48 protein-coding genes (2 of these 48 cut by a window edge) are annotated in these 57,671 nt (G+C 58.6%); 22 read left to right on the forward strand and 26 right to left on the reverse strand.

Features of this window, described 5'->3' with window-relative positions:
* Nucleotides 1-3,799: the 3' portion of an AvrE-family type 3 secretion system effector gene (locus tag AACY11_RS09335; RefSeq protein WP_339494510.1), read on the forward strand. It extends 1,166 nt beyond the left edge of the window; the window shows 3,799 of its 4,965 coding nt (coding positions 1,167-4,965); its start codon lies off the left edge, out of view; the stop codon is at nt 3,797-3,799.
* A gap of 85 nt (nt 3,800-3,884) precedes the next feature.
* Complete coding sequence (locus AACY11_RS09340; RefSeq protein ID WP_339494512.1) at nt 3,885-4,514, forward strand: aspartyl/asparaginyl beta-hydroxylase domain-containing protein; 630 nt, start codon at nt 3,885-3,887, stop codon at nt 4,512-4,514.
* Nucleotides 4,515-4,588: 74 nt separating this feature from the next.
* On the opposite strand, the gene AACY11_RS09345 is transcribed toward AACY11_RS09340, so the two are convergent.
* From AACY11_RS09345 to AACY11_RS09420, 16 genes are all read right to left on the reverse strand, one after another.
* Entirely contained in the window at nt 4,589-4,900 is a 312-nt protein-coding gene (locus tag AACY11_RS09345) for an HrpW-specific chaperone (RefSeq protein WP_339464256.1), read from the reverse strand.
* 1 nt (nt 4,901) lies between these two features.
* Nucleotides 4,902-6,278 carry a pectate lyase gene (locus AACY11_RS09350; RefSeq protein ID WP_339494513.1) on the reverse strand — a complete coding sequence of 459 codons (1,377 nt, stop codon included), beginning with the start codon at nt 6,276-6,278 and terminating at the stop codon, nt 4,902-4,904.
* A 124-nt stretch (nt 6,279-6,402) separates the two neighbouring features.
* On the reverse strand, nt 6,403-6,801 hold the full coding sequence (locus AACY11_RS09355) for a type III secretion system chaperone (protein ID WP_339494514.1): 399 nt from the start codon (nt 6,799-6,801) through the stop codon (nt 6,403-6,405).
* A 97-nt stretch (nt 6,802-6,898) separates the two neighbouring features.
* A complete protein-coding gene (locus tag AACY11_RS09360; RefSeq protein ID WP_339494515.1) occupies nt 6,899-7,309 on the reverse strand; it encodes a negative regulator of hrp expression HrpV in 411 nt (136 codons plus the stop codon).
* Nucleotides 7,310-7,547: 238 nt separating this feature from the next.
* Nucleotides 7,548-9,533, reverse strand: coding sequence for a type III secretion system outer membrane ring subunit SctC (gene sctC / locus AACY11_RS09365; RefSeq protein ID WP_339464260.1), 1,986 nt, complete (start codon nt 9,531-9,533; stop codon nt 7,548-7,550).
* Between the two features lie 13 nt (nt 9,534-9,546).
* Nucleotides 9,547-9,957: a type III secretion system chaperone gene (locus tag AACY11_RS09370; protein ID WP_339494516.1), complete on the reverse strand. Its 411-nt coding sequence runs from the start codon at nt 9,955-9,957 to the stop codon at nt 9,547-9,549.
* Nucleotides 9,944-10,165: an HPr kinase gene (locus AACY11_RS09375; RefSeq protein ID WP_003225084.1), complete on the reverse strand. Its 222-nt coding sequence runs from the start codon at nt 10,163-10,165 to the stop codon at nt 9,944-9,946. Before AACY11_RS09375 ends, AACY11_RS09370 begins: the two co-directional genes overlap by 14 nt.
* 72 nt (nt 10,166-10,237) lie before the next feature.
* Nucleotides 10,238-10,834: a type III secretion system stator protein SctL gene (gene sctL, locus AACY11_RS09380; RefSeq protein WP_339464262.1), complete on the reverse strand. Its 597-nt coding sequence runs from the start codon at nt 10,832-10,834 to the stop codon at nt 10,238-10,240.
* On the reverse strand, nt 10,803-11,432 hold the full coding sequence (locus AACY11_RS09385) for a hypothetical protein (protein ID WP_339494518.1): 630 nt from the start codon (nt 11,430-11,432) through the stop codon (nt 10,803-10,805). The genes sctL and AACY11_RS09385 overlap by 32 nt, the downstream gene beginning before the upstream one ends.
* Nucleotides 11,432-12,223: a type III secretion system inner membrane ring lipoprotein SctJ gene (gene sctJ, locus AACY11_RS09390; RefSeq protein ID WP_339494519.1), complete on the reverse strand. Its 792-nt coding sequence runs from the start codon at nt 12,221-12,223 to the stop codon at nt 11,432-11,434. The genes AACY11_RS09385 and sctJ overlap by 1 nt, the downstream gene beginning before the upstream one ends.
* A gap of 9 nt (nt 12,224-12,232) precedes the next feature.
* Entirely contained in the window at nt 12,233-12,589 is a 357-nt protein-coding gene (sctI, locus tag AACY11_RS09395; RefSeq protein ID WP_221729822.1) for a type III secretion system inner rod subunit SctI, read from the reverse strand.
* Between the two features lie 32 nt (nt 12,590-12,621).
* Nucleotides 12,622-13,542 carry a DNA-binding protein gene (locus tag AACY11_RS09400; protein ID WP_339464266.1) on the reverse strand — a complete coding sequence of 307 codons (921 nt, stop codon included), beginning with the start codon at nt 13,540-13,542 and terminating at the stop codon, nt 12,622-12,624.
* A 68-nt stretch (nt 13,543-13,610) separates the two neighbouring features.
* Nucleotides 13,611-13,817, reverse strand: a complete 207-nt coding sequence (locus AACY11_RS09405) for a hypothetical protein (protein ID WP_045493062.1) — start codon at nt 13,815-13,817, stop codon at nt 13,611-13,613.
* Between the two features lie 117 nt (nt 13,818-13,934).
* A complete protein-coding gene (locus AACY11_RS09410) occupies nt 13,935-14,876 on the reverse strand; it encodes a sigma 54-interacting transcriptional regulator (RefSeq protein WP_221729821.1) in 942 nt (313 codons plus the stop codon).
* Nucleotides 14,877-15,322: 446 nt separating this feature from the next.
* Complete coding sequence (locus AACY11_RS09415; RefSeq protein ID WP_339494520.1) at nt 15,323-16,666, reverse strand: sensor histidine kinase; 1,344 nt, start codon at nt 16,664-16,666, stop codon at nt 15,323-15,325.
* Nucleotides 16,663-17,322 carry a response regulator gene (locus tag AACY11_RS09420; RefSeq protein WP_221729819.1) on the reverse strand — a complete coding sequence of 220 codons (660 nt, stop codon included), beginning with the start codon at nt 17,320-17,322 and terminating at the stop codon, nt 16,663-16,665. Before AACY11_RS09420 ends, AACY11_RS09415 begins: the two co-directional genes overlap by 4 nt.
* A 216-nt stretch (nt 17,323-17,538) precedes the next feature.
* Here AACY11_RS09420 and AACY11_RS09425 point away from each other — a divergent pair, with 216 nt between their 5' ends.
* From AACY11_RS09425 to AACY11_RS09455, 7 genes are all read left to right on the forward strand, one after another.
* Nucleotides 17,539-18,009 (forward strand): DUF2271 domain-containing protein, encoded by a 471-nt coding sequence (locus AACY11_RS09425; protein ID WP_339494521.1) that lies wholly within the window; start codon nt 17,539-17,541, stop codon nt 18,007-18,009.
* A gap of 24 nt (nt 18,010-18,033) precedes the next feature.
* Complete coding sequence (locus AACY11_RS09430; protein WP_339494522.1) at nt 18,034-20,214, forward strand: PepSY domain-containing protein; 2,181 nt, start codon at nt 18,034-18,036, stop codon at nt 20,212-20,214.
* On the forward strand, nt 20,204-21,175 hold the full coding sequence (locus tag AACY11_RS09435) for an FAD:protein FMN transferase (protein ID WP_339494553.1): 972 nt from the start codon (nt 20,204-20,206) through the stop codon (nt 21,173-21,175). Before AACY11_RS09430 ends, AACY11_RS09435 begins: the two co-directional genes overlap by 11 nt.
* Nucleotides 21,176-21,371: 196 nt before the next feature.
* Nucleotides 21,372-23,111, forward strand: coding sequence for a dipeptidase (locus tag AACY11_RS09440; protein WP_339494523.1), 1,740 nt, complete (start codon nt 21,372-21,374; stop codon nt 23,109-23,111).
* A 272-nt stretch (nt 23,112-23,383) separates the two neighbouring features.
* A complete protein-coding gene (mexE, locus tag AACY11_RS09445) occupies nt 23,384-24,637 on the forward strand; it encodes a multidrug efflux RND transporter periplasmic adaptor subunit MexE (protein WP_339464272.1) in 1,254 nt (417 codons plus the stop codon).
* Between the two features lie 15 nt (nt 24,638-24,652).
* Complete coding sequence (locus AACY11_RS09450; protein ID WP_339464274.1) at nt 24,653-27,832, forward strand: efflux RND transporter permease subunit; 3,180 nt, start codon at nt 24,653-24,655, stop codon at nt 27,830-27,832.
* On the forward strand, nt 27,829-29,250 hold the full coding sequence (locus AACY11_RS09455; protein ID WP_339464275.1) for a TolC family protein: 1,422 nt from the start codon (nt 27,829-27,831) through the stop codon (nt 29,248-29,250). Before AACY11_RS09450 ends, AACY11_RS09455 begins: the two co-directional genes overlap by 4 nt.
* 58 nt (nt 29,251-29,308) lie before the next feature.
* On the opposite strand, the gene AACY11_RS09460 is transcribed toward AACY11_RS09455, so the two are convergent.
* The 3 genes from AACY11_RS09460 to AACY11_RS09470 are packed head-to-tail and all read right to left on the reverse strand — an operon-like array spanning nt 29,309 to nt 32,619.
* Complete coding sequence (locus AACY11_RS09460; RefSeq protein ID WP_339464277.1) at nt 29,309-30,289, reverse strand: HlyD family secretion protein; 981 nt, start codon at nt 30,287-30,289, stop codon at nt 29,309-29,311.
* A gap of 4 nt (nt 30,290-30,293) precedes the next feature.
* The gene (locus AACY11_RS09465) at nt 30,294-30,494 is read right to left on the reverse strand and encodes a DUF1656 domain-containing protein (RefSeq protein WP_339464278.1); all 201 of its coding nucleotides are present in this window, start codon (nt 30,492-30,494) and stop codon (nt 30,294-30,296) included.
* The gene (locus AACY11_RS09470; protein WP_339494525.1) at nt 30,484-32,619 is read right to left on the reverse strand and encodes an FUSC family protein; all 2,136 of its coding nucleotides are present in this window, start codon (nt 32,617-32,619) and stop codon (nt 30,484-30,486) included. The genes AACY11_RS09465 and AACY11_RS09470 overlap by 11 nt, the downstream gene beginning before the upstream one ends.
* A 172-nt stretch (nt 32,620-32,791) precedes the next feature.
* Between AACY11_RS09470 and AACY11_RS09475 the strand changes: the two genes are divergently transcribed.
* The 3 genes from AACY11_RS09475 to AACY11_RS09485 all read left to right on the forward strand — a co-directional run bounded on the left by AACY11_RS09475 (nt 32,792) and on the right by AACY11_RS09485 (nt 37,127).
* On the forward strand, nt 32,792-33,847 hold the full coding sequence (locus AACY11_RS09475) for a tetratricopeptide repeat protein (RefSeq protein ID WP_339494527.1): 1,056 nt from the start codon (nt 32,792-32,794) through the stop codon (nt 33,845-33,847).
* Between the two features lie 110 nt (nt 33,848-33,957).
* The gene (locus tag AACY11_RS09480; RefSeq protein WP_339464283.1) at nt 33,958-35,460 is read left to right on the forward strand and encodes an ATPase domain-containing protein; all 1,503 of its coding nucleotides are present in this window, start codon (nt 33,958-33,960) and stop codon (nt 35,458-35,460) included.
* Nucleotides 35,457-37,127: a response regulator gene (locus AACY11_RS09485; protein WP_339464284.1), complete on the forward strand. Its 1,671-nt coding sequence runs from the start codon at nt 35,457-35,459 to the stop codon at nt 37,125-37,127. Before AACY11_RS09480 ends, AACY11_RS09485 begins: the two co-directional genes overlap by 4 nt.
* 113 nt (nt 37,128-37,240) lie before the next feature.
* Here AACY11_RS09485 and AACY11_RS09490 read toward each other — a convergent pair whose 3' ends face one another.
* Genes AACY11_RS09490 through AACY11_RS09510 form a run of 5 tightly spaced genes read right to left on the reverse strand, consistent with a single transcriptional unit; the run spans nt 37,241 to nt 43,791 of the window.
* Nucleotides 37,241-37,618 carry a response regulator gene (locus AACY11_RS09490; protein WP_221729806.1) on the reverse strand — a complete coding sequence of 126 codons (378 nt, stop codon included), beginning with the start codon at nt 37,616-37,618 and terminating at the stop codon, nt 37,241-37,243.
* 44 nt (nt 37,619-37,662) lie between these two features.
* Nucleotides 37,663-38,877, reverse strand: coding sequence for a hybrid sensor histidine kinase/response regulator (locus tag AACY11_RS09495; protein WP_339464285.1), 1,215 nt, complete (start codon nt 38,875-38,877; stop codon nt 37,663-37,665).
* On the reverse strand, nt 38,871-39,464 hold the full coding sequence (locus AACY11_RS09500; protein WP_339464286.1) for a chemotaxis protein CheB: 594 nt from the start codon (nt 39,462-39,464) through the stop codon (nt 38,871-38,873). The genes AACY11_RS09495 and AACY11_RS09500 overlap by 7 nt, the downstream gene beginning before the upstream one ends.
* Nucleotides 39,461-40,294: a CheR family methyltransferase gene (locus AACY11_RS09505; RefSeq protein ID WP_339464288.1), complete on the reverse strand. Its 834-nt coding sequence runs from the start codon at nt 40,292-40,294 to the stop codon at nt 39,461-39,463. Before AACY11_RS09505 ends, AACY11_RS09500 begins: the two co-directional genes overlap by 4 nt.
* Nucleotides 40,294-43,791 carry a response regulator gene (locus AACY11_RS09510; protein WP_339494528.1) on the reverse strand — a complete coding sequence of 1,166 codons (3,498 nt, stop codon included), beginning with the start codon at nt 43,789-43,791 and terminating at the stop codon, nt 40,294-40,296. Before AACY11_RS09510 ends, AACY11_RS09505 begins: the two co-directional genes overlap by 1 nt.
* A gap of 264 nt (nt 43,792-44,055) precedes the next feature.
* Between AACY11_RS09510 and AACY11_RS09515 the strand changes: the two genes are divergently transcribed.
* Nucleotides 44,056-44,418, forward strand: coding sequence for a response regulator (locus AACY11_RS09515; RefSeq protein ID WP_339464291.1), 363 nt, complete (start codon nt 44,056-44,058; stop codon nt 44,416-44,418).
* 99 nt (nt 44,419-44,517) lie between these two features.
* On the opposite strand, the gene AACY11_RS09520 is transcribed toward AACY11_RS09515, so the two are convergent.
* Nucleotides 44,518-45,312, reverse strand: coding sequence for a hypothetical protein (locus AACY11_RS09520; protein ID WP_339494529.1), 795 nt, complete (start codon nt 45,310-45,312; stop codon nt 44,518-44,520).
* 153 nt (nt 45,313-45,465) lie between these two features.
* Nucleotides 45,466-46,851, reverse strand: coding sequence for a hypothetical protein (locus AACY11_RS09525; protein WP_339494530.1), 1,386 nt, complete (start codon nt 46,849-46,851; stop codon nt 45,466-45,468).
* A gap of 292 nt (nt 46,852-47,143) precedes the next feature.
* Here AACY11_RS09525 and AACY11_RS09530 point away from each other — a divergent pair, with 292 nt between their 5' ends.
* The 9 genes from AACY11_RS09530 to AACY11_RS09570 all read left to right on the forward strand — a co-directional run.
* Nucleotides 47,144-48,454 (forward strand): glycosyltransferase, encoded by a 1,311-nt coding sequence (locus AACY11_RS09530; protein ID WP_339494554.1) that lies wholly within the window; start codon nt 47,144-47,146, stop codon nt 48,452-48,454.
* Nucleotides 48,455-48,574: 120 nt separating this feature from the next.
* The gene (locus AACY11_RS09535) at nt 48,575-49,537 is read left to right on the forward strand and encodes a phospholipase (RefSeq protein WP_339494531.1); all 963 of its coding nucleotides are present in this window, start codon (nt 48,575-48,577) and stop codon (nt 49,535-49,537) included.
* 113 nt (nt 49,538-49,650) lie between these two features.
* Nucleotides 49,651-50,544, forward strand: coding sequence for a phospholipase (locus AACY11_RS09540; protein ID WP_339464295.1), 894 nt, complete (start codon nt 49,651-49,653; stop codon nt 50,542-50,544).
* 90 nt (nt 50,545-50,634) lie between these two features.
* The gene (locus AACY11_RS09545) at nt 50,635-51,540 is read left to right on the forward strand and encodes an AraC family transcriptional regulator (RefSeq protein ID WP_339464296.1); all 906 of its coding nucleotides are present in this window, start codon (nt 50,635-50,637) and stop codon (nt 51,538-51,540) included.
* A gap of 253 nt (nt 51,541-51,793) precedes the next feature.
* Nucleotides 51,794-53,104 (forward strand): ABC transporter substrate-binding protein, encoded by a 1,311-nt coding sequence (locus tag AACY11_RS09550; protein ID WP_339464297.1) that lies wholly within the window; start codon nt 51,794-51,796, stop codon nt 53,102-53,104.
* 153 nt (nt 53,105-53,257) lie between these two features.
* Nucleotides 53,258-54,184, forward strand: a complete 927-nt coding sequence (locus tag AACY11_RS09555) for a carbohydrate ABC transporter permease (RefSeq protein ID WP_339464298.1) — start codon at nt 53,258-53,260, stop codon at nt 54,182-54,184.
* 8 nt (nt 54,185-54,192) lie between these two features.
* Nucleotides 54,193-55,023, forward strand: coding sequence for a carbohydrate ABC transporter permease (locus AACY11_RS09560; protein ID WP_339464299.1), 831 nt, complete (start codon nt 54,193-54,195; stop codon nt 55,021-55,023).
* A 160-nt stretch (nt 55,024-55,183) separates the two neighbouring features.
* Nucleotides 55,184-56,287, forward strand: coding sequence for an ABC transporter ATP-binding protein (locus AACY11_RS09565; protein ID WP_339464300.1), 1,104 nt, complete (start codon nt 55,184-55,186; stop codon nt 56,285-56,287).
* Between the two features lie 16 nt (nt 56,288-56,303).
* Nucleotides 56,304-57,671: the 5' portion of a mannitol dehydrogenase family protein gene (locus AACY11_RS09570; RefSeq protein WP_339494532.1), read on the forward strand. The gene runs 105 nt beyond the window's last position; 1,368 of the gene's 1,473 nt are visible here — the first part of the coding sequence; it begins with the start codon at nt 56,304-56,306; its stop codon lies off the right edge, out of view.

The raw sequence follows: 57,671 nt of genomic DNA on the forward strand, positions 1-57,671 counted from the left end.
GCGTGCCGATCTCGCCCCCGATTCGCCAACCCTGCGATTGATGCCCGAGGAACACTTCCACCCTGAGGGCGAACGTCTGGGTGGTAAACATCAGGTCAGCGGTTTCCTCCATGGCGATCAGGGTGATTTGCAGGTTTTGCTCAGCGATCGCACCGGCCAGACCCACTCCCATCAAATCGACGAGCCGGAGTTACGGCTCAACAATGGCTGGAATCTCAGCGACGCACTGGTGCTGGACAACAAGCGCGGCATTCCCGGCAGCACGCCGCCGACGCCGGCCCAGACGTTTGACCTCGACCGTTTGGGCCGTGTCGGCCTTAGCGATCAACGCATCCAGCGCTGGGACTCGACCAGCCAGGACTGGAAAGACACGGGCATCAAGGATGTCACGCATCTGCAACGCGGCATCGACAGCAAGGCCTACCTGCTGCAAGACGGGCAACTGAAAAAGCTCGACGTCAGCCCGAACTACAACCCGGTAACCGTGGGCAGCAGCCACACCCTGAATCAGCCGCCACGCTCGACCAAAGTGGCCCTCGGTGAACCTGTGCCCGGTCTCGAAGACCGGCAAGTCACCGCGTTCGCGATGCTCAACGACAAACAGTTCGTGGCCCTCGATACCAACGAGCGCCTGTCCGTTCACCACCCCGACGGCACCGCCAGCGATTTGAGCCAAATCGACCTGGAAGGCAGCGTGGCCTCCCTGGCGCTGGACGAAAACCACAACCTGCATGCCCTGACCACTGACGGCAAACTGTTCACGATGGCCAAAGACGATTGGCAGGCGCGCCCTGACCAACCGCGCCCCGAGGCAGCGTGGAAACCTCTGCCACTGCCTGCCGGACACCAGGTCCACAGCATCCGCACCGGCGATGACAACCGCCTGAACGTGACGCTCAAGAACGACGACAATCACTCGCAGATGCAGCTCAAGGGCAAGACTTGGGAGCCATTGACGCCACGTCCGGCCGACCACAATGCCCTGAGTGAGTTGTTCTCGCGGGTCAGCGGTGGCGAGAAAACCGCGCGCATTCCAGGCACCGGGCTGACCGCACGCTTTACCGCCACCTTCATGGGCCGGGGCTCCATGGAAAACACCAACAGGCCCAGTACGGGCGAGTTCATCCGCGCCCACATCTTCAAGCCGACCATGGAACCTCCGCGGTTCATGAAGAACATCGGCAATCACATCCAGCATCACCATCATGGTCGCGAAGGATTGCGCCCGCTGTACGACTCCGAAGGCGATCTGTTCAAGGCGCTGGAGCTTCTCAACCATGACCAGGCACCCGCCGCCCCCGGCCGGGATCTCAAGTCACGGATCAGCCAGCTTGATCTCGGGCCACAAGGTGGCCAACTGTTGCAGGATCTCGAATCCCTGCGCAGTGAACTGGAAGACAACAGCCTGCGCGCCACACGACATTTGGGCCAGGAGCACGGCAAGTCGAAACTGCTGCACCAGAAAGAAGGCCTGCTGAACATCCACGGCGAACCGAACCCGCCGTCCAAACGCACGAAACTGCGCATGAAGCTGAGCAACCTGGGGGAAAAACTCAACATCGCCAGTGCCGGCCATGACCTGCTCAAGGAGGTGCAAGGCGCGCTCAGGCACGTCGCACCTTCGCAGCACAATCCTACCGGCACCCTGCTCAAGACCCTGCAAGACAAAGGCATGAAACTCTCTCACCAGAAGGCCGACATTCCCTTGGGCCAGCGCCGTGATGTCAGCGACGGCCAAGGGTTGACCAAGGCCCGGCTGGCCCTCGACGTGGTCACCATGAAGAATCTTGGTTTGCTGCTGGACAAGGCTGAAATGGTCAGTGCGCAGGGCGACAACAGCCGACAGTTGGCGCAATTGAAAACTGATCTGAGCCTCCTGCGCGACAAGACCTATGGCGAGCACCCGGTGAAGCAGATCACCGACATGGGCTTCACCGATCACGCCAACCTGGAAGCCTCCTACGATGGCATCAAGGCCTTCCTCAACGGTTTCAAGAAAGAAGACCACGCTACCAGCGTCAACCTGCGCGCAGCCACCGGCAGCAAAACCCAGGCGGAACTGGCGGACAAGCTCAAGTCGGCGCTCAAACAATTGGAGCATCCTGACGATGAAATCGCGCTGCAACGCAGTTACGGGCTCAATGTGAGCACGCCTTTCGTGTCGCTGGCCAACAAGGGCATGGGGCCTTGGCCCAGTGGCGCATTGGGTAGCGGGCGCAACTACAACCTCAATGCCGAGCGCGGTGAAAAGGGAGTGACGATCTATATGCAGCGCGAAGGTGCGGGCATCGCCAGTGCCGGCGTTGGTGGCGGCAAAGACTACTGGCCCGGGTTCTTCAAGGATGGCGAAGTGGACAAGTTCACCAAGGTCGATATCGGTAACGATCGGCTGCTGACGCCGGCCTTGCGCCTGGGTGTAGACGTTACGGGAACCGCGACCCGCACCCAACGCGACGGCGTGGTGTTCACCGTGCCTGACGAGGAGATCGATCACTTCGTCGATAACCTGTTCAGCGGGCAGTTGAGTCCACTTGATGTGATGAAAAAAGGTGTCGACCACGAAACCCAGAAAGGCTTGCGTTTGAACTTTGACGTCAATGCCAGCGCCACCGCCGAAATGCGCGTGGCCCTCGGCCTCACGGACAAAGACAGCTCGCCTCTGTCGGCAGCGACTCGATTGGGGGTGGGCGGTACGGTTAACGTCAATCTGCTCAACTACACCCATTACTCGGTGAACCAACACAGCAACACGGGCGAACTCCAGGAAAGCAGCCGCAACCGGCCTCGGGCGCTTAACAACTTGGGCGCTTCGGTGTTTGCCCGGGCGCAGCTCGCCGGCAGCAACACACAGGCCTCCAGCGCCTCGCAGGGCGTCGTAGCACCACTGGGTGGCGCTGCGGCGGTCTCGGTCGATAACAAAACCACAAAACGCGTCAAGTTCACCTTCAAGGAGGCCGAACCGCTGACCAGCGCCAACCTGAGCAAGCTGGGCGACAGCCTCGGCGCCGCCTTCAAGGACCCCGCTTCCCAGCAGACGGTGGCGCGTCTGAAAGATAGCAACCATGACGATTACGCCGGCCTTGGCGCCAAGGAAATACTGCACAAGCAACTGGCCGATCTGAACCGGCACTTTGCCGACAAACCGGCGGAAAACGACGAGCAATATGCGGCCCTCCGCGCCCTGAAACGCGCGGGAGTGCAGCAACAGGCCGCCGATGCCAAGCACAGCCTGCTCGACAGTGGTCGCTTCGAAAGCTCTTACACCAACCTTTCGCGTCTGAGCGAGCAAGGCATGGTGTCCAAAGTGATGAGCCTGGTCAGCCCAATGCACTCGCCAAGCAACGCCGAGCGGGTATCGACGTTGCTCGGCCAAGACCCGACCTTAAAGGCCTTGATCAAAGAGTTGCAAGGCACGCCGGGCACCCTGGCCAGGGTGCGGCTGGAACTCAAGGACTCGGTGCAGGACCGCGTCGATGAAGGCAGCCGCAAAGGCGACCTGTCACAGAAAGAACTGGCTGCGTTGCTCAGCGACCGCAACAACATGCGGATCAAGGCCATCACCGTGTTCCAGAGCGTCAGCCAGCCGGAGACCTTCTCCTCGCCACTGCCCTTGGTCAGTTACAACAGCAGTGCGTCAATCAACGTCAACAAGACCTTGGGCAAGATCAACTTCAGCTACGGCCAGGATCAGGATGCACCCAGGAACTACTTCCTTGATGGCGAACTTTCAAGGCCTTCGGCACCACTCAAGGCCGCAGTGGACGCCTTGAAAACAGATGGCTTGGAACTCAAGCGCTAAGCCCGCTGACACTTTTGGCGTGGCCCGCGCGGCCACGCCTTTTTTCCGCTCTCGCGGCCAGGTACCAAGCTTTCAAGGAGGCTACATGCGCCCTGCGTTTTATCCCCTCAACGAATTTCCACGGCTGGCCGAACTGGCCGCCCAGTGGCCGCTGATGCATCAGGAACTGTTGGCGTTACAGGCGCCGGTGCTCGACATCGATCGCACTGACAAACCCCATGAGCAGATTCATCACGAGGTCACGGCGCACCTGCAACAAGGCGGCCGGTATGGCTGGCTCAAAGGCTGGGGCGAAGCCGGTGGTAACCGCGACTGGGTGCAATACCCGCTGGTGTTTCGCGATCAGGCATTGGCACCGGCCCGCGCCGCACTGCCTCAGACCCTTGCACTGCTTGACGCCGTGCGCGGGCTCAAGGTCGCCGCCCTCGCACGGCTCGCCCCCCACGCCTGGCTGAGCACCCACCGCCACCCGGAGGTCGGTGAGGAAGGCTTGCTGCAAATGCACCTGACCCTCGAAGCCGCATGCGAGCGCAATTACGCGTACTTGAACGTTGCCGGCGAATTTCATCAGCACCATTGCGGCGCCGCCGCGATCTTCGACGGCTCGCAGGATCATTTCGTGGTCAATGCCAGCGATGCACCTCGATCCATCCTCTACCTGGAGTTCCAGCAAGCCAGACTGCACAAGGTGCCCGCCAACCCAGCGAACGCCTGACGCGGGTCGAACCCATAAAAAACGGGCGCCTGTCAGCAGGCGCCCGTTTTTTTACAGCGTGTGGTGCTGCCCCCTTAACGCCGTTCGTTCGCTTCCAGCAAACACTCGGCCAGTAATCGGACAATCCAGTAAGCGGTCAGCCCAGCGGCTTGCTGCAGTTGATCGTGACCGGCGTCCGCCTGGAAATCCCGTTCCAGACGGTCGATGTAACGTGGCAGGTGGAAGCGTTCAGCGCTGCGCCCCGCAGGTTTGTCCAAAGTCGCCTGCAAGCGCTGGCTGATCAACGCGATAGCCTGTTCGAAGGCCTGGCGCTGACTCGCATCGAGTTCGCCGCTGCCCTGCACCAGCGCTTTCCAGCCACCGCTGGGCGATTGCTGCGCGCTCATCTCAGACCTCCTGATGACGGGTCGATTCAGGCAGCTTGCTGTAAGCGTTCTGGACATTGTTCAGATCGATATTGTGGGTGGTGAGGTTCAGCCCCTCGCTGTCGCTTTTGACGAATGAGAACTTGCCATTCTCGGCGCTGACGTTGCTCAGGTTGAGATTCCAGTTGCCCTGCTGACCGCCATTGGTACGCATGAACGTGCCGAAGTCTTTCGCCTTGAAGTTATCGACATTGACATTGGCGTCCGCATTCAACTGGAAGATCTTGTCTGCCGCGCCTTGGGCGCTGCTGTTGGTGATGTTCAGGTTAGTCACCTTGGCCCCGCCGTCCTTCACCGTCAACGCGTCTTCACCGACGTTTGTCCAATGCACGTTGTCGACGTTCACCGCTTGCTCGCCAGCGGATTTGACGTGGACACCGTCGGCACCGTTGTCACCGATCACCACGTTTTTCAGGGTGGCGCCCTCAGCCAGTTCGAACAGCGGTTTCTGCGACTCACCCTGCCCACCGTCGCCCAGGGCCGCACCGGCGGTGAAGGTTTTGCCGCCGCCGTCAAACACCTCGCCCGGCCCCACTTTGATGGTGCTGTTGACCACGGTCGGGTTACTTGAGGCCGTGGGGAACGACACCGGTGCTGCCCCCGAATTATCCAGCGTCGGCAGCTCAGTAGCGGGGGCGCCCTCTTCCGGACTCAGGCTGGAGTCCGGGACCGGCGCCAGCGCATTGTTGCTCGCCACGGGTTGGCTGCCCTTGTTGGACGTGGTGTCGCCACCGCCGTGCGGTGTACCGAAGGTCTGCGGATGGCTATCCATGAACTGCGCGATCATCTCCAGCACCGCCTTGAGACGCTCATCCCCGGACACCTGACCGCCGCCATCGGCAGTCGGGCTGATCGCGCTATTGAGCGAGCCATCGCCCAGACTTTTCATCAGGGTGTTCACCAGGTCTTCAGGGTTTGCACTACCTCCCACACCCTGAGTGCCGCCCACGCCTTTGCCCTGTGTGCTATCCCCCCCTTGAGCGCTGTCGCCACCGAGGAGCTTTTCGAACAGCGCCATCAGCACCTGCGTGAGCAACTCTTTGGCCGAATCGCCACCACTGCCATCGACGGCAGGCTGGCCGTCCTTGCCCTGCGTGCTGGCGCCCGCGCCCTGCAATTTGTGCAGCAGGTCATCTCCCGCACTCTGCCCGGAGGCGCTGGCGTCTTTGCCGCTGGAAGCGCCCAACAGCATTTCGGCCAGCATCGCGGCCAGCTCCTTTAACCCGGAGGAACCCGAAGGTGCGCTCTGCCCCGTGAGCGCGCCTGGCTCAAGGGCCAGAGCGCCCACCGATCCGTTCTGTGTCAACCCTGAAAACACTTTCATATCCATCATCTGCATCGCACCCCACAGGCAAGAATGTCCGAATCGCAGCCCAATGCTCCACGATCCACCGTGTCGCCCACGTCTTGGCGCGGGTTCACGGTGTCTGTGTGGCCGTCGTTTAACGTCGGTTCCTTCAGAGTCAATTGATCATCCGTGCCAGACTCAGGCGTGTTTCGCGGGCCTGGGCGATGAAGCCGTGCACCAGACTGCAAAAACTGTCTTCATCGAGTCGCTGTAATTCGCGCGTAGTGCAAAGGCGTACATCGCCCTGATCCAGCGCCAGCCAGCAGCCGCGCAAGGTCGCGACGTCGAAGTTCAGGGTGAGTAACCGTTGCAGTGCGTCGACGCCCGGTTGAACGGCGCCCAGACGACAATGAAAAACCACGGTGTCGCTGTGTTCCGGCAATTCGATGACAGCGGCCTGAACACGGTCACTGTCATATAACGCGCAAACACCGCGCTGGAAGGTAAGAGGCGTGCCCAATTGGCTGGCCAGTTGGGCAATTAGTCGCTGGATGATGGACTCGGGGGTCGCCATTGTTTTTCCTCAAGTTTATTTCGTCGGCCGCTGCCGACACGCAACATGAGTGGAAAAACAAGGACGAAGAGTTCCGTGCTGAATAGAAATACCGGGGTCAGTGCTTCAAACCGGCCAAGGACAAGAGTTGGCAAAGTAACGTCTGTAGTTGCTCTCCCTGATATTCAATGTTGAGTTCATGCCAAACCACGAAAGTGTGTTGGCTATCCAGGCAAATGTAGTAACCGTCGTAGGATTCAACATTTTCGAAACGGCGTTTAAGCGCTTCCGAAAACAGATCGGGACGTTGCGCCTGTCGCTGAATATTCAACGCCAGGCCCCAGCCCAGGCTCTCCTTGCGGCAAACGAACTCGATGCCCGGCGCCCATTGCCACACGCTGGCCTGCTTTTCGCCGATACGCATCAGGAAATCCTGCTGGTCACTACTTTGAAGAATCGTTTCAGTCATGCAGAGACACCGTACTGTATTCACCACCGCCATCACGCAGTGTGGGCGACCACCAGACATTCAACTCGCCATTATTGACGTCAAGTTGCTGACAATCACCTGAGCCACATGCAGTCCCAGGTATTAAAGTACAAGCGCTCAACAAAAGCAGACCCGCTGTCACAATACCGGCCTGATACAACTTCATCTCGTCACCTTCCTTGTAGGACTTTTGATCATTGCGCCTGGCCGTGCGAGCCAGACAGTAAGACACTTGAATGATAAGAGCCGCGTTATTGAGTTATTTTTATAACCCCCGTTACTGTGGGGGCAACATCGATATCCGTGCCGGTGCCGCCGCCGACGTAGAGGTTGCTATCGGTCGCAAAGCCACGAAAACCTCAGTTGATTCACCAGGTTGCAAGAGGTACTGGGGTGCAACTGTTACGGCCAATGTCTGTGATCCTGAACAGGACGCCGGGTCGAACTGCAGGGCTTTGGCACTGGTGTTTTTCACCACACCCACCGCCACCCGAAAATCTGTCGCGCTGAACCACTGCATCCGCTGACGATCCAGCGTGAAACCGTGGCTCACTTTACACAGATCGCCCAAGGCCACACCAGATGATGACTGTTTGATATCACTGGGAATACCACCCTTCACCAGCCCGGCAAACGTCGAGGCAATCGTGGCACGCATAACCGAGGCTTTGCCGGGTTCACGTCCGGAGGCCAGCGCCCGATCCAGTTGCCCGCGATTTTCGCTGGCGACGTAGCGTGCCGGGTCAATCTGATCCCCTATCAGGCGCGGCGTCAGAATAAACAACCGTTCGCGCCGGGACATCTGGCGTTTGTTGGAGGAAAACAGCGGCCCGATCAACGGGATCTGCCCAAGCACCGGAACCTGTTGCTGCTGGTCGCCACGCTCGTCCACATGGAAACCACCGATCACCAGCGAACGGTTCTCGGCGATCACAGCCTGCGTGCTCACGGTGCCGCGCTTGACGGTCGGCGTCTGCTGATCACGCAATTGTTCCAGTTGGCCGTCTTCGATATCAACGATCAACTGGAAACGATTGCCCCCGACACCGGCAATGGTGCGCGGAATCACTTGCAGGCTGGTGCCAGCGGTCACAGGTTCAATGGTCGCCACTCGCTCGCCGGTGGCGGTGATGTACTGGGTGCGGCTGAAGTCGATGACCGCTGGCTGATTTTCCAGGGTGAGCACCGAGGGGCGGGCGATCACCGAAGCCACGCCTTGCCCCTCCAACGCCTGGATCTCGGCGAAGAACCGGTCAAAGTCGCGGATGAACAACGTCGAAGAACCGCTGCCGAGCAGCGAACTACCGGCGGTCACGCTGCCCGCCCGCACCGACCAGCGTGATTCCAGGTTGCTCAACTGATTACGGTCGATATCGAGGATGATGGCGTCGATCTCAACCAGCTTGCTCGGCAGATCCAGCTGCTCCACCAATTGCTGGTATTGCGCGCGTTTGTCCGGGTTGTCATAGATCAGCACGGCGTTGTTGCGCACATCGGCTGCCACACGGCGCTGCCCGCCCGAACCGGTTCTGGCCTCGCTGCGGCCGCTGACCCGCTCGGTGGCCAGGCGCAGGATTTTGCCCCGAGCGCTGTCGGCCATGCTTTGCAAGGCGTTGATATTGGCTTTGGGATCGAGGGCTGAAGGTGGCGTGGAGCGCTGGTTCTCCAGCAGTCCCTCAAGAATGGCGGCCACTCCGGGGATGGTGACGGTTTGGTCTCGATACTGAATCTGCCGGTCGGCCACCGCCGCGTAGCGCAGGGCAAACATCATCACCTGCTGCTTCTCGTCAGGCTTGACCTTTTCTTTGCTGAAGCTGCGGATCAGTTCAACGTAGCGCTGGGGCCCGCTGACCAAGACCACGCCTTCATCGGGCAACTCCCCCCAACCGAAGCGCTTGTCCAGCAGGCCGATATCGGTCAGTGCCTGTTTGAGATCCGGCGCGGCGTCAGCAGACACCTCCAGCCGCTGCGCGACCTGCGCCGATTGCGGGCTGACATACAGCTTGCCGTTGTAAACGAACCACTGGAACTGATGCTCCAGCGCCAGCCGATCAAGAAACTCCACGGCGTTGCTGGCCCGCAGTTTGACGTCAAGCATGCCACTGACGCCGGTCACACTCAGGCCCACACCAAAGGCATTGGCGAAATCGCGCAGCACGGTATCCAGCGAGGTTTGCGTGGCTTCATAGGCGTAGGCCGATTGGCCCCAGTCTTGCGGGACGGCGGCCACCGCGGGCAACGCCAGTGCCCAACACAAGGACATCCCACACAAGTGCTTAAACATAGCGGTGTCCCAAGGCGAGAGAACGGTTATGCGCGCGGGCGGGTGCAGGGCTGACGGCCAGCATCACCTCCCAGACTTCGCGCTGATTGGCCAACGCTTCGAGGGCGGCGATGATCGGCGTCACGCCCTCGGACGCCAGATAACGCATCAGGCACAGTCGACGCTCCTGCGGGTCCAGCGCCAAGGCCGCACTGAAGCGCCCCAGACTTGGCCCGGCCAAGCGCATTGCCGCCTCAAGTCCGGCGTCGCCGCCGCGCCAGACAACGCTCAAGCCAACGCGACACAACACCCCGGCCGGGCGCCGCTGCAAACGCACCGGTTGCTCATCGATATGCAGCGTCAACTCGCCCTCGCCGCTGTCCAGCCAACGTTGCAGAGTGCCCGTCAGCTCAGCGGATTTCATTGATGATTGCCTTGGCCAGGTTGTGTTTGACGACAATTTCCTGATTGGCCGCCCAACTGGCAGTAGAAGACTGGCGGATCGCCGAGTTGAAGGCGTGCCAGTCATCGGGGGAAAAGGCATCCAGCGACAAGGCCGCAGAATCCAGATCCTTTTGCGTGTGTTCAAAGGTGTTGTCGAGGCGGCGGCGCAGTGCATCAGAAGACAGCATGGTGAGACTCCAGATCCGAGAACTGCCCACTGAGTGGCCGACTACCGGAGTTGGTTCCCTGTCACGCGGTGATCATTGCTTCGGGGTGGTCGGCAATGGCCACACATGGCTGACCAACGCGTTCCAGGACAGGCTGAAGTCTCCCAGTGTGGTACGCAGGCACAGGCTGTCACGCGGCAGTTGCGCATCGGCGCGAACACTCCAGACGGCCTGTGCCGATTGCACCTGGCGGTCGACCTCTGCCAGATCCTGCGGATGACAATGCAATGTCCCGACGTCCTCCCGGGGATGGGCTGCCGCGATCTGACGCAATAACGCCGCGATTCGTTCCTGTTGCTCCAGCTCGCCCAGCAGACACTCAAGCGTGCGGGTCACCAGGGTTTCGGCGCTGCTGGTGATCTGCTCCCACATTTGCTGGCGCTGGGCCTGCCATTCGCTGAACAAGGCATCGGCTTGGCGCCAGATCTGGGCACCGGCCTGCTCGCGAGCCTCATGGGCAAGTTGCTCTGCCTGGCTTCGAGCCTCGGCCAGTATCTGCTCGGCATCGCTGCGGGCGGCCTCAAGCAGTTGATCGGCCATCAGGCTCTGTTCGAGGGTTTCACGACGCAACACCGGGCCATCGGGCAACGCCCGGGAATCACTGAGGGTCAGGCTGCGGCGGGTCAACATGCGGCGTTCCTTGTTCATTCTGGAAAGTGAGGGCGTACCAACCGACGGCCTGCCACAGACTGGTCAGGCGCTGGGGTGGCAATGGCGCAAAACCGTGAGCCTCAGCCGCCGCCACCCGTGAGCGATCAAATATCAGGCGCAAACGTCGCCACACCGCATCGCCGACCCACGCCCGCAACAGTCTCAGGCCTCGAATTTCAGGACTGTCGGCACTCCACGACGGCTGCAACCAGTGACCGGGTTGCAGCGCTTTACCCAACCGGCGACACCAGATCAGCTCGGCGCGGCTCAATCCGCCCACCTCAGCCGACTGACTGCCGGCGCAGACCGCCACCACCAGGTTCAGCACCCGCCGCCATTGCGTGCAATCAAGCGCGAGCAACGGTAACAAAACCGGATTGGGGGACGGCGGCCATTCGTGGCTCATGCCCAGGTGTGCATCCAGCCAAGGCCCTGAGTGGCGGCGCAAAAACGCCAGGCTGCAAGGCTCAATGCCCTGCTCGCCCAGCGCCCAACCGCTCTCGGCTCGCCGTGCGCCTTGCACCCACCAACGGACCCAGGCCAGCGCTTGCTCTGGTGATACCTGCGGCGAATTCATCACGAATCGGTTGGCGCCGTTCTGGCGCCCCCCAACATTTTGGCCAGCCGCTGACGCCATCGCGGGTTGAGGACCAGCAGTCCACCCAGCAGCAACACCCCCGCCACGGCACATAACCCGAGCAACCATTGCCAGAACTGCCAGCGCTCGCGAGTCATTTGTACCGGGCCAAAACTGACTTTTTGCACGGCCTCGTGATAGCTCTGAGCGGGGACGAAGACCACCGCAAGTTTCTTGTCATCGGCGCCACTGATTCCCGGGATGCTGCTGGCGACCATGCGCCGGATTCGCGGCAACAGGCTGTCCGGATCAAGTTCCGGGCGATGCTTGATGAACACCGCCGCAGACGCCGGTTGAACCGGTTCACCCGGGGCAACCCGCTCAGGCAGCACCACATGCACCCGCGCCACCACCACGCCGTCGATCTGGGATAGGGTTTGCTCAAGCTCTTGGGACAAGGCATAGAGATAACGCGCCCGCTCCTCAAGAGGCGAGGAAATCACCCCTTCCTTGCGAAAGACTTCGCCCAGGCTGGAGCGTGAGCGGCGCGGCAGACCAACCGCCTCCAGTGCCCTGACCGCTCGGGAAATATCCCGAGTCGCCACGAGCACCGCAACACCGTTTTTGTCCGGGCGCTTCTGCGCATCGATGTGCTTGCTTGCCAGTTCTGCCAATACTTCGTTGGCGTCCTGTTCGGACAACTCGCGGTGCAGTTCCATGCGCTCGCCACAGCCGTTCAGCAACAGGATCATCAGGGCCGGCACGAGCAGCCTGAGTACCTTGGAATGCATGGTCTGGCCTTATTGAAGACTGGTGAGTTTTTCCACACTCTGGGCGGCCTTGCTCACCAGTTTGGCGCTGAGCAAGCTTTCCAGATAAAACGAAGACAGCGACCGGTTGGCCTGCAATGCCTGTTGCGGATCGGTTGAGCGTGACGCTCGCTGCAAGTCGCGATCAGCCTTTTCGGCGTCCTTCTGCAACGCTGTGGAGGCCCGGGCGATCGCCGAATCGGGCGCATCCTCGCGCGGCGCTCGGGTCGCCGCCTGCTGCATCTGCGCATTGAACCAGGCAATGTCCGCCTCGGCAGGCGGCCTGAGCGGCAGCCCTTCAGCAACGGATAAACCCGAGTGGTTAGCTGTTACCCCTGTAATCGCCATTCATGCTCTCCTGCCAGGACGAAGGTTTACGCTCAGCCGCGATAGCTGGTGGTGCTTTGCTGCACCAACACTGAAAGCACGTTGCCGGCCGCAATGCTGGCGTCGGTCTTCAACGTGTTACCGGCACCGCCATTGAGGAAGTTCTGCTCGGCGTTGGGAAACAGCCCCCCCAGCGAATTGCCCTGGGCACTGCCCTTGACCTCGCCCTGGATCATGTCGATGGCCTTCTGGAACTGCTTGCTTTCACCCTTGGACATGAACAGGTCGCCCTCGGACAATTCACCCATCCAGTCCTTGGACTTGCCGTCAGGCTTGCCGAACTCTTCGGGGTGCATGTCCATGAAGCGCGCGACTTCCTTGAGCACGTCCTTGTCATCGTTGGAAAAGGCCATTTCGCCTCGCGCGTCGCGCATGGGATCGCCGGTGGGCTTGAGCAGGTTGCCGAGCTTTTCCTCACCGAGGTTGCCGAGCAGCGACGACAGCAAATCCTGGATGCCGCCGCTGCTCTGGTTACCGCCCGTGCTGCCCGCACCAGGATTCCAGCCGCTGCCAGCACCTGCGCTGGCGTTGCCGCCGCTCTGGGTGCCACCCCCCAGGATGTCTTTGATCAAACCTTCCAGGCCTTTGGTGAAAGCTTGTTTTTCATCACTGTTGAGGTAGTTGTCCTCACCCAATTCATCGCGCCAACTGCGCACCTTGCCGGTGGCATCGTCGGGCTTGCCGAACTGCTCAGGGTTCTTGTCCATGTAGTCGGCGATCATTTCGAGCAGCGGATTTTTCGCATCACGGATGTTCGCGCCGCTACCGTTTTTTTCAAACAGCGCGTCGCCCAGCAACGAGGCGATCTGCCCGGCGGTGCTGTCGGAGTTGCTCTGGAATTCGCTCATGTTGGCCGCGCTGAAGCTACCTTGGAATGAGCTGGTCTGGGGCATGCTTATCGAAGAAGAAAACATAGAAGTGCTCCTGCTTGACTGCACAAGTCATGGCCCTCCCGACCGAAGTCGAGAGAGCCCACGACCACTTAGTAGTTGATCGCCTTGCCGGTTTGCTGGGCAGCGTTCTGCGCTTTGGTCGCAGAGTCCTGATAGGCGCTGGCGATACCGTTGACGGTATCGGTCATCATCTTGTTGGACTGAGCCTCGGCGTTCATGGTGGTGGTTGCAGCAGCAGTGGCGTCCATCTTCGTCATGGCAGCCATCGAAGCGCCAAGGGATGCGGTACCGGCCATAGTGTTACTCCTGATAATCGAAGGTTGTTTGAACACCCCAATGGTGTTCGAACAATGAGTGGTCGATTTTCGGAAGCGGTTCCACGACGGCAGTGAATCTTCGCTCGGCAGCCCTGATCAGAGCTCGGGGGAGTCGATGCTCAGGCTTTTCATGCGGTGGTACAGGGTGCGCCGGGGGATGCCCAGTTCGCTGATGACCGAGTCGATGCACTTGGCATGGCGCGACAGGCAATCCTGGATCAGGGTTTTTTCGAAAAGGCGCAAATAGCTTTTGAGCGGCACGCAGGATGGGCTGTCAGCGCAGGGATCGTCCGTCTGCAGAGGCGGCATCCCGAGCACGAAACGCTCGGCCGCGCATTTAAGCTCGCGGATATTGCCCGGCCAGCGATGGCTGAGCAGGCGCTTGAGCAGATCAGGATCAGGCTCGGGGATGGGTTGGTGATGGCGCACGGCGGCTTCATTGACGAAGCGCTGAAACAGCGGCTGGATATGTTGCAAGCCCGAGCGCAGGGTCGGTAGCTGAATCTTGATGACGTTGAGACGAAAGAACAGGTCCCGGCGAAACTTGCCCTCCTCCACGAGTTTTTCCAGAGGGGTCTGGGTGGCGACGATCACGCGCAGATCCAGCGGCACGAAGCGTGTCGAGCCGAGGCGTTCGATACCCCGCATTTCCAGCACTCGCAGCAGCTTGGCCTGGAGCAGCAGCGGCATGCTGTCGATTTCATCAAGGTAAAGCGTGCCGTGGTTGGACGCTTCGATGTAACCGGCCCGGGACTTGGAAGCGCCGGTATAGGCGCCGGCCATGACACCGAACAATTCGCTTTCGGCCAGTTGCTCCGGAATCGCTGCGCAATTGAGCGCAATCAAAGGCCCTTCGCGGCAGGATAACGCATGGATTCGACGCGCCAATGTGTCTTTGCCAGTGCCGGTCTCCCCCTCCAGCACCATGTCGACCTTCAATGGCGCAGCCTTTCTGATAAAGGCTTGCAGCGTCCCTACAATGTCGAGAACTTCATGTTCCCACTGTACGGCGTGATTGTTCGAAAAGCCCCCAGTCATCTTGTTCCCTCATGATGATGATCACTTCTGTCGGGATCGAGGAATACAGGACGCCGGTTCTTCCTGAACGCAAAACACGGAAAGGGCTCTCGACGTCGCAAACGCAATGTATGCCTGCCACAACATTCTTTTTTTTCTGGGCGATAGAGATCAACGCGTGCCCGGAGTTCCGTTACCCGGCCGATCCCCCCACTCACCGAATCTGTCCGGCAATGCGGCTTGAACCAAGGAGGCGTATTTGTGCAAATCTGCCGCCAGGCTGTCAATCGACGGGGCGTGCGCTGCCGCGAAGTCTAAACAGACTTCATGAACGCGCAAAATTGAAATTGAGCCGTCCGATCATAGTGAATATCAATCAGCCTGCCCCGGTGATTCTATCTATCACAACCTTGTTTCAAGGGGTATGGAGCGTTTCGGCACGCGGGGCTCAGCTTGCGCAGAAAACCTCAGTTTTGGCTCATCGAGCAAAGCGGTAAAAAGATGCACACTTCAAACCCCTCCAGTCGACCTGTTGCAGGTGATGCCAGAACCATGCTCGCGTTGACGCCTTGCACAATGGTTTTGGCGATCGCCAACCCCAGCCCTGAACCCCCGGCCTCACGGCTGCCTCGCACAAAGCGTTCGGTCAGCCTTTGCAAAACCGGCTCGGGCACGGCCGGGCCACCGTTGATGACGCGAAGCACTGCCTGATGGGTCAGGCTGACCTGAACCGGTTGATCTGCCGCGCCGTACTTGAGCGCATTCTCGATCAGGTTGCGCAACAGGATGCCGAAAGCGTCCGGATCAATCGTCGAATAAACACTGGGCTGTTTGGGCAGTTGCAACTCGATACGTTGCCCGCTGCTGTGATTCCACTCATCCACCACATGGGCCAGTAACGGAATCAGATCCTGCGGGGTTTCGGACAACAGCCCGCCGCCTTCGGCCTTGGCCAGTTGCATGAGCTTTTCGGACAGTCGCGCCAGTTCGCGCAGTGAGTTTTCGATCTTCGCTGCACGCACTTGTAACGGCCCCTCTGGGGCTTCGTGGCGCAAGCGCTGGATCTGCGCCAGCGTCGCGGCCAGCGGTGTGCGCAGTTCATGGGCGCTATTGGCGGTAAAGCTGCGCTCGGCCTCCAATGCCTTGCGCAAACGTTCGAGCAGGTGATTGACCGCGTCAGCCAACGGGTCGATTTCAGCCGGCAACCGCGTCACGTTGATCGGTGACAGATCTCCCACACCGCGCGCTTCAACCGCGCGACGATAGGCCAACACGCTGCGCAAGCTGATGCGAACAAACAACCAGGTGCCCAATAGACTGATGGGAATCAGCGCCAGTAACGGCAACAGCAAGGCGAACAAGGCTTCCCGGGCCGCTTCACGGCGATGCCCCAAGGGTTCGGCAATGTCTATGAACAACGTCTGGCGCAACGCACTGGCCCCGTACAGACGATATTTTTTGGTGGTGGAAAAGCCTTCACTCGGTTGTGGGTTGAAGATCTTCGGATTGGCATCGTGAGACTGCATCAGAATCTGACCCTTGGCATCGCGCACCACGTACATCAGGTATTCGTTGTCCATTTTCAGGGTGGCGACATGTTGAGCTTCACGGGGCTCTTCACGATTGCTGATTTCCAGTACCGCCAGGGGCAGGATGCGTTGTGCGGTCTCCTCCAATGCACTGTCGAACGCCTCGTTCAACTCATGCTGCACCACCAGCCAGGCCCCGACGGTCGCGCCCAGCCAGAGCAACGTCATACCCAGCGTCAATCCCAGGCCAAGGCGTTTTTGCAGACTTGAGGGCGACTTCATACGGACGCCAACCGGTAACCCATGCCACGCACAGTCTCAATCAGGTCACGGCCCAGTTTTTTACGCAGTCGGCTGATATAGACCTCAATGGTGTTGCTCTCGATTTCGGCGCCAAACGCGTACAGACGCTCCTCCAGTTGCGACTTGGACAGCAGCGCGCTCGGACGCTGGACAAACGCTTCGAACAGCGCCCACTCACGCGACGTCAGGTCGACGAATACACCGGCGCGCATCACCGTGCGGGCACTCATGTCGACCTGCAAATCAGCGAGTTTGATTTGCGGATTGGGGTTACCGCTGTAACGGCGGGCCACGGCCGCCACGCGGGCCGACAACTCAAACAGGTCGAACGGTTTGACCAGATAGTCGTCGGCCCCGGCGTTGAGGCCGGCGATACGATCGGATATCTGATCCTGAGCGGTGAGGATGATCACCGGTGTTGTGTCTCCGGCTGAACGTTGCTGACGCAAAAAATCCAGCCCGCGACCGTCCGGCAGCATCAAGTCCAGGAGGATCAAGTCATAAGGCGTAGAGCTCACGCTATTACGTGCATGGTCCAGGCGCTGCACCCAATCAACGGCATGGCCGTCATCGGCGATCTGCTCGCGCACGGCCTCCCCCAGCCCGGCTGCGTCCTCGACCAATAAAACCCGCATCTGGCGCCTCCTGTGATGGTTGTTGTGTCGCACCCTAACCGCCTTACCTGACGTGAATCTGAAGATTCAGCAGGTTTTCAGTATGGCGCAGACAACGAGGACTACCTGCCCGAACGCGCCGCCGAATAGTCATCGCCGATTTATTTCCGGGCCTTTCAGGTTGCTGTCAGCCAACGGGTACAGGCTCTCGCCACAACGCTCAAACAGGACATCCACATGAAAAAAATCATCGCAGCAGCCTGTCTCATTGGTGCCATTGCTCTGCCAGGGTTGGCCCAGGCGCGTGAAGTGACGCTGACCACCCAGCTCAAAAACTACAGCGGCAACGATGCGTACCTGGCGATTTATGTCACAGATGCCAATGGCCAATACCAAAAAACCCTTTGGGTCGCTGGCAAGAAGGCCAAGTACTACCGCCACTTGACCGACTGGGCCCGTGGCAGCGGCATGCAGCGCAGCGAATTTGACGGCGTCAGCGGCGCCAGTGTCGGCAGCGGCCGCACGCTGAAGGTCAGTGTTGAACTGGCAGACGCCTTGATTGATGCCGGGTATCAGATCCGGATCGACAGTGCCGTCGAGGACAAGCGCGAAGGCCGAGCCGACATCAGTGTGCCGCTGACCTCAAAGGGTTCGGGGCAGCCGGTGACTGGCAGCACTTATGTCGATTCGTTTACCTACGACCTGTAGTACCGCCCACTCTGGAGGCCGAACATGCTTCGCCAGTTCCACTCACTGCCCGGTCTGATTGCCGCTCTGCTGGTCATGTTATTGGCCATCAGCGGCGCCATATTGTCCGTTGATCCTGCGCTGGAACGCCTGCACAGCACTTCAACCGCTGCCGGGCAGCTCAGCGTCGGCCAGTTGGCCGGGCGCGTCGCCGACCATTTTCCGGGGGTTGAGCAAATCCAGCGGACAGCGTCCGGGACGGTCATCGTCTATTACCGCCAGGATGGGCGCTCCGGCGCTGAAAAGGTCGATCCACTGACAGGCCAGGGTCTGGCGCCTTACGAGCCGTCCGGCTTCTCGCGCTGGGTCAAAGACCTGCATCGCTCGCTGTTCCTCGCAACACCCGGTCACGGGGTGTCGGGCGTCGGTGCGCTGTTCATGTTGATCCTGTCGGTGTCCGGCGCGTTGTTGCTGGCGCGGCGTCTGGGTGGCTGGCGCAATCTTCTGCGACCACAGCGCGGCACCTTCAGCCAGCGCTGGCACGCCGAAGTCGGGCGCCTGGCCTTGCTCGGGCTGCTGCTGTCGGCCGTGAGCGGGCTATACATGTCCGGCACCACGTTCGGTTTGATCGCCGACGGCACTCAGAACGAGCCGGCCTTCCCCACTCACATCAGCGCCGGCCCGGCCTTGCCTGTGGCCAGCCTGCCAGCCCTGCAGGCCGTCGACCTGAATGACCTGCGTGAACTGGTCTACCCGAGTGCCGACAACCCGCAAGACGTATTCTCTCTGCGCACCGCTCAGGGCGACGGCTATGTCGATCCGGTCAACGGCGACTTGTTGTCCTATCAAGCCCATGACGCGATGCGTAACCTTTACGAGCTGATTTACCAGTTGCACACCGGCGAAGGCCTCTGGTGGCTGGGCCTGCCGCTTGGCCTCTGCGCCCTGTGCGTGCCGTTAATGAGCGTGACCGGCATTCTGCTCTGGTGGCGCCGGCGCAAGGCTGGCGCGAAGATCCAGCACAACAGCCCGGCTCACTGCGCCGACAGCGTGATTCTGGTGGGCAGTGAAAACAACAGTACTTGGGGGTTTGCCAAAACCCTGCACGACGCCTTGCACCAGGCAGGCCATCGAGTCCATAGCGCCGCACTCAATGAATGGAAAGCCGATTATCACGGCGCTCAGCGGATACTCATCCTCACCGCAACCCACGGTGACGGCGACGCTCCGGCCTCGGCGTCACAGTTTCTCACGCAACTGAGCCAGGTCGGCCTCACGCCTGGCCAGCCTTTTGCGGTACTGGGTTTGGGGGACAGGCAGTTTGCGCAATTCTGTCAGTACGCCCATCAGGTTCAACAAGCGATGGAACAAGCCGACGGTTCGCCGTTGCTGGGACTGGAAACGGTCAACCGTCAGTCTCCACAGGAATTTGCTCGCTGGGGCGCGGCCTTGGGCGACGTGCTGGGTCACGAACTGACGTTGGTTCACCGCCCCAGCCACCCGCGCACCCAGCAACTGGTCCTGACCGAATGCATCGCCTATGGCGAGCAAGTCAATGCCCCCACTCACGTCCTGCGCTTCAAGGCAGCCAGCTCACTGCCGAGCTTTCAGGCCGGCGACCTGGTCGGCATTGTCCCGCCGGGCAGCGCGGTTCCGCGTTTTTATTCGCTGGCCAGCAGCGCAGAAGACGGCGTTCTGGAGATCTGCGTACGCAAACATGAAGGCGGCGTTTGCTCTCAGTTCCTGCATGGTTTGAGCATCGGTGCGACGATCGAAGCGTTTATCCAGCCCAACCCGCAATTTCGGCCGGCGTCCGGGACCCACCCGGTCATTCTGATCGGCGCCGGTACTGGCATTGGCCCACTGGCCGGTTTTATCCGCAACAACAAGGCGCGGCACCCGATGCACTTGTATTGGGGCGGACGCAACCCCGCTTCCGACTTCCTCTACGAACCGGAGCTCAACCGTTATCTGGCAGACCGGCGCCTCACCGCCCTGCGCGCCGTTTTTTCCCAGGTTCAGGATCGTAGTTACGTGCAAGACCGGTTGATCAGCGACGCACTCGCGTTGCGCCATTTGATTGAAAAAGGCGCACAAGTGCTGGTGTGTGGCAGCCGAGAAATGGCCAAAGGGGTGATGCAGGCGCTGGATGAGGTCTTGGCACCGCTCAACCTCAGCGTGATCACGCTCAAGGCACAAGGACGCTACCGTGAAGATGTCTACTGATACGCAACGCTACCGTTTGAACGGCGAAACCATGGGCACCCGCTACACGGCCCTGTTCTATGCCGAGCCCGGGATCAATTGTGACGAGATCGGCCTGGGCCTCGCCCATGCGGTACACCGGGTCGATCAGCAGATGTCGACCTGGAAGCCCGATTCCGATCTAAACCGCCTCAATGCCGCTGCCGAGCAGCAATGGCTGTCGGTGCCTCAGGAGCTGACCACGGTGTTGGCCGCCGCGCTGCGGGTCAGTCAACAGTCCAATGGCGCCTTCGATATCGCTGTAGGAGATCTGGTGCAGGCCTGGGGATTCGGCCCCGACGAACCCTCGATCACCGAACAGATGCTCGGTACCGACTCGCCAAAACCTCGACTGTCCGCCAGCAAAGCACTAGAGGTTGACCTGCAACGCAATCAGGTTCGCAAACGTGCGCCGCTGAATCTTGATTTGAACGGCATCGCCAAAGGCTTCGGGGTCGATCAATTGGCTCGCTGTCTGGAAGGGTTCGGCATCACCTGCTATCTGGTCGGCATCGACGGTGAAATGCGCGCCAGGGGCGTCAAACCTGATGCTCAACCCTGGGCCGTAGCCATCGAGAAACCCTGTCGCGGTGTGCGCGAAGTCATGGGGGTGATGGAACTCAGCGACTGTGCCATCGCCACGTCCGGTGACTATCGACACTGGGTCGATATAGGGGGGCAATCCTACGCACACACCATGAACCCGGCGACCGACGCCCCCTTGGCCAACTCACTCGCGTCCGTCACGGTGACGGCTTCCTCGTGCATGCTTGCCGACGCCTGGGCGACGGCACTGATGGTTCTGGGCGACATCGAAGGTCCACGCGTGGCACAGGCACGCGGCCTGGACGCTTTGTTCATTCTGCGCGACCGCGACCAATTCAAAGAAATATCCGTCGTCAGCGGCCAGCTTCAAACGCAGATACAGCCTCTAGCGGTGTAAACGGCGCAATGACAGTTAAAGCCTGTTGGCTCATTAAGTGCGCTCTTTCGCTTGTGCGTCGTTTTTACCGTCCTGTGCGACAGATCCCGTTTCAGGACTCCCGTGCCTGTCCGCTGCAGTGTTAGTTTGTAAATGCATGTGTCTCAGCGCTGAGACACGTCTTATCAACTGCCCTGCAAAGGAATGCCCCCGAGTCATGAATTTCCCTCTCAAGAATCTGGCCGCAACCTCGCTGATGCTGGCCTCATTGTCGCTATTCACGGTGCCGGCTCAGGCCAACATCACCCCGCCACAGAGCGCTGAAATCCTCAAGACCTTCAGCACCGGTTCGGTCACGGATTTCCGCCAGTTCCTCGGTGACCTGGCCAAGAGCGACCTGGCCAAAACGGCCGACATCGGCCCGGCCATCGGCGCGTTTCTCGACAATAAAACCCTGACGGCTGAACAACAGAACGAGATCTATCGCCTGCTCGGCCTCTATGCACGCGTGAAATACAGCGCGGCAGCCACCGAGACGCTGCGCGACCTGGTCCAAATCCCGACCTTTCGCAAGGACGGCGTTGCCCAGCACGACAACCCGGCATTCATCAAGATCGGCGAAAAGATCAAGGGCCTCGCCCAGTCTTTCAACCTGAACTTTCGCAACATCGACAACCGGGTCTATGAGATTTCCCTCGAAGGCACCGGCGATGAAGTCGTCGGCATTCATGCCCATGCTGACGTAGTGCCCGTGACGCCGGAAAACTGGGTACTGAAGGACGGCACCCGTCTTGATCCATTCAAGATCACCCTGATCGGTGACCGCATGTATGGCCGCGGCACCGAAGATGACAAGAACGGCATCGTCGTCACGCTCTACGCGATGAAGGTGATCAAGGAAGAAAAGCTGCCGCTGGCGCGCAATTTCAAGTTGTTGGTGGACACCACCGAAGAAACCACTGGCGACGCGATTCCCTACTACTTCGAGCGCAATCCAACGCCCAAGTACAATTTGGCGCTGGATGGCGGTTATCCAGTGGTGATTGCCGAGAAAGGTTACGGCACGGTCATGGCCCACTTTGCCAAGCGCCGGGCCGAGGGCAAAGGCGCGCAAATCATCTCGATGACGGGAGGCCTGGCGACCAATCAGATTCCTTCGGCGTCGGTTGCCACACTGGTCACCGACCAGCCCGCTGAGCTGGCGGCCAGCCTGCAAAAGGCCGGCGCCGAATACGCCAAACGCAATGGCGGCGATTTCCAGATCAGCAGCAAGGTCGACGGCAAAGACGTCAAGTTGACGGTCACGGGCGTGTCCGCCCACTCCTCCGAACCCGAGTCCGGGGTCAATCCGGTGGCGCGCATGCTCGACTTCATCAACAGCCTTGATGGCAAGGTCGCGCTCAAGCACAACCACATCACCGATGCTGCCCGCTACGCGGCTGACAACTGGGGGCTGGATTACCTGGGCAACAAACTCGGTGTTGGCTTCTCCGACGCCTTCATGGGCCCGCTGACCACGTCGCTGACCTATGTCGCGATGGATGACAACACCTTCAAGCTTGCGGTCAACCTGCGGGTTCCAAAAGGCAAATCACCCGAGAAACTCAAGGCCGAAATCGCTGAGAAACTGGCAGCCTGGAGCAAGAACAGCCACGTTGCCGTTACCTTCGACTATTCGGTCGCCGAACCGATGTACCGCAATCCCGAAGGTGAATGGGTCAAGGCGCTGTTGGCAGTGGCGACTGAGAACCTGGGCATGAAACACGAGTTCGGCACTTCAGCAGGAGCGACCTCGGTGCATGAGTTGCCCAACGGCGTGCAGTTCGGCCTGGCGCGGCCAGACGTCAAGTACACCGGCCATACCGATGGCGAGTTCAAGACCGTGGATCAATTCCAGCTGGATCTGCAAATCGTCACGGAAATGATGAGCCGCATCGGCCAGTTGCCAACACTCTGATTGCAATCTCGAACCCGCCGCCGTGGCGGGTTCGTCTTTTTAATCGCCACATAATCCCCGCCGCTCAGCCTCAGCGTCGAACATTGCACTGCCGGCAAGAAAAATTTGCCATCAGCGAGATTGATAGCCACCTAACGAAAGGTGCATGCTAGAGGGCTCACTCGGCCCTTATATCATTCCGAATGATAGTTACCTTTGCTTCATTCGATTCGTGCCATCCCACCCCCGCCCAGCATCATCCGCCCATCTTCAATACATTGGCGGATCAATCCATGGAACAGTCACTCAAACATTTGCGCTTCCCCTTGGCCATGTTGGCCGTGCTGGTGATGAGCGCTTGCGGCAAGACTCCGGAGACTGCCGCCGCCGCGCCTGCTGCGAAAGTCAGCGTGGCCAAGGTGCTGGAACAACCGGTCAACGAGTGGGATGAATTCACTGGGCGCCTCGAAGCGCCGCAAACCGTTGAAATCCGTCCACGGGTCTCCGGCCAGATCGACGACGTCGCCTTCACCGAAGGTGCGCTGGTCAAGAAAGGCGACTTGCTGTTCCAGATCGACCCGCGCCCATTCCAGGCCGAGGTTCGCCGCCTCGAAGCACTGGTCGCCCAATCCCGCGCCAACGCCACCCGCAGTGAAAACGAGGCGGCTCGTGGCGAGCGTCTGCGTACCAGCAACGCCATCTCCGCCGAGTTGGCTGATTCGCGTACCAGCGCGGCTAAAGAAGCCCGCGCCGCCGTCGGTGCGCTGCAAGCGCAACTGGATCTGGCCAAACTGAACCTGAGCTTCACCCGCGTCACGTCGCCGATCACCGGCCGTGTCAGCCGTGCCGAGATCACCGCCGGCAACCTGGTGACCGCCGACGTCACGCCACTGACCAGTGTGGTCTCCACCGACAAGGTCTACGCCTACTTCGACGCCGACGAGCGCGTATTCCTCAAATACACCCAACTCGCCCGCCAGGGTCAGCGCGGGGCCGGCACCCCGGTGTATATGGGCCTGTCCAATGAAGACGGCAACCCGCACCTGGGCCACATGAACTTCGTCGACAACCAGGTCAATCCGAAGACCGGCACCATTCGTGGTCGCGCGGTATTCGACAACAGCGACGGGCTCTATACCCCGGGTCTGTATGCACGGCTGAAACTGGTCGGCAGCGGCACCTACGACGCCATGCTGATCAACGATGAAGCGGTGGGCACCGACCTGGGCAAGAAGTTCGTACTGGTGATGGACGCGGACAACAACACCGTTTATCGCGCCGTCGAACTCGGTCCGAAGATCGAAGGCCTGCGCATCGTCCGTACCGGTCTGAACAAGGACGACACGATCATCGTCAAGGGCTTGCAACGGGTACGTCCTGGCTCACCGGTCACCCCTGAAGTGGTGCCGATGGCCAGCGAACAAACCATCGCGGCACTCGCACAACAACGTCAAGCGCTGGAAGCCAGCAACCCGCCTAAAGACGCCCCTGCCAAAGGTGCGTCCGGTTCGGTTGCGAAGCTGGCTGCTACGACCCCACGCGGTTAAGGGACGACAACTCCGATGAATTTTTCCCAATTCTTCATTTCACGGCCGATCTTCGCAGCGGTGCTGTCGCTGTTGATCCTGATCGCCGGTGCGATCTCGCTGTTTCAATTGCCGATCAGCGAATACCCGGAAGTCGTTCCGCCGACCGTCGTGGTACGTGCCAACTTCCCGGGTGCCAACCCTAAAGTCATCGGTGAAACCGTGGCCGCTCCGCTGGAGCAGGCCATTACCGGTGTCGAGAACATGCTGTACATGTCCTCGCAATCGACCGCTGACGGCAAGATCACCCTGACCATCACCTTCGCCCTGGGCACTGACCTGGACAACGCGCAGGTGCAGGTACAAAACCGGGTGACCCGCACCGAGCCGAAACTTCCCGAGGAAGTGACGCGCATCGGTATCACCGTCGACAAGGCCTCGCCCGACCTGACCATGGTTGTGCACTTGACCTCGCCGGACAAGCGCTACGACATGCTCTACCTGTCCAACTACGCCATCCTCAACATCAAGGATGAGCTTGCTCGTCTGAACGGTGTCGGTGACGTGCAACTGTTCGGCATGGGCGACTACTCGCTGCGGGTCTGGCTCGATCCGAACAAGACCGCTTCGCGCAATCTGACGGCCACCGATGTCGTCACCGCGATTCGTGAACAAAACCGTCAGGTCGCTGCCGGCCAACTGGGCGCCCCCCCTGCCCCGAACGCCCAGAGTTTCCAGCTGTCGATCAACACGCAGGGCCGTCTGGTCACCGAGGAAGAGTTCGAGAACATCATCATTCGCGCAGGCGATGACGGTGAAATCACCCGCCTCAAAGACATCGCCCGCGTCGAACTGGGTTCCAGTCAATACGCCTTGCGTTCGTTGCTGGATAACCAGCCCGCCGTCGCGATCCCGATCTTCCAGCGCCCAGGCTCCAACGCCATCGACATCTCCAACGAAGTCCGGGCGAAGATGGACGAACTGAAGAAAGGCTTCCCGCAAGGCATGGACTACAGCATCGTCTATGACCCGACGATCTTCGTGCGTGGCTCGATCGAAGCGGTGGTTCACACCCTCTTCGAAGCGCTGATCCTCGTGGTTCTGGTGGTGATCCTGTTCCTGCAGACCTGGCGCGCCTCGATCATTCCTTTGGTGGCGGTGCCGGTATCGTTGATCGGTACGTTTGCGGTGATGCACCTGTTCGGCTTCTCGCTCAACGCCCTGTCGCTGTTCGGCCTGGTACTGGCCATCGGGATCGTGGTGGACGACGCCATTGTGGTAGTGGAGAACGTCGAACGGAACATCGAACTCGGATTGGCGCCGGTCGAAGCCACCAAGCGCGCCATGCGTGAGGTGACCGGGCCGATCATTGCCACGGCACTGGTGCTGTGTGCGGTGTTTGTTCCGGCGGCGTTCATCTCCGGTCTCACCGGGCAGTTCTACAAGCAATTCGCGTTGACCATTGCGATTTCGACCGTGATCTCGGCGTTCAACTCGCTGACCCTGTCGCCGGCACTGGCCGCTGTATTACTGAAAAGTCATGACGCGCCGAAAGACCGCTTCTCCAAATTGCTGGACAAGATCTTCGGCGGCTGGCTGTTCCGTCCGTTCAACCGGTTCTTTGAAAAGGCCAGCCATGGTTACGTTGGCACCGTTCGCCGGGTCATCCGTGGCAGCGGCATCGCCCTGCTGCTGTACGCAGGCCTGATGGTGCTGACCTTCTTCGGTTTCTCCAGCACCCCGACCGGTTTCGTACCCGGCCAGGACAAGCAATACCTGGTGGCCTTCGCGCAACTGCCGGACGCTGCGAGCCTGGATCGTACCGAAGACGTGATCAAGCGCATGTCCGATCTGGCCCTGAAACAGCCAGGGGTGCAAAGCGCTGTAGCGTTCCCGGGACTGTCGATCAACGGCTTCACCAACAGCCCGAACGCCGGCATCGTGTTCGTGACCCTAAAACCGTTCGACGAACGTAAAGACCCGAGCATGTCCGCCGGTGCAATTGCCGGTGCCTTGAACGGCCAGTTCGCCAACATTCAGGAAGCGTACATGGCGATCTTCCCGCCACCGCCGGTACAAGGTCTGGGCACCATTGGTGGTTTCCGTCTGCAAATCGAAGACCGGGGCAACCTGGGCTACGACGAGCTGTACAAAGAAACCATGAACATCATCAACAAGAGCCGCAACGTGCCGGAACTGGCGGGCCTGTTCACCAGTTACACCGTGAACGTGCCGCAGGTCGATGCCGCCATTGACCGCGAAAAAGCCAAGACCCACGGAGTGGCGATCAGCGACATCTTCGACACCCTGCAGATCTACCTGGGCTCGCTGTATGCCAACGATTTCAACCGTTTTGGCCGCACCTATCAGGTCAACGTTCAGGCCGAGCAGCAGTTCCGCCTCGAGTCCGATCAGATCGGCCAATTGAAAGTGCGCAACAACAAAGGCGAAATGATCCCGCTGGCGACCTTCATCAAGGTCAGCGACACCTCAGGTCCCGATCGCGTGATGCACTACAACGGTTTCATCACTGCGGAAATCAACGGTGCAGCTGCTCCCGGCTACAGCTCGGGCCAAGCGGAAAAAGCCATCGAGAAACTGCTCAAGGATGAACTTCCGAACGGCATGACCTACGAATGGACCGACCTGACCTACCAGCAGATTCTGTCCGGCAACACCGCGCTGTTCGTGTTCCCGCTTTGTGTACTGCTGGCGTTCCTGGTGCTCGCCGCTCAGTACGAAAGCTGGAGCCTGCCATTGGCGGTGATCCTGATCGTACCGATGACCCTGCTGTCGGCCATCACCGGTGTGATCATCTCCGGCGGTGACAACAACATCTTCACCCAGATCGGCTTGATCGTACTGGTGGGGCTTGCCTGCAAGAACGCGATTCTGATCGTCGAGTTCGCCAAGGATAAACAGTTGGAGGGGCTCGACCCGCTGGCGGCGGTACTGGAAGCCTGCCGTCTGCGTCTGCGGCCGATCCTGATGACCTCCTTTGCGTTCATCATGGGCGTGGTGCCACTGGTGTTCTCCAGCGGTGCCGGTGCCGAGATGCGTCACGCCATGGGTGTAGCGGTGTTCTCCGGGATGCTCGGGGTGACCTTCTTCGGTCTGTTGCTGACGCCAGTCTTCTACGTACTGATTCGCAACTTTGTCGAGCGCAGCGAAGCGCGCAAAGCGGCCAAAGCTCTGAAACTGGAGGCGCAACAATGAGTCTGAAAGTCTTCCTGCCGAGCCTGCTGGTGCTGGCACTCAGCGCCTGCGCCGTCGGTCCCGACTACAAGACCCCGGCGACGGAAGCGGCCAACATCACGACCGCCACCGACGGCGCCAACGGTCAAAAAAACTTTGACCGTTCGAAATTCGAAGGCATCTGGTGGCAGCAGTTCGACGATCCGACCCTCAACCAGTTGGTGACCCAATCGCTGCAAGGCAACCGAGAACTGCGCGTGGCGTTCGCCCGCTGGAAAGCCGCCCGAGCGATCCGCGACGACGCCAGCAACGACGCAATGCCGACCATTACCAGCCGCGCCAGCAGTGATCTGGCCAAGGGGCAGATTCCCGGTCAGACCACCAAACGGGTCAGCAGCGAACGCTATGACCTGGGCCTGGACATGGCTTGGGAGCTGGACTTGTTCGGTCGCATCCAGCGCAATCTGGAAGCCAGCGACGCCGACCAACAGGCCGCCGAGGCCGATCTCTACCAACTGCAAGTCACCATGATTGCCGAACTGGTGGACGCCTACGGTCAACTGCGCGGCGCCCAACTGCGGGAAAAGATCGCCGTGGCCAATCTGAAAAACCAGCAGGCGTCGCGCAAGATCACCATCAGCCTGCGTGACGCCGGCGTTGGCGATCAGCTCGATGTCGAACGTGCCGATGCGCGTCTGGCCTCGGTCGAAGCCAGCGTGCCGCAACTGCAGGCGGAACAGGTTCGACAGAAAAACCGTATCGCCACCCTCCTGGGTGAGCGTCCGGACAAGCTGACCGTCGATCTGAGTCCAAAAGACTTGCCGGCGATTGCCAAGGCCCTCCCAATCGGGAACCCGGGCGAACTGCTGCAACGCCGTCCGGACATCCTCAGCGCTGAACGCAAGCTGGCCTCGGCCACGGCGCGGATCGGCGTGGCCAAAGCAGACCTGTTCCCACGGGTCAGCCTCAGCGGTTTCCTCGGCTGGACGGCCGGGCGCGGCTCGCAGATCGGTTCTTCGGCGGCCAGTGCCTGGGCACTTGGCCCTAGCATTACGTGGGCAGCCTTCGACCTTGGCAGCGTCAGAGCGCGCTTGCGCGGCGCCGATGCGGATGCCGAAGGCGCCTTGGCGACCTACGAGCAACAAGTGCTGTTGGCACTGGAAGAGTCGGAAAACGCGTTCAGCGATTACGGCAAACGCCAGCAACGCCTGATCTCGCTGATCCGTCAGAGTGAATCGAGCCGCAAGGCCGCTGACCTGGCAGAGATTCGTTACCGCGAAGGCACGACGGACTTCCTCGTGCTGCTCGACGCCCAACGTGAACGTCTGAATGCCGAAGACAGCCAGGCCCAGGCCGAAGTCGATTTGTATCGCGGCATCGTCGCGATCTACAAGGCGCTGGGGGGTGGCTGGCAGCCAGAGACAGTCGCCATTCAGTAAGAGTTGTTAAAGAGCTCCTTTGGTTGGCCGCAACCAACCAAATTTTTTGCCCCGCGTATCATTCGGTCGCGGGGCTTTTTTGTGCCTGATCTTTTTTGTTTTCCAGAATCGTGACTGTGGCGGTGGTACCTGCCCGCAAGCGGTTCTTGCCGGCATAGTCACCGTCGATTTCGATCCGTACTGGCACCCGTTGCGCCAGTTTTACCCAGGTGTAACTCGGATTGATGTTGGCCAGCAGCCGACTGCCCGGGGCGTTTTCACGGTCGGCGATGGCGAAGGCGATGCTCTGCACCGTGCCCCCGAAGGTTTCACCGCTCATCAACTGAACCCGCACCCGATCGCCTTCCTCGATTCGCGGCAGTTTGGTTTCTTCGAAATAGCCGCTGATGTAGAACGAATCACTGTCGACCAGCGCCAACAGCGCCCCACCGGCCACCGCGTAATCACCCTGACGCGTCAACAGGTTGGTGACATAGCCGCTGACCGGCGATTCAACACGAGTACGCTGCAGGTCCAGTTGCGCTTGAGTCAGTGCGGCAATCGCCAATTGCACGTTGGCTTCGGCCAGCCCGAGATTGGCCTGATTGCGCAACAGATCAGCCTGGGCAACAGCCACATCGGTACTGGATTTTTCCCATTCCTCCCCGGAGATGGCAAAGCCCTGTTTGAGCTTACGCCGCCGGCGCTCTTCGCTTTGACGCTGTTTGAGCAGTGCTTCACTGGCAACAATCGCGGCTTGCGACTGCCCCAGTGTGGCCTTTGCCACTTCAACCGCGCGCCGCGAATGCTCTACCGCCAAGCGGTAGCGTGCCGGATCGATTTCCATCAACAGCTGGCCTTTGTCGACATGCTGATTGTCCTGCACCGCCAGACTGACGATGCGTCCCGAAACATCAGCCGATAAGGTCACCACGTCCGCCCTCACCCGGGCATCCCGGGTCCACGGCGCGCGGGTGTAATGCTCCCAGGCAAACCAGCCGAGCACGATTGCCAGTATCACCACCGCCAACGTCGTCAATCGAGCAAGTAACACTTTCAAGGCATCAGGCTCCCATCAGCAAAATCAGCGTGGCACAGACGCAGACATACAACGCGCCCTCAAAAAGTGCTTCATGCCAGACCCGTCGCATCACCCCCAGTCGGCGCAAAACCCAGTCCAGCAACATGAATATCGGTATGGCCAGCAACAGGGCCTGGGCAATCGGTGGCAGATAAACGCCGCCAATCTCGAAATCAATGGGCAAGGGTTGGCTCTCCTTCCGGGGCATTACGTTGCAACTGTTCGCCATGGCGCTCAAGGAATGAAACGACGATCATCAAAGCTACACGCATGCGAAACACCGACCATAAATGTTCATGACTGGCGACGTGCAAATCATCCAGCTCATCCCCCAACCCGTGCAGCTTGACCAGCAACGGCGCCAGTTGTGCGTCGTGGCGACCCGCCACAAAGCGCCCGGTCTTGCGCAGGCTTGAAGACAAGCGCTGGCTGAACGCATCCGTCAGCAGTGCATTGTTCTGCGCCTGCTGCCTGAGTTGGTGGGTGGCCACACCCAAGGCTACGCACGCCAGACTGATTTCATATAGCTGCTGCATGGCGCGGTCATTTGTTGCCGGCAACAAGCCAAGCATGCTGGTCAGGCGATCAACCATGCGGCTTTCGAAGGCGAATTGTTGTTGGTCGGTAGGCGGTGTTTTGGTCAGTTCATAAACCTGCTCGCGCGCCTCGTGATACAACCGGCGAACTCGCCAGACCGGGCGAAACGGAAAAATCCACGCATAGACGATCAGCCCCAGCATCGCCGCGCTGACGTAAGCACCGGCAAACTCGAACCATTGAATGGCCGTGTTCTGCCCGGTGCCGACATTCTGTGGGCCGAGGAGAAGAAAACTCGACAGCCCAAGGCCCATACCGATTCCGGCAGTCGCCGGGCTCGCCAAACCCACCGCGATCACGTAAAGCAGAGGGGCAAGTATCAACGCCAGCAACTCGAAATCGCTGATCGCCGGCACCAGCATGAACTGATAGACCGCCGAGACCACAAGTGCCAACCCCAATCCACGGGCATAACTTTGCGCGGCCATCAGCGGTCGCGGGAAAGTCGCCATGAGCGAACAAAGAATCCCTACCAGAATCATCCCGCCCCGAGCGCCGTCCCAGGCCGTTTCGATCCAGATCAGCCCGGCCACCAGCAAGGCGGTGAAGGCTCGTATGGCGTTCATGGTGGCCAGCGTGAAATCCAGATGCAGTGAGCTGGCCTGACCGCGATAAAGGCAACTGGCCTCGCGCCCCTCCTGAATCGCGTCGCTCAATTCCAGTATTTGCTCCAGTTGCTGCAATAGCCGCGCCTGCTCCCAGCGCAACGCCCAAGCCAGTGACCGCAGGGGGGCGCTCAGGTCTTCGGTCAACTGTTCAGTCTGGTAAGCCAATGCTTCGAACTGCTGTTGCAGCGTGACGAAGTGATGCCGCGTCTCGGCAGACATAGACCTCCCCTGCTCCGCCAACTGATCGAGAAGCGCCAGTTCAGCGGCACGCAGGCGCTGGACATTCTGCGGCAAATCGCCCTCCCAGCGCTCGGTGAGCAGTTCGCGCTGATGCCTCAATGCGGTCAACCGAGACGTCAGCAACATCAGCTGGTTGCCCAACAGCAGCACCAGATTGTTGGCACTGCGCAATCGTGGCGCGTCGAAATACAGGTGTCGCCGCAGCCCTTCAAGGACGCTGATTTCACCGAGCAACTGCATTTGTCGGTGCTGAAATTGGGCTTCGCTTTCTTCTGTGCGAATCACTGCAGCGGCGTGGCTGGCGACGAGTTTGATCACTTGGTCGACCTTGGCGAAATACCCCTTGGCCACGGCTTCCGGGCGCGCCGTGAGCAAGCTGACCACACAGACACACGCCACGGCCAGCAGGGTCTCGGTGACGCGGGTGATGGCCAATAGAAAGGTGCCGTCCTGATTGGGAATAGCCAGTAATGCCACCACCACAGCGGTATAGCCACTGAGTACAAATGCCTGGGAGCTGGTGTAGCGCAGCAAGGTGCCGCCTGCCGTGCACAAGGCCAGCCACAAGGCCAGCGTGGTAATGAATGGCAGCGGCGCCTGCGGGAAAATCGCCATGATCAACACCGCGACGGCCGCCCCCAGGGTGGTACCGATCACCTGACCGAAACTGCGCGCCAACGCCATCCCTGCCAGCGGCTGGCTGACAATGACGACCGCCATGATCGACCACTTGGGTTGGTCAAGATCGAACACAAACGCCAGATACAGCGTCAGCAACCCCGCCGCGATGGTGCGCAAGGCAAACAGCAGGATCGCCTGACCGGGATGTATCACGGCCTTGAAGTAATTGAGCAGGGCTTGCATGGGCACACTCGTCGAAACAACTCCTCCAAGCGTAGACACTGCCTTGAAAACTTCACGACTCACAGAGTCGACGCGACTTGTAGGCCGATTCGCATGTATCGGGTTTGACTCACAGGCCGGGCTGACCGAAGCTTGCCGCTGCGCTCAAGTTCGCCTGTTTTCGGAATCCTGCATGCTCAAGTCCCGCCGTTACCTGCTCATCAGCCTTGGCCTCGTGCTCGTCATCACCGTGGCCTGGTTATCCCTGCGCAGCAGCGCCCCGGTGATCCCGGACGCGATCAGGCACGGTTACAGCGAAGCGCTGAGCGCCGCCCGTACCGGTCAAGCGGGCGCGGCACGTCAGTTGTATCAACAATTGGGGCGTGCCGATCTGTCGGTCAAGCGACGCGTCTGGCTGCATGACGAACTGGCTAACTACCCCAGTCCGCAGGCCTTGAAACTCGCCGATGCGGACCTGCAGAACAAATCGCCCAAGGTGCGTGCAGCGGCAATCAACAGTGTGCTTGGACTGGTTCCGGGCGGTGAACGCAGCCTGTTGCTGGGGCCGATGCTTGATGATGAAAATCAAACCGTCCGTTTTGCCGCGATCAACGCTCTGCTCGGTTTGACGCCTGATGAGCTAGGCCTGTACTTCGCGCCGCTGCAGCAGGCGATTGACGGCTGGGAGCAAGTGCTCAAGGGCCAACCTGAAAGTGCAGCCAACTATGCGCAACTGGCTCGCCTTTACATCCATAACGCTGAACTCAAAAACGCTCAGGTTGCACTGGACAATACGCTGCGTCTGGAACCCGGCAACCTGCAGGCGCTGGTCATGCAGATCGATGTGCTTGACCGCCAGGGACAGACTGACGCCGCCCGACAATTACTCGCCCGACAGCTCAAGGCCCAGCCAGACTCCGCGTATCTGCAACATGCCCTCGGTCTTTGGCTGCTGCACCACGGTCAGCGTGAATACGCCCTGCTCGGCTTGTCCAAAGCGGTCGAACTGGAACCTGACAACAAGGATTACCGCTACGACCTCGCCACCACTCTGCACAGCGCCGAGGAACTGGAGGCCGCGCAAAAGCAGTTGCAGGAAATCGTTCAGCGTCATCCCGCTGATCGCAAAGCACGGGTGTTGCTGATCAATTACTGGAAAGAGAGCGGCCAACTGCAGAATGTGCAGGTTCTGCTGGCCCAACTCGAACAACTGAACCCCGACGATCCCGCGTTGCAGCAAGGGCTCTGAACGAGCGTTCAAAGAAAATTCTGAACCGCCATCTCGCCAAGGGGTCAAGTAGATCAGGCGACCGCTTTCGATAAAGCGCCTCGACTCCCCTAGTCATGAGAGGGCATTTTTTGTCTACATCTAACGCGTTGATCAGTGCAAAAGCCGCTACCGGCATTGTGGGTATGGACGACATCCTGGCCGGTGGTTTATCTCGCGGACATGTGTTCTTGCTCGAAGGTGAGCCCGGAACCGGCAAAACCACGGTCGCTCTGCATTTTCTTATGGCAGGCGCACTCGCCGGCGAACGCTGTTTGTACATTACGCTGTCCGAGACCGAGCGTGAGTTGCGCCAAGGGGCGCTCTCCCACGGCTGGGAGCTTGATGACAATATTGAAATTTTCGAGCTGACACCGCCTGAAAGCCTGCTCAATGCCGAGCACCAGCAGAGCCTTTTGTACTCCTCCGACCTGGAACTGGGCGAAGCGACCAAGCAGATTTTTGAAGTGGTTGAACGCTTCAAGCCGACACGCGTGGTACTCGACAGCCTTTCCGAAATTCGTTTGCTGGCGCAAAGTTCCCTGCGCTACCGCCGGCAAATCCTGGCGATCAAGCATTACTTCGTACGCTACGACGCCACGGTCTTGCTGCTCGACGACCTGACCACCGAATCACTCGACAAGACCGTACACAGTGTCGCCCACGGCGTGATTCGTCTCGAAGAGATCACACCCAACTACGGTGCCGAGCGCCGCCGCATTCGCGTGGTCAAGTATCGCGGCCAGAAGTACCGTGGTGGTTTCCACGACTTCACCATCATGGGCGACGGCGTGCATGTGTTCCCTCGACTCGTGGCCGCCGAACACCGCGGCGACTATGCGCGCCTGCAATTGACCAGCGGCATCAAGGAAATGGATGCCCTGCTCGGGGGGGGCATTGAAGCGGGCTCCAGCACCTTGATTCTTGGTCCAGCGGGTACCGGTAAATCGCTGATCTCGATGATTTTCGCCGCCGCAGCCGTGTCCCGCGGTGAGAAAGCAGCGCTTTTTATTTTCGATGAAGAGCTGGGGTTGTTGTTCGAGCGCATGAAAAACATCGGCATCGACCTCAAGGCCTTACAGGCCACGGGCAATCTGCTGATCGAGCAGGTCGATGCCGCCGAGCTGTCGCCCGGCGAGTTCTCTCATCGTGTGCGCCGCTGCGTCGATGAAGGCAATATCAAAACCGTGGTGATCGACAGCATCAATGGCTACCAAGCCGCGATGCCGGAAGAGAACGCCCTCGTGCTGCACATGCACGAATTGTTGCTGTACCTGAACCGCAAAGGTGCCGCGACGTTTATGACCGTCGCCCAGCATGGGCTGGTCGGCGATATGCAGGCGCCAGTCGATATCACTTACCTGGCCGACACGGTGATCCTGTTGCGTTACTTCGAAGCGATCGGCAAAGTTCGCCGGGCGATCTCGATCATCAAGAAACGTACCGGCAGCCATGAATCGACAATCCGCGAATACCGTATTTCGTCGCAAGGCATGACCATCGGCGAACCGCTGGACGCTTTTCAAGGCGTACTGCGCGGTGTGCCGACCTACCTTGGTGCGAGCAAACCTTTGCTTTCGGAAGATAACTTGTGACGCAGACCATGCCGCTGGCCGAACAGGCGCTGATTCTGGCACCGGTGGGCCGCGACAGCCAAATTGCGCTGATGATCCTCAACGAGGCCGGTTACGGCGGCCTGATCACACCCGATCTTGGCTCGCTGTGCGCTCAGCTTGAGCAAGGTGCCGGCCTGCTGCTGATCGCTGCCGAAGCCTTGCATGGGCCAGAGCTGGAAGCGTTGTTTGTGTATCTGGAACAACAACCGGCGTGGTCGGACCTGCCGATCATATTGCTCACCCACCATGGCGGGCAGCAACAAGCGCCCTCCTCGCACCTCAGTAGCCAGTTGGGCAACGTCACGTTTCTTGAACGCCCGTTTCATCCGGCCACGCTAGTCAGCATGGTTTCGACTGCCCTGCGCGGTCGACGTCGACAGTACGAAGCCCGCGACCGCCTGATCGACCTGAGCGAAAGCGAACGCCGCCTGCAATCAACCCTCGAAACCCTTGAGCAACAAGTCGAAGAACGCACCGCGCAGCTTCGCCATAACGAAGAAGCATTGCGTCAGTCGCAGAAAATGGAAGCCGTCGGACAGCTTACTGGCGGTATCGCCCACGACTTTAACAACATGCTCACGGGGATCATCGGCAGCCTGGAGCTGCTGCGCCGACGCCTGGCCCGAGGGCGCACCGAAGACCTCGACAGCCTGATCGATCTAGGCGTGACCTCTGCCAACCGCGCCGCCGGCCTGACTCACCGTCTGCTGGCGTTTTCGCGTCGGCAGTCGCTCGACCCCAAAGCGGTGCAGATGAATAGCCTGGTGCTGTCGATGGGCGAACTGCTGCAACGCAGCCTCAACGAAAGCATTCATCTGGACATGCGCCTGGACGACAAACTGTGGGTCGCCGAGGCCGATCCCAACCAACTGGAAAGCGCCCTGCTCAACCTGGTGATCAATGCCCGCGACGCCATGCCCGAGGGCGGAAAACTGGTGGTAGAGACGAGCAATCAGGTGCTGCACCGTGAGTTCACCGAGGCCTATCCCAATCTTGAACCCGGTGATTATGTGATGTTGAGCGTCACCGACAACGGCAGCGGCATGCCCAAAAGCGTGATCAACCGTGCATTCGATCCGTTTTTCACCACCAAGCCGATCGGGCAAGGCACCGGGCTGGGCCTGTCGATGATTTATGGCTTCAGCAAGCAGTCGCGTGGACATGTCTCGATCGACAGCGAAATCGATGAAGGAACCACCGTCAACCTCTACCTGCCGCGCTTTCGCGGTGAAGAACGTGAGCACCCCGCCCGCGATACCCTCCAGGCCCCGCATGCAATGGATGGCGAAACCGTGCTGATCGTCGAGGACGACCCGGCGGTTCGCTTGCTGGTCAGTGCCGTGCTCAGTGAGTTGGGTTACGCCTATGTGGAGGCCGCGGATGCCGACGCTGCGGTGCCGATTATCAACTCACCTCAGCGTATTGACCTGATGATCAGCGATGTCGGCTTGCCAGGCATGAACGGACGGCAACTGGCGGAGATCGGCCGGCAATACCGACCGGGGCTCAAAGTCCTGTTTATCACCGGGTACGCCGAGCATGCGGCCGTACGTGCAGGTTTTTTGGACTCGGGCATGCAGATGATCACCAAACCCTTCACCTTTGATCTGCTGACGGCCAAGGTACGCGAGATGATCAAAAACTGAACACGGAAAAGTAGAAGCTGCCGCAGGCGCCGATCTTTTGACTTTGAACAACAAGATCAAAAGATCGGCGCCTGCGGCAGCTTCTCGTGCGGATTCAGTTCAACGAGCGTGCCTCAAGCCAGCAACTCCTGAATCTTCTCCTGCAACACATCCAGATCGAACGGTTTTTCCAGAATCGGCGCCTTGAGTGTGATCGGGCTGCCGGTTTCGCGGATTTCCTGCGGATAACCGCTGATGAAAATCACCTTCAGATCAGGTCGCAACTTCACGGCGGGCTCGGCGATCTGCACGCCGGAGATGCCGCCGGGTAAGCGGTAGTCGGTGATCAACAGGTCCAAATGTGGCTTGCTCGCGAGGATTTCGAACGCCTGCTCTCCGTTTTCGGCCTCGAGCACGCGATACCCTTGATCCTTTAGATAAATGGAAAGAATCATCAAGATATTCGGTTCGTCTTCGACGATAAGTACTACATCTTGTGCATCTACGCTCATGGGAAGCCTTTGTTCGGTCAATAGCTGCTGATACGACCGTGCGGTCACTCAGAGGTTGCGTCGGGTTTGCCGTTTTCCTCGATCGGCAGACAAACGCGAAACAGGGCGCCCTCGTTGATTTGACTCTCGACGACGATGGAACCGCCGTGGGCGGCCACGATCTGCTCGGAAATGAACAAACCCAATCCGAGCCCGGCCACTACCGTCTTGGCGCTAACCCGTTCGAATTGTTGAAAGATACGCTTCTGGTTCTCCTCGCTGATACCGATTCCATGGTCCTGAACTTCGACCCTCGCCTCGTCACCCTCACGGTAAACCCGCACCTGAATCGGACTTCGGCCCCCATAACGCAAAGCGTTTGTCATCAGGTTCGAAATCACTTGCTCGATTCGGAACTCGTCCCAACTGCCTTCTACCGGCTCTGACGCGGTGAAAGACACTTCGGTTTCCGCTGCTTCAATCTGCTGCGCGAAATTTTGCAGCAGGTGGCTGACCAGTTGCACCAGATCAAAACGGTTCGGCCGGATCGACAGCTTGCCGGTACGAATACGCGACACGTCGAGCATGTCTTCGATCAGCCGGATCAGGCTTTTGATCTGCCGCTCGTCGCGGTCGACCATGGCGTGCATCTTGTCGAGTGCGAACGCGGCGGCGTTATCGCGCGCCAGGTGCATCTTGCGTAACTGGGTTTCGAGTATCAGGCCGTTGAGCGGCGTGCGCACTTCGTGGGCGACGATTGACATGAAGTCATCACGCATCCGCACCGCTTGCTCAAGTTCCGATTGGGTGCTCTGCAGTTTTTGCAGCAGCGCTTCCTGCTCGCGGCGGGCCTGCTCCAGCGCTTCGACCTGTTGCTTCATGGCCTTGCTCTGGCGATACAGGTCGACGAAAACGTTGACCTTGCTCTTCACCGCGTGGATATCCAGCGGCTTGTGCAGAAAATCCACCGCCCCGCTTTCGTAGCCTTTGAACGCATAGTTCAGTTCACGGCCGGCAGCGCTGACAAAAATGATCGGGATGTTCTTGGTTTTCTCGGTACCACGCATCAACTCGGCCAGTTCGAAGCCATTCATGCCCGGCATCTGCACGTCGAGAATGGCCATCGCGAACTCATGCTGCAACAACAGCGACAGCGCTTCGTCAGCCGAGAGCGCCTTGTAGACCGTGCGGTCTTCGCGCTTGATCAGCGCTTCGAGGGCCAGCAGATTCTCGGGCAGATCGTCGACGATCAGCAGTTTGGCTTGAATATTACTCAGCATGCGATTCGTTCCAGCTCGACTAGCAGACGGCCGATGCCGTGAATGGGTAGGACATGATCCGGCTGCAGAACGTTCAGTGCAGCTTGAGGCATGGTGGCGACCTGCGAGTCAGCGGGGTCCTGGACGATGGTCAGCCCGCCAAGACGTTTGACCTGCGCCAGTCCGCGCGCGCCATCGTGATTGGCGCCGGTCAGCAACACCGCAGCCAGTGCCGGCCCGTAGACGTCGGCCGCGGATTCAAAGAGATAATCGATCGAGGGCCGGGAATAATGCACGCGCTCTTCAAGGCTCAAAGACAGGCTTCGATCCTGTTCCACCGACAGGTGATAGCCCGGCGTGGCGAAATACACGGTGCCGCCAGCAATGCTCTGTTTGTCACAGGCCTCTTGTACCGGCATGCCGAGACGTCGGGAGAAGACTTCAGCCAACTGGCTGCGGCGCTCTTGCGGCAAGTGCAACACGACGATAATCGGCAGCACAAACCCCTCTCGCAATGGCCCCAGCAAGGCCAGTAATGCCTCCACGCCACCGGCGGAAGCACCGATCACAATGGCCTCGATTCGAGGTAATGTCACGGCGTCGCTCATGATTTGCGGTAGATCCGTTCTTGTTTGACCAGCGCTTCGAACTTGTTCGCATAATTGGAAAAGTCCAGCGTCTCCTTGCTGCCCAACACCAGAAACCCACGATGACAAAGTGATTCATGGAACAGTCCGAACGCCCGATCCTGGAGTTTCTTGTTGAAGTAGATCAGCACGTTGCGGCAGGAGATCAGTTGGGTTTCGGAGAACACACTGTCAGTGGCCAGGCTGTGATCGGCAAACGTCACGTTCTCGCACAGGCTTTTGTCGAAAATCGCGTAGCCATAAGCGGCCGTGTAATAGTCGGCGAATGATCGCTGGCCACCGGCCTGTTGATAGTTGGCCGTGTACGCACGGACGTTCTCCATCGAGAAAATCCCCTGCTTGGCCTTGTCCAGCGAGCGCGGATTGATATCGGTGGCGTAAATGATCGTCCGATCCAGCAGGCCCTCTTCGCGCAGCAAAATCGCCATCGAATAGACCTCCTCGCCCGTACTGCATCCGGCGATCCATATCTTGATCGACGGATAAGTCCTCAGCAGTGGCACCACTTCCTGGCGAATCGCCAGGAAGTGCGACGGATCGCGAAACATCTCGCTGACCGGAATAGTGAGCAATTGCAGCAGTTGCATGAACGCGGTCGGGTCGTGCAGGACTTTTTCCTGCAATGCCGAAATCGTTGCGCATTCGAACTGGCTCAACGCGTGTTGTACCCGGCGCTTGATCGAAGCGCCTGAATAGTCGCGAAAATCATAGCTGTACTTGAGGTAGATCGCCTCAATCAACAACCGTAATTCGATTTCGCTATTTCGATGCACTGAATTCTCGCGCTCCACTAAATCCTTTCCATCTTCGGTAACCACACGCGAATCAACGAGAACAAGCGATCCAGGTCGATGGGCTTGGCCAGATAATCGTTGGCGCCCGCCTGCAGGCAGCGTTCCTGATCGTCCTTCATGGCTTTGGCCGTCACCGCAATGATCGGCAGTTTACGCCAGCGCGGATTCTTGCGAATTTCAATGGTGGCTTCGAAACCATCCATTTCCGGCATCATTACGTCCATCAGCACCAGGTCGATGTCCTCGACTTCATTCAGCCTCTCAATCGCTTCGCGACCGTTACGACCGATCACCACGACTGCACCTTTTGTCTCCAGCGCACTGGTCAGGGCGAAAATGTTGCGCACATCGTCGTCCACCAGCAGCACTTTGCGTCCCTCGAAGACCTTGTCGCGGCTGCGCGCCGTCTTGAGCATCTTCTGCCGTTCATGGGACAACTGCGATTCGACTTTGTGCAGAAAGAGTGTCACCTCATCGAGCAAGCGTTCCGGCGAGCGCGCGCCCTTGATGATGATCGAGCGCGAGTACTTGCGCAGATCGGCTTCTTCGTCGCGGGTCAGGTTGCGCCCGGTATAGACGATGACGGGCGGAAACGAGCAGATATCCTCGGTGGACATGCGCTTGAGCAGGTCGTTGCCGAGCATGTCAGGCAGCTTCAGGTCGATGACCATGCAGTCGAAGATCGTCGTGCGCAACAGCTCCAGCGCGTCCTGCGCCAGACCGACAGCGGTGATTTCAATATCGTCATCACCGATCAGCCGAGCGATGCTTTCACGCTGCAAATCGTCGTCTTCGACCAGCAGCACGCGTTTGACCTTCTGGGTCAGTTTGGCTTCGAGACGGGCAAACACGTCCTTGAGTTCTTCACGGGTGGTCGGTTTGACCGCATAGCCGATGGCGCCCATGTGCATCGCCGCTTCGACACGATCTTCGACCGAAATCACATGCACCGGGATGTGCCGGGTTTCGGCGTGTTCTTTCAGGCGCTGTAGCACCGTCAGCCCGGAATGGTCGGGCAGACGCATGTCCAGCAAGATCGCGTCCGGCACGAACTCTTTGGCCAGGTCATAACCTTCATCCGCACCATGGGCTACAAGGCACTGGTAGCCGAGTTCGTGGGCCAGGTCGTAGAGGATGTGCGCAAAGTTCGGTTCATCTTCCACCACCAGAATGCAGCGGGTGGCGAATGGCGCGTTATTGCGGTCATCGGCAAAACGCGGGATAGGCTGCGCAGCCATGGGCGAAACCACCACCGCAGGCGCCAATGCCGCCGTCGATGTCTGTGGCGGCGGCGTGAACGTCAGAAGCTCGGTCGAGACTTCACTGAACTCGTTGTATTGCTGCGGCAACACCAGTGTGAAGACACTGCCCTGCCCCGGCACGCTGCTGACGCTGATCGAGCCGCCCAGCAGCGTCGCCAGATCCCGGGAAATCGACAAGCCCAGACCGGTGCCGCCGTACTTGCGGTTGGTGGTGCCATCAGCCTGACGGAACGCCTCGAAAATACTTTCCTGCTGATCCGCCGCAATACCGATACCCGAATCACGCACGATGAAGGCAATGTGATCGTTGGGTTGACCGCTGATGGTCAGGCTGACAGCGCCCTGTTCGGTGAACTTCAAGGCGTTGGACAGCAGGTTCTTGATCACCTGTTCCAAACGCTGGCGGTCAGTAAACAACAACGTCGGCGCATCCGGGAGCAGATCGACGCTGAACGTCAGTCGCTTATCTGCCGCCATGGGTTCGAACACGCTGCGCAGGCCGTCGGCCAGACGCGCCACGCTGGTGTTTTCCGGAATCACTTCAAGCTTTCCGGCCTCGACCTTGGAGATATCGAGGATGTCGTTGATCAGGTTGAGCAAGTCATTGCCGGCAGAGTAGATCGACTCGGCAAACTTGACCTGTTCGGCACTGAGATTGTCCTGTGGGTTTTCTGCGAGCAATTTGGCCAGGATTAACGAACTGTTCAACGGCGTGCGCAGTTCGTGGGACATGTTGGCGAGGAACTCGGACTTGTACTTGCTCGAACGCTGCAACTCTTCGGCGCGCTCTTCGAGTTGCACCTGAGCCTGATTCAATTCGGTGTTCTTCAGATCCATGGCATCACGCTGCTCGGCCAGAGCGTGTGCCTGTTCTGCGAGCTGCTCGTTGGTCTGCTCAAGCTCCACTTGCTGGGTTTCAAGATGCGCCTGGGATTCCTTGAGGATCCGTGACTGCTCTTCCAGCTCTTCGTTGGCGGTTTTCAACTCTTCCTGTTGCACCTGCAACTCTTCGTTGAGCTGCTGGGTTTCGGCCAGCACTTCCTGCAAGCGTTGACGGTAGCGTGCGGCTTCGATGGACGTGCCAATATTGCCGGCAATCAGCTCCAGCAATTCGATATCACGATCGGTGAGTGGACGCAAAAAGCCCAACTCGATCACGCCGTTGACCCGTTCATCGTCACTGGTTGGCACCACAAGCACGCTATGTGGCAGGCCTTCACCCAGACCAGAACTGACTTTGAAGTAATCGGCGGGTACCGAATCGAGGCGTATCAGTCGCGCTTGCTGCGCCACCTGACCCACGATGCCTTCGCCGCTGTAAATCGACTGTTCCTGCCCTTCCTGCTCGCGGGAGAAGCCGTAAGTTGCCACGCGCTTCAAACCGCCGTGCTCCTCACGCACGTACAGTGCCGCCACGGCAGTGCCCAGGTATTGCGCGCAGAACTGCAGGATATTGCGACCCAACAGATTGAGTGTCAATTGCCCAAGCACCTGCTCGGCCAACTCGGTCTGGCCGTTGCGCAACCATGCTTGCTGCTCCAGACGCTTGGCACTCGCTTGCTGCGCGGCGAGGTTGGCGCTGTAGCTGTTGGACAGATTGAGCAAATCACGACGACCGATATAAGCCAGTAGCCCGCTGATGCCGGCAACAAACAGCAGATAAAGGGTAATGCTCCAGATCGTGGTGTGGCGCACGTCTTCGTTGCGCGAGGCACGCAACTGCTGCTCCATGTCGATCACGTCTTCGAACTGCTTGCGGATCTCGTCGGTCAGGCGCTTGCCGCGCCCGGCCTGGACCGCCGCTTTATAGTCACCGCTGGAACGCTGCAAATCGATCATCGATTTTGCATAGTTTGCCCACTCGGTCTGCAACGCCTGAAGACGACGCAAACGATCAGTCTGCACCGGGTTGTCGGCAGTCAACTCAAGCAAGGTTTCGAGCGCCACGTTGACTCGCGGTTTGGCTGTTTCGTAGGGATCAAGGAAATGCTCATCACCGCTGAGCAAGAAACCGCGCATGCCGGTTTCCAGGTCCACGGTGAGCTTCACCGCTTCGTTGGCGTTATTGATCACGCGGTCGGTGTGCTCGACCCACTGGATGACCGACAGCAGATAAGTGATCAGCGACACGAAGAACACCGCACTGAGCACGCCAACACCCAGCGGCAGGCTGACGTTGCGACTCAGGAGTTTGCGGAACCGTTGCTCATCAACCGAAGACGGAGAGGACATGTGGCAGCCTTGTCGAACTGTTGAAAATCACAGAGTTTGCCCCAAAACGGCAAGGTGGATCTATTTTTCTGACTGTTTGAGCAGCAAATTCCTACAAATGCCCGCGTCTTGCGTCACGCCAACAGTTATCCTTGCTCGCCCGTATGCAGCTAATCTTTTTTGTATCGATCCGGGAACTTGTGGCTATGCGCCACTTACTCATGCATGAGCCCATCACATCTGATCGGCTGACGCCCCTGAATCCCACCCTTGAGAGCTTTTATTATGTCCGCCAACGCATCCACCATCCTTGTAGTCGAAGACGATGCCATCGTGCGCATGCTGATCATCGATGTGCTGGAGGAACTGGATTTCAAGGTACTGGAAGCGGAGGGTGGCGAGCAGGCGCTGAAGCTTCTTAATGATGAGGCTCAACACATTGACTTGATGATGACCGATGTGGGCCTGCCGGGTATGGATGGTCGTGAACTGGCCAATCAAGCACGCCTGTTGCGGCCTGCTCTGCCAATCCTGTTTGCCAGTGGATACGCGGAAAACATCGAAGTAACGGCGGGTATGCAAGTCATTGGCAAACCCTTTTCGATTGACCAGTTGAGGGACAAGGTCAAAGGCATTCTGGAACGCTGAAAACCGGCTCTGCCGCTTGGGTTCATGAACACCTTTGAAACCTGTCTGCCGCGTTTATCCGGGGTACCAGAGTGGACGAGCCCTCTGATTGCTCAAGTCTTAACCACTCGTGCGATCGCGCTTGGCTTTTTGCCGCTCTCTGAAGGCGGTGATGTCATCGATACTCACCTTCCCTGGCGCCGGTTGTGCAGGCGCCCGGACAGACTGCTGAGCAGCCGCACTACTTTCCTGAGCGCTTACCGATTCGTTACCGAAATCAAGATTGGAGAATAATTCCTCACCGTCCAGTGGCTCGCGGAATTTGTGACCCACCTCTCGCCCCCCACCTGCAAACAGACTGGCATCGCTTGCTGCAATCGCCCGGTTGATTGCCTTGGGGTTCGAAATGAACTTTCCATGCGAATCGTAAGCTCCCAGAATCAAGCCCGGCGGCAGATCGACGGCATAATTGATTTCCAAAGGGGGTAGAGTCTTCAAGCCCGAATGCGGCCGAAAGGCAAGTTCGGTATTGGCATATAAATGAAAACCTTCCATCTGCCGTGCGTCGATGAAATAGGTGTATCCACCTTTCTGGCCGCCATAAACAAAAGCGCCGGCACCGTCCTTTTTATAGAAAGCAGAAGTGGAAATACCCGCGCCGTCGGGGCTGAGCGCGTCGTGGGCACCGCCATAGCCGCCTTTCAAACCATTGACCTGGTCAAGGTGTTTGATTCGAACGCGTTGACTGAATCCCCTCTCGAAAATGATTGACGGATCGCGCATATCACCACGGAAAACGAAGCCCTGATAAACGAAGCCCTTTTCCGGACCAGAAAGGCGCACAACCTGAGTATCGGTCGCCAATGTCTGTGCCACGCCTGGCCCTGAGGCCAGCTCATCCAGATAACCGGCCACTAGCAAACCTTTGCCAGCCTCGGGGATTTCCTTTCCGGTGGTGCTCGCCAACTGTCGACGAAGACGCGTAGCCGATCCGCGAAAAACGGAGGGACGATTGCTGTTTTTGAGCGCCAGGACAACTCGCTTGCCAATCTCCTTCTTGGCGACTTTCTACAATGCTCTACCGACGAGCTTTTCAGCAATAGGCCCCGCCAGTTCGGCCAACACGCCGATCGCCGCGCTGATCCTCAGGCGCTCTGCTTCAGAGGGGTCATCCGATATTTCGGCGCGGATCAAGTCCGTCGCAGAACTACCGAGCCCCACCAGGAAAGGAATCAACATACGTATCGGAGCGGAAGCAAACGCTCCCGTCCCGCCGTAAGGCAAAGAGGCGGTAAACGCAATAATCTGCAGAAGATATCCCGCAGCCTCCAAGGCAAAATCGGTCCAGCGTTCGGCCTGTGTCGAAACCAGCGTATCAATATCGGCCAGCCCCCGTTTGATCTGGCGATCGAATAAATCCTGACCTATATCCGAACTGGATCGAAACACCAACTCCCGATAGTTTGGACGTGTCGCAAAAAGGGGGAATTCCATCCCCCGATACTTGAAATCATGGACATAAGATTTTTGCTGGTCACGCAGAGCAACGCGCTTTAACAAGCGCTTCTGAAAATCAACATTGCTCTCTACGAACTTGCCTCTTGCGTCATGACCGGCGGGAAACTCGAAGGCTGCACTGTCTTCACCGAGGAAGAACACCACGCCTCGATCCAGATTCCCTCGACCGATAAACACGGCGTTATCGACTCTCAAGTCGGGATCGCTGTGCAAGTTGATAAGCCGCGGTTTTATCAGGCCTTTGAGGTATTCGTAAGCGACGATCTGATCTTCAACGGCACGCGTACCACTCTTGATAAACTCTACAACCAACTTGTTCAACTCTGCTTTTTTTAACAACCTACCGAAAGCGCTAACAGCTGGATTTTGCAGCCGGTCGCTCACATAGAGCTTGAAGTCAGTCTGATAATCCGCGTCATTGAAAACAGCGACCAATTCGGAAGGATAATAGTCTGGCCATTTTACTTCTTTCCCGTAGAAGCCTTTTAGTTGCCGCAGGTGATAGTCCGTACAGATCTCCGCCAAGGTGAATTCTTTCTCTTCCCAGACGACAGGCTTTTTAGTGCTCGCCAGCGAGTCGCTGTGCGTGGGGGGCTCCAGCGCGTAATATTTAACCGCTATGCGGCTGTCATATTGAATGCGCTCACGCGTCTCTTCATCGGACACAATACTCACTATGGCTTCATCAATGCACTCACGAATAAAGTAGGCAGGATCAAAACTCACTGGATCCGTGATGACGGCACAACCCGCTAATATTTCTCCAGCCAATTTATTTACATCAACACCATCAACCACACCTTGCTCAGGCATGGCCAGGCTGACCGTTTCCGTTCTGGGTGCTGCCAAAACGGTTTCCAAATCTGCCAATGGATCCAGCAACCACAACAACGAATCGTCGGCATCATCGTAAATGCCTGGCAACTGCTTACTCATGTTTTTCTCCCCGCACAGCATAAAATGCGAACTGCACTTACTTAACTACTGTGGACGACCAAGAAACTACCAATCTCCCCCAAAGTTACATAGGCTATAGTTATTAGCAATTTTTACATCACTGATCGGAGAGCAATACACAAACGTTAGCTTCCATCGTTGTTCAATGGGCAAACGCTTATGGACAAGATACCAAAGAATGTTTACTTCGAAGGCCAGGCGCGAGCAGCCATCTCTGTGGTTTAATTGCGCCCTTTTTTTGCCTACCTGTCTGCTGCCGAGGATCACACTCATGATTCAGCCCACCGTCACCAAAGTTCTGGTCATCGGCTACGTCTGGCCCGAGCCCCGTTCTTCGGCAGCAAGCGGGCACGTCATGCAGATCCTCGACACCTTTGTGCAGCAAGGTTGGGACATCACTTTCAGCAGCCCCGCCAGCCCCGGAGCACATAAAGCCGACCTTGGCGCGCTGGGCATCCGCGAAGTGTCGATCGAACTGAACAACAGCAGCTTCGATATGTTCATCAGCGAGTTGCGTCCGGATATCGTGCTGTTCGACCAGTTCATGATGGAAGAGCAGTTCGGCTGGCGCGTCGAAAAATGCTGTCCTGACGCCCTGCGGGTGCTGGAAACGTCAGATCTGCAAAGCTTGCGCCATGCCCGTCACCAGCGACTCAAGGAGCGGTTGAAAGTCTCTGCCGATCAGGATGACTTCAGCGTTTTGTTTGCGCCGGCCTTGCGCGAAGAATTCGAATTGATGGCCACCACCGATCTGGCCAAACGGGAAGTGGCGGCGCTGTATCGTTGCGACCTGAATCTGATGATCTCCGAAGTAGAAATCGAGTTGTTGGTCAAACAATTCGGATTACCACGCGAGTTGCTGCATTGGTGCCCATTGATGGTGGAGTTGCCAACCACTGAACCGAAGGCGTTTGAGGCTCGGGCGAACTTTCTCAGCATCGGTAACTTTCGTCATGCGCCTAACTGGGACGCCGTACTCTGGATGAAATCCACGATCTGGCCACTCATCCGTCAACAACTGCCGGATGCGCAGTTACACATCTATGGCGCCTACACGCCCCCTAAAGCCATGGCATTGCACAATGCAGCGCAGGGTTTTCACATAATGAACTGGGCGGAGGACGCGTTACAGGTCATGTCAGCGGCACGGGTATGTCTGGCACCGCTGCGTTTTGGCGCCGGCATCAAGGGAAAACTGGTGGACGCCATGCTGTGCGGCACGCCCAGCGTCACCACCCCCATTGGCGCGGAAGGCATGCATGACGAGGAACCCTGGCCGGGCGCGATCACCCGCAGCGCAGTGCAATTGGCCGACGCCGCCGTACGGCTTTATCGCTGCCCGGCAGATTGGCAAGCAGGCCACCTGGCCGGAGCCGCGCTGCTCGGCAAGCGTTACCAACGGGCAACACACGCGCCGGCGCTAATTGAAAAACTGCGTGATTGCCAAAAACACTTACATGAACGCAGGACCCGAAACTTTATTGGCAGCATGCTGCGCCATCACGCTCATAAAAGTACTCAATATATGGCTCAGTGGATTGAAGCAAAAAACCGCGATACCCAGCCGACCCGTAACGCGTGAATCCGCACGACCACACAACTCGCATTAATATAGAGATTGCACCATCAAACCCTGATACTTATAAACAGCCTGCATGTCATTTCAGATAGCACAACTATCAACACATGCAGGACACACCACATGAATAATGGATACATTGAAAGACTCTCCAGCCATGACTGGATGAGTAAAACACCGGGCATTGACAACTTGTCACTGCGCGAATTGACATTACCGGGCGCGCATAATGCCGGGTGTGACTGGAACGCCTCTTACGATCAACTGATCCAATGTCCAAACTGGCTGATCTGTCAGTTACTCCCTGTAAACTGGCCACTTCCTGGCGCGAACTGGCTGGCATGTCAGGATGTCTCTTTTGCTGGCCAACTGAATCGTGGCGCCCGAGCACTCGACCTTCGATTATTTTATGACAGCCAAGCGAGAGATATTGAACGGTTCAGATTCCAACATGGTGGCTATTGTTCCTCCCGCACGCTTGACGACCTTGTTCGTGACGTCAAGGAGTTCCTTCAAAAAAATCCGGACGAGTTCATCATTCTGGACTTTCATGAACTGAAAAGTGGTGCAACTGGATTCAATTACGACGAATTTAAACAGGTGATCCTGCGCACGCTGGGCGAGCAACTCATTCCATTGGAATCTCTGCATCTGACCCTGGGTCAATTGAAGGCACGTGCGCCGCGGCAAAGGATATTACTGGCCGCGCCTGTATCAGGAAGTACAGACGATAACCGGATTCATGATGCAGTGATTCATCGGTGGATCGGGCAATCCATTGTCGACGCTTCTGACCTGCACCGCTACATCGACCGTATTTTAAGCAACCCCCCGGACAAACGATGGCTTTGGTCGCTCTCCGCAACGTGCTATACGCTCGGCGGGCCACAACGCATTCTCGGCCATCTGGACACTTGGTTTCACCCTTCCAGCACCGACTGGGCTAAAAGATGCAACATTATCAATTTTGATTTCATTGAAAACGCCAGGATTGTATCGCATTGCAAAAATGCCAATATCGAGAAAGCCGTTGAAAAAGCCAAAACAACACAACCAACAAACTACGAAGATCTACCAACACCCTAACTGTTAAATAACTTGCATTCAAACAAGCATTGGCTGATCAAACGCCATCCACTATAAACATCCTGCACGTCGAAACGTCGACCTACCATTATTAATACTGCCGGATGTACAACATGAATGATTTCCAATCGAACGACTTACCCCTGACTCAATGGATAACTGCAACCCCGCAGATCGACAATCTGTCACTGCGTGAATTGACACTACCCGGCGCCCATAATGCCGGCTGTGACTGGGAAGCTTCCTTCTCCTTGTTCCCGGGCAAGAACTGGCTCGCGTGCCAGGACATTTCTTTTTATTCGCAACTCAATCGTGGCGCCAGAGCGCTGGACGCACGATTGATTTATGACAAAGAAGGCCAGGGTCTGGAAAAGTTTCGCTTTCAGCACAACGGCTATCGCTCCAATCGCAACCTTGGCGATCTCATGCTCGCGGTCCAGGCGTTTTTGGAAAGAAGTCCCAATGAATTCATCATTCTGGACTTCCATGAACTCAAGGGAGGCAGCAGTGAATTCAATCACGAAGAATTCAAACAGTTAATGCTGAAACATCTGGGCGAGCGGATGATTGTGCAGGAAAACGCAGGTTTGACACTAGGTCAGTTAAAAGACATCAGCCCCCTGCAAAGGATCCTGGTGGCGGCCCCCATGAGCTGGGACACTCGAGACCACCGCTTTCATGAACAGATCCAACACAAATGGATTGGCCAGTCGCTGGTCACTGTTTCTGACCTGCACCGTTACATCACAGAGGTTTTAGACAGCCCACCGACCCAGTGGCGACTCTGGTCGCTGTCTGCGACGAGCTATACAGTCGGTGGCCCGCAGCGAATTCTGAATGAACTGGACACCTGGTTTGACCCCACCCAAACGGACTGGGCGAAGAAGTGCAACATCATTAACTTCGACTTTATAAAAAACTCGAACATCGTGTCTTTTTGTCAAATGGCCAATCTGGAAAAAGCCATCGAGAAGTCGACGCTGGTACTTCGTGCACAGCCCGCTTGAGCCCGGTCAGAGCATGCGGTCAGAGCGAACTGGCACATCACACGTCGAACGAGGCATGATCAGCAGGCGATAACAACAAAGTAGCAGGCCATGAACCGAACCGCCCGCGTGACCGACCCTTCTTACGAGTTGATGGATGACCACAACGGGTTGTCCATCATCTACCGCCAGCACGGCTTCCCCTGCCCGCTGGTGCGTTGGCATTTCCACAAGGAATACGAACTGCACCTGATCGTCGCCAGCTCAGGCAAGGTGTTCATTGGCGACTACATCGGCAACTTCTATCCCGAAACCCTGTTTCTCACCGGCCCCAACCTGCCGCACAACTGGATCAGCCAGGTGGCCGAACACGAAGTGGTCGAGAAGCGCGACATGCTGGTCAATTTCACGGATGAGTTGTTCGAGAGCGGCCATCAGGTGTTCACCGAACTGAAAACCCTGGCACCGCTGTTGGAGCGAGCTCAGTACGGCATCGAATTCCGCTGCAAACGGACGATCCGTCAGGCCATGGCGCTGATGCAGCGGATCGCCGACACTCAGGGGATTACCCGCCTCGGACACTTTTTCATCCTGATGGAATTGCTCGCCGCCAGCGATGATTTTCAGTTGTTGTCCGGCGCCACCACGCCGCAATTGGCGGATGAGCACAACATCGACCGCACCAACCGCGCTGTTGATTACATCTTCAGCCACTACGCCCGGGATATTTCACTGGAGGAAGTCGCCGAGCATCTGGGCATGACGCCGACCTATTTCAGCCGTGTGTTCAAACAGGCGACCGGGCGCAACTTCATCGAATTCGTCAATCGCCTGCGCATCAGCAAGTCCTGCGAACTGCTGGCCGATGGCGACAAACCGGTAACTGACGTGTGTTTTGAGTCGGGCTTCAACAACATTTCCAACTTCAATCGGCGGTTTCAGCAACTCAAGGGCATGACGCCCTCGCATTATCGACGCCTCGCCGTGCAGCGCCTGACCGAACAGAACCACACCTGACACTTCCTACAGGCTTTGTTCTGTTTTTGGCTCACAACCTGTACGTATCCGACACCCTCCCTTCGCTGAAATCCCCTGCCCTGCGTTAATCGCCCCAAAGCCCAGTGCAAGAAAGTATCGATCAGAGTGCGACGGATGATTTGTCAGTCCGTCGATTGAAGGCTGTAATCAGCGCACATTCTTCCTGCACAGGAAGACACAAAAACAATAACTGTCCTTCTGCCTCCCTCCGGACGCAGAAAAGGAGTGCACGATGCAACCCACTGCAAAAGCTCTGCTTGCCCTCACCTGCATGACCCTCAGCAGCGTCAGCCTTGGCGCCCAGACCCTGACCATCGCCACCGTGAACAACAGCGACATGATTCGCATGCAAAAGCTCTCGAAAACCTTCGAGACCGAGCATCCGGACATCAAGCTCAATTGGGTGGTACTGGAAGAAAACGTCCTGCGCCAACGCCTGACCACCGACATCGCCACCCAGGGTGGCCAGTTCGACGTGTTGACCATCGGCATGTACGAAGCGGCACTGTGGGGCGCCAAGGGCTGGCTGGAACCGATGAAGGATCTGCCGGCCAGTTACGCCCTCGACGACGTGTTCCCGTCGGTGCGCGAAGGCCTGTCGGTCAAGGGTTCGCTGTACGCCTTGCCGTTCTATGCCGAAAGCTCGATCACCTATTACCGCACCGATCTGTTCAAGGAAGCCGGCCTGACCATGCCCGAGCGTCCGACCTGGGAGCAGATTGCAGGCTTCGCCGAAAAACTCACCCACAAAGACAAAGAGCAGTACGGCATCTGCCTGCGTGGCAAAGCCGGTTGGGGCGAGAACATGGCGCTGGTCACCACCATCGCCAACGCTTATGGCGCACGCTGGTTCGATGAAAAATGGCAGCCGCAATTCAACGGCCCTGAGTGGAAAAACGCGCTGAACTTCTACGTCAACACCATGAAGAAATCCGGCCCGCCGGGTGCGTCCAGCAACGGTTTCAACGAAAACCTCGCCTTGTTCAACAGCGGCAAATGCGCAATCTGGGTCGATGCCAGCGTCGCCGGCTCGTTTGTGACCGACAAGACTCAGAGCAAGGTCGCTGATCACGTCGGCTTCACCTTTGCGCCCCATCAGGTCACCGACAAAGGTTCGGCATGGCTGTATTCGTGGGCGCTGGCGATTCCGACCAGCTCCAAAGCCAAAGACGCCGCGAAAGAATTCAGTGCTTGGGCGACCTCCAAAGAGTACGGCGAACTGGTAGCCAAAACCGACGGTATCGCCAACGTACCGCCAGGCACGCGTGCCTCGACCTACAGCGATGCCTACATGAGCGCCGCGCCGTTCGCCAAAGTGACGCTGGAATCGCTCAAGGCGGCGGACCCGAGCAAACCGACGCTAAAACCGGTGCCTTACATCGGTATTCAATTGGTGACCATTCCTGAGTTCCAGGCCGTCGGTACCCAGGTCGGCAAGCTGTTCTCGGCGGCATTGATCGGCCAGACCACGGTGGATCAAGCCTTGGAAGCCGCCCAGCAAACCACCGAACGCGCGATGAAGCGCGCCGGTTATCCCAAGTAATCCGTAAGGCTCGCTCCTGCCTCCTGTGGCAGCGAGCCTGCTCGCGAAGGCGTCGTACCAGCCAATACACATGGCACTGATCCACCGCTTTCGCGAGCAGGCTCGCTTCCACATGGGATCTCCATAGGTCTGTATGACTCGGTTGTGATCACCATGAATACTTCAACTGCCAAAGCCCACATCGACCTCGCCCAGCCACAGCGCAAAAGCCGTTTGGCCAATCCCGGCTGGTTTCTGGTCAGCCCTTCAGTGGCCCTGTTGCTGCTCTGGATGATTGTGCCGCTGGGCATGACCGTCTACTTCTCGTTGATCCGCTACAACCTGCTTTACCCCGGTGAAAACCAGTTCGTCGGGCTTGAGAACTTCACTTACTTCCTGACCGACTCCGGCTTCCTGCCCGGCGCCACCAATACGTTGTTGCTGGTCGGCAGTGTGTTGCTGATCAGCGTGGTGTTCGGTGTATTGATCAGCGCTCTGCTTGAAGCCAGCGAGTTCCTCGGTCGCGGAATCGTGCGGGTGATGCTGATTTCGCCGTTCTTCATCATGCCCACGGTCGGCGCTCTGATCTGGAAGAACCTGATCTTTCATCCGGTCTCCGGAATCCTCGCCTACGTCTGGAAGCTGTTCGGCGCGCAGCCGGTGGACTGGCTGGCGCACTACCCGCTGCTGTCGATCATCATCATTGTCTCGTGGCAATGGCTGCCCTTCGCCATCCTGATTCTGATGACCGCCATGCAGTCCCTCGACCAGGAACAAAAAGAAGCGGCGCGCCTGGACGGCGCTGGCCCCGTCGCGATCTTCTGGCACCTGACCCTGCCGCACCTCGCCCGGCCGATTGCCGTGGTGGTGATGATCGAAACGATCTTTCTGCTGTCGGTGTTCGCCGAGATTTTCACCACCACCAACGGTGGCCCTGGCTACGCCTCGACCAACCTGGCCTACCTGATCTACAACCAGGCACTGGTGCAGTTCGACGTCGGCATGGCCTCGGCGGGCGGTTTGATTGCCGTGGTCATCGCCAACATCGCCGCGATCATTCTGGTGCGGATGATCGGCAAAAACCTGACTGACAAAGCCTGAGGCCTGCCATGACTCTTCAACAATCCCGCCGGCTGCAAAGCCTGCTGCTCGGCACCCTGGCCTGGGCCATCGCGATCGTGATTTTCTTCCCGATCTTCTGGATGGTGCTGACCAGTTTCAAGAGCGAAATCGACGCGTTTGCCACGCCGCCACAGTTCATCTTCACGCCGACGCTGGAGAACTACCTGCACATCAACGAGCGCAGCGACTACTTCAGTTTCGCCTGGAACTCGGTGGTGATTTCCTTCAGCGCCACCGCCCTGTCCCTGCTGATCGCGGTGCCGGCGGCGTACTCGATGGCGTTCTACGAAACCCAGCGCACCAAAGGCACGCTGCTGTGGATGCTCTCCACCAAAATGCTGCCGCCGGTGGGCGTGCTGATGCCGATCTACCTGCTGGCCAAGAGTTTCGGCCTGCTCGACACGCGCACGGCCCTGATCGTCATCTACACGCTGATCAACCTGCCCATCGTGGTCTGGATGATTTACACCTACTTCAAGGACATTCCCAAAGACATCCTCGAAGCCGCCCGGCTCGACGGCGCCACGCTGTGGCAGGAAATGGTTCGCGTGCTGCTGCCGATCGCCAAGGGCGGCCTGGCCTCGACGGTGCTGCTGTCGCTGATCCTGTGCTGGAACGAGGCTTTCTGGTCGCTGAACCTGACCTCGTCAAAAGCCGCACCACTGACCGCGCTGATCGCCTCGTATTCGAGTCCCGAAGGGTTGTTCTGGGCCAAGTTGTCGGCAGTCTCGACCCTGGCGTGTGCGCCGATCCTGATCTTCGGCTGGATCAGCCAAAAACAACTGGTGCGCGGTTTGTCGTTCGGCGCCGTGAAATGAATCTATCCAACCCAACGCAATGTCCCGTGGGAGCGGGCTTGCTCGCGAAAGCGCAGTGTCATCCACCCTTGATACCGACTGACACGACCGCTTCGCGAACAAGCCCGCTCCCACCAAAAGCTTGCCCGGTGCAATTGAAATAACTCAAGCGGAGGCCCCCATGGCCAACCTGAAAATCAAGAATCTGCAAAAAGGCTTCGAAGGTTTTTCCATCATCAAGGGCATCGACCTGGAAGTGAACGACAAAGAGTTCGTGGTCTTCGTCGGCCCGTCCGGTTGCGGCAAATCCACCCTGCTGCGTCTGATCGCCGGCCTTGAAGAAGTCAGTGGCGGCACCATCGAACTGGATGGCCGCGACATCACCGAAGTCAGCCCGGCCAAACGCGATCTGGCGATGGTGTTCCAGACCTACGCGCTGTATCCGCACATGACGGTGAAAAAGAACATGTCGTTCGCCCTCGATCTGGCCGGCGTGCCCAAAGCCGAAGTCGCGAAAAAAGTCGGCGAAGCGGCGCGCATCCTTGAGCTGGGGCCGTTGCTGGAGCGCAAGCCGAAACAACTCTCCGGTGGTCAGCGTCAGCGCGTAGCGATTGGCCGCGCCATCGTGCGCAACCCGAAAATTTTCCTCTTCGATGAACCACTGTCCAACCTCGACGCGGCCCTGCGGGTGCAGATGCGCCTGGAACTGCTGCGCCTGCACAAAGACTTGCAAGCGACCATGATCTACGTCACCCACGATCAGGTTGAAGCCATGACCATGGCTGACAAAGTCGTGGTACTGAATGGTGGCAAGATCGAGCAAGTGGGCTCTCCGCTGGACCTGTATCACAACCCCGCCAACCTGTTCGTCGCCGGTTTCCTCGGCACGCCGAAGATGGGTTTCCTCAAGGGCAAGATCGCCCGGGTCGATGGACAACACTGCGAAGTGGCGCTGGACGCGGGGACGCGTATCACGCTGCCCTTCAACGCCGCCCATCTGAGCGTTGGCAGCGACGTGACCCTCGGCATCCGCCCCGAACACCTGGAACTGGCGCAACCGGGCGACTGCACCCTGCACGTCACCGCTGACGTCAGCGAGCGCTTGGGCAGCGACACGTTCTGCCACGTCAAAACCAATGCCGGCGAAGCCCTGACCATGCGTGTACGCGCAGACCTGGCCAGCCGTTATGGCGAGCAACTGAACTTGTGTCTGGACGCCGCCCACTGCCACTTATTCGATGCCGAAGGTCTGGCGTTGACCCGTCCGCTACGCGCTGCGGCCTGATTGTCGAGACTATCCGATGAAACTGAACGAACAGAACCTCAACCGCCTCGCTCCTGAGGTGAAACTGCCCGCCTACAACCTCAGCGACACCCGTCAGGGCATTGCTCACATTGGCGTCGGTGGATTTCATCGCGCGCATCAGGCGTATTACACCGACGCGCTGATGAACACCGGCGAAGCGCTGGACTGGGCGATTTGCGGCGTTGGCCTGCGCGACGAAGACCGCCGCGCCCGCGATGATCTCAAGGAGCAGGATTACCTGTTCACGCTGTTCGAACTCGGCGATAGCGACGACACCGAAGTCCGTGTGATCGGTGCGATCAGCGACATGCTGTTGGCCGAGGACGGTGCTCAGGCCCTCATCGAAAAACTCGCCGATCCGCAGATCCGCATCGTCTCGCTGACCATCACCGAAGGTGGCTATTGCATCGACGACAGCAACGGTGAGTTCATGGCGCACTTGCCGCAGATTCAATACGATCTGGCACACCCTCAAGCCCCGAAAACCGTCTTCGGTTTCCTTTGCGCAGCGCTGGAGAAACGCCGTGGCGCCGGCACGGCGGCGTTCACGATCATGTCCTGCGATAACCTGCCCCACAACGGCGCCGTCACCCGCAAAGCGTTGCTCACGTTCGCCATGTTGCGCGACCCCGTGCTGCGCGACTGGATCGAGCAGAACGTCAGTTTCCCCAACGCCATGGTTGACCGCATCACGCCGATGACCAGCACCGCGCATCGCCTGCAACTGGCGGACAAGCACGGCGTGGACGATGCCTGGCCGGTGGTTTGCGAGCCGTTTGTGCAGTGGGTGCTGGAAGACAGGTTCGTCAACGGCCGTCCGGCCTGGGAAAAGGTCGGTGTGCAGTTCACCGACGACGTTTCGCCGTACGAAGAAATGAAGATCAAACTGCTCAATGGCAGCCATCTGGCGCTGACTTATCTGGGCTTTTTGAAGGGTTATCGCTTTGTCCACGAGACCATGAAAGACCCGCTGTTCGTGCGGTACATGCGCGCTTACATGGATCAGGATGTCACGCCGCAACTGGCGCCAGTGCCCGGCATTGATCTGAGCGAATACAAGGACACACTGGTAGCGCGGTTCTCCAATCAGGCGATTGCCGATCAGCTTGAACGGGTGTGTTCGGACGGGTCGTCGAAGTTTCCCAAGTTCACGATTCCGACGATCAATCGGTTGATTGCTGATGGCCAGGACACCAAACGCGCAGCCTTGGTCGTTGCTGCGTGGGCCCTGTATTTGAAAGGCATGGATGAGAACGGCGACACCTATTCGATACCAGATCCGCGCGCGGCGTTTTGTCAGGGGCTGGTGGCGGACGATGCGTTGATCTCTCAGCGATTATTAGCGGTCGAGGAGATTTTTGGC

It is taken from the genome of Pseudomonas sp. RA_105y_Pfl2_P56, assembly GCF_963970845.1.
Taxonomy (GTDB): Bacteria; Pseudomonadota; Gammaproteobacteria; order Pseudomonadales; family Pseudomonadaceae; genus Aquipseudomonas; species Aquipseudomonas baetica_A.

Bases quoted from the DNA above. Each gene is read 5' to 3' on its own strand.
- sctI (WP_221729822.1), bottom strand. From the start codon at position 12,589: ATGGCGATTACAGGGGTAACAGCTAACCACTCGGGTTTATCCGTTGCT.
- AACY11_RS09430 (WP_339494522.1), top strand. From the start codon at position 18,034: ATGCTTCGCCAGTTCCACTCACTGCCCGGTCTGATTGCCGCTCTGCTG.
- AACY11_RS09530 (WP_339494554.1), top strand. From the start codon at position 47,144: ATGATTCAGCCCACCGTCACCAAAGTTCTGGTCATCGGCTACGTCTGG.
- AACY11_RS09495 (WP_339464285.1), bottom strand. From the start codon at position 38,877: ATGCTGAGTAATATTCAAGCCAAACTGCTGATCGTCGACGATCTGCCC.
- AACY11_RS09375 (WP_003225084.1), bottom strand. From the start codon at position 10,165: ATGCTGTCTTCTGATGCACTGCGCCGCCGCCTCGACAACACCTTTGAA.
- AACY11_RS09435 (WP_339494553.1), top strand. From the start codon at position 20,204: ATGTCTACTGATACGCAACGCTACCGTTTGAACGGCGAAACCATGGGC.
- AACY11_RS09560 (WP_339464299.1), top strand. From the start codon at position 54,193: ATGACTCTTCAACAATCCCGCCGGCTGCAAAGCCTGCTGCTCGGCACC.
- sctJ (WP_339494519.1), bottom strand. From the start codon at position 12,223: ATGCATTCCAAGGTACTCAGGCTGCTCGTGCCGGCCCTGATGATCCTG.
- AACY11_RS09450 (WP_339464274.1), top strand. From the start codon at position 24,653: ATGAATTTTTCCCAATTCTTCATTTCACGGCCGATCTTCGCAGCGGTG.
- AACY11_RS09345 (WP_339464256.1), bottom strand. From the start codon at position 4,900: ATGAGCGCGCAGCAATCGCCCAGCGGTGGCTGGAAAGCGCTGGTGCAG.
- AACY11_RS09400 (WP_339464266.1), bottom strand. From the start codon at position 13,542: ATGTTTTCTTCTTCGATAAGCATGCCCCAGACCAGCTCATTCCAAGGT.
- AACY11_RS09410 (WP_221729821.1), bottom strand. From the start codon at position 14,876: ATGACTGGGGGCTTTTCGAACAATCACGCCGTACAGTGGGAACATGAA.
- AACY11_RS09420 (WP_221729819.1), bottom strand. From the start codon at position 17,322: ATGCGGGTTTTATTGGTCGAGGACGCAGCCGGGCTGGGGGAGGCCGTG.
- AACY11_RS09340 (WP_339494512.1), top strand. From the start codon at position 3,885: ATGCGCCCTGCGTTTTATCCCCTCAACGAATTTCCACGGCTGGCCGAA.
- AACY11_RS09515 (WP_339464291.1), top strand. From the start codon at position 44,056: ATGTCCGCCAACGCATCCACCATCCTTGTAGTCGAAGACGATGCCATC.
- AACY11_RS09440 (WP_339494523.1), top strand. From the start codon at position 21,372: ATGAATTTCCCTCTCAAGAATCTGGCCGCAACCTCGCTGATGCTGGCC.
- AACY11_RS09555 (WP_339464298.1), top strand. From the start codon at position 53,258: ATGAATACTTCAACTGCCAAAGCCCACATCGACCTCGCCCAGCCACAG.
- AACY11_RS09370 (WP_339494516.1), bottom strand. From the start codon at position 9,957: ATGAAATCCGCTGAGCTGACGGGCACTCTGCAACGTTGGCTGGACAGC.
- sctC (WP_339464260.1), bottom strand. From the start codon at position 9,533: ATGTCCTTGTGTTGGGCACTGGCGTTGCCCGCGGTGGCCGCCGTCCCG.
- AACY11_RS09355 (WP_339494514.1), bottom strand. From the start codon at position 6,801: ATGGCGACCCCCGAGTCCATCATCCAGCGACTAATTGCCCAACTGGCC.
- AACY11_RS09565 (WP_339464300.1), top strand. From the start codon at position 55,184: ATGGCCAACCTGAAAATCAAGAATCTGCAAAAAGGCTTCGAAGGTTTT.
- AACY11_RS09475 (WP_339494527.1), top strand. From the start codon at position 32,792: ATGCTCAAGTCCCGCCGTTACCTGCTCATCAGCCTTGGCCTCGTGCTC.
- AACY11_RS09360 (WP_339494515.1), bottom strand. From the start codon at position 7,309: ATGTCTGGTGGTCGCCCACACTGCGTGATGGCGGTGGTGAATACAGTA.
- AACY11_RS09425 (WP_339494521.1), top strand. From the start codon at position 17,539: ATGAAAAAAATCATCGCAGCAGCCTGTCTCATTGGTGCCATTGCTCTG.
- AACY11_RS09540 (WP_339464295.1), top strand. From the start codon at position 49,651: ATGAATGATTTCCAATCGAACGACTTACCCCTGACTCAATGGATAACT.
- AACY11_RS09385 (WP_339494518.1), bottom strand. From the start codon at position 11,432: ATGAATTCGCCGCAGGTATCACCAGAGCAAGCGCTGGCCTGGGTCCGT.
- AACY11_RS09470 (WP_339494525.1), bottom strand. From the start codon at position 32,619: ATGCAAGCCCTGCTCAATTACTTCAAGGCCGTGATACATCCCGGTCAG.
- AACY11_RS09405 (WP_045493062.1), bottom strand. From the start codon at position 13,817: ATGGCCGGTACCGCATCCCTTGGCGCTTCGATGGCTGCCATGACGAAG.
- AACY11_RS09545 (WP_339464296.1), top strand. From the start codon at position 50,635: ATGAACCGAACCGCCCGCGTGACCGACCCTTCTTACGAGTTGATGGAT.
- AACY11_RS09535 (WP_339494531.1), top strand. From the start codon at position 48,575: ATGAATAATGGATACATTGAAAGACTCTCCAGCCATGACTGGATGAGT.
- AACY11_RS09500 (WP_339464286.1), bottom strand. From the start codon at position 39,464: ATGAGCGACGCCGTGACATTACCTCGAATCGAGGCCATTGTGATCGGT.
- sctL (WP_339464262.1), bottom strand. From the start codon at position 10,834: ATGTTGACCCGCCGCAGCCTGACCCTCAGTGATTCCCGGGCGTTGCCC.
- mexE (WP_339464272.1), top strand. From the start codon at position 23,384: ATGGAACAGTCACTCAAACATTTGCGCTTCCCCTTGGCCATGTTGGCC.
- AACY11_RS09490 (WP_221729806.1), bottom strand. From the start codon at position 37,618: ATGAGCGTAGATGCACAAGATGTAGTACTTATCGTCGAAGACGAACCG.
- AACY11_RS09455 (WP_339464275.1), top strand. From the start codon at position 27,829: ATGAGTCTGAAAGTCTTCCTGCCGAGCCTGCTGGTGCTGGCACTCAGC.
- AACY11_RS09415 (WP_339494520.1), bottom strand. From the start codon at position 16,666: ATGAAGTCGCCCTCAAGTCTGCAAAAACGCCTTGGCCTGGGATTGACG.
- AACY11_RS09350 (WP_339494513.1), bottom strand. From the start codon at position 6,278: ATGCAGATGATGGATATGAAAGTGTTTTCAGGGTTGACACAGAACGGA.
- AACY11_RS09525 (WP_339494530.1), bottom strand. From the start codon at position 46,851: ATGAGTAAGCAGTTGCCAGGCATTTACGATGATGCCGACGATTCGTTG.
- AACY11_RS09510 (WP_339494528.1), bottom strand. From the start codon at position 43,791: ATGTCCTCTCCGTCTTCGGTTGATGAGCAACGGTTCCGCAAACTCCTG.
- AACY11_RS09550 (WP_339464297.1), top strand. From the start codon at position 51,794: ATGCAACCCACTGCAAAAGCTCTGCTTGCCCTCACCTGCATGACCCTC.